This is a genomic window from Halalkalibacter suaedae (genome assembly GCF_017939705.1).
GTDB lineage: Bacteria > Bacillota > Bacilli > Bacillales > Bacillaceae_D > Halalkalibacter > Halalkalibacter suaedae.
Genome location: NZ_JAGKSQ010000001.1, coordinates 749729 through 807399, shown reverse-complemented (window position 1 = coordinate 807399; position 57671 = coordinate 749729). Strand labels below are relative to the sequence as shown.

Annotated in this window: 57 protein-coding genes and 1 riboswitch (1 of these 58 cut by a window edge); of the genes, 32 read left to right on the top strand and 25 right to left on the bottom strand. The window is 38.1% G+C overall.

Annotated elements, in window-relative coordinates:
- On the top strand, positions 1-797 hold the 3' portion of the coding sequence (locus tag J7W16_RS03860) for an acyltransferase family protein (protein WP_210595863.1). The gene continues 238 nt to the left of window position 1, outside the view; the window shows 797 of its 1035 coding nt (coding positions 239-1035); its start codon lies beyond the left edge, outside the window; it ends in the stop codon at positions 795-797.
- A gap of 194 nt (positions 798-991) precedes the next feature.
- Here J7W16_RS03860 and J7W16_RS03855 read toward each other — a convergent pair whose 3' ends face one another.
- The 8 genes from J7W16_RS03855 to J7W16_RS03820 all read right to left on the bottom strand — a co-directional run bounded on the left by J7W16_RS03855 (position 992) and on the right by J7W16_RS03820 (position 4553).
- Entirely contained in the window at positions 992-1246 is a 255-nt protein-coding gene (locus J7W16_RS03855; RefSeq protein WP_210595862.1) for a histidine kinase, read from the bottom strand.
- 110 nt (positions 1247-1356) lie between these two features.
- A complete protein-coding gene (locus tag J7W16_RS03850; RefSeq protein WP_210595861.1) occupies positions 1357-1767 on the bottom strand; it encodes a hypothetical protein in 411 nt (136 codons plus the stop codon).
- A 2-nt stretch (positions 1768-1769) separates the two neighbouring features.
- Positions 1770-1982, bottom strand: a complete 213-nt coding sequence (locus J7W16_RS03845; protein WP_210595860.1) for a helix-turn-helix transcriptional regulator — start codon at positions 1980-1982, stop codon at positions 1770-1772.
- 316 nt (positions 1983-2298) lie between these two features.
- Positions 2299-2514 carry a glycosyl transferase gene (locus J7W16_RS03840; RefSeq protein WP_210595859.1) on the bottom strand — a complete coding sequence of 72 codons (216 nt, stop codon included), beginning with the start codon at positions 2512-2514 and terminating at the stop codon, positions 2299-2301.
- A gap of 56 nt (positions 2515-2570) precedes the next feature.
- Positions 2571-2942 carry a peptidylprolyl isomerase gene (locus tag J7W16_RS03835; protein ID WP_210595858.1) on the bottom strand — a complete coding sequence of 124 codons (372 nt, stop codon included), beginning with the start codon at positions 2940-2942 and terminating at the stop codon, positions 2571-2573.
- Positions 2939-3568: a VanZ family protein gene (locus J7W16_RS03830; RefSeq protein WP_210595857.1), complete on the bottom strand. Its 630-nt coding sequence runs from the start codon at positions 3566-3568 to the stop codon at positions 2939-2941. Before J7W16_RS03830 ends, J7W16_RS03835 begins: the two co-directional genes overlap by 4 nt.
- 223 nt (positions 3569-3791) lie before the next feature.
- Positions 3792-3932, bottom strand: coding sequence for a hypothetical protein (locus J7W16_RS03825; protein ID WP_210595856.1), 141 nt, complete (start codon positions 3930-3932; stop codon positions 3792-3794).
- Positions 3933-4367: 435 nt separating this feature from the next.
- Positions 4368-4553 carry a hypothetical protein gene (locus J7W16_RS03820; RefSeq protein ID WP_210595855.1) on the bottom strand — a complete coding sequence of 62 codons (186 nt, stop codon included), beginning with the start codon at positions 4551-4553 and terminating at the stop codon, positions 4368-4370.
- 157 nt (positions 4554-4710) lie between these two features.
- On the opposite strand from J7W16_RS03820, the gene J7W16_RS03815 reads away from it, so the two are divergent.
- Positions 4711-5013, top strand: coding sequence for a hypothetical protein (locus J7W16_RS03815; protein ID WP_210595854.1), 303 nt, complete (start codon positions 4711-4713; stop codon positions 5011-5013).
- 105 nt (positions 5014-5118) lie between these two features.
- Here J7W16_RS03815 and J7W16_RS03810 read toward each other — a convergent pair whose 3' ends face one another.
- From J7W16_RS03810 to J7W16_RS03800, 3 genes are all read right to left on the bottom strand, one after another.
- A complete protein-coding gene (locus J7W16_RS03810; RefSeq protein ID WP_210595853.1) occupies positions 5119-5349 on the bottom strand; it encodes a hypothetical protein in 231 nt (76 codons plus the stop codon).
- An 85-nt stretch (positions 5350-5434) separates the two neighbouring features.
- Entirely contained in the window at positions 5435-5998 is a 564-nt protein-coding gene (locus J7W16_RS03805) for a nucleotidyltransferase family protein (RefSeq protein ID WP_210595852.1), read from the bottom strand.
- Between the two features lie 103 nt (positions 5999-6101).
- The gene (locus J7W16_RS03800; RefSeq protein WP_246879811.1) at positions 6102-6482 is read right to left on the bottom strand and encodes a hypothetical protein; all 381 of its coding nucleotides are present in this window, start codon (positions 6480-6482) and stop codon (positions 6102-6104) included.
- A 367-nt stretch (positions 6483-6849) separates the two neighbouring features.
- Here J7W16_RS03800 and J7W16_RS03795 point away from each other — a divergent pair, with 367 nt between their 5' ends.
- On the top strand, positions 6850-7581 hold the full coding sequence (locus tag J7W16_RS03795; protein WP_210595850.1) for a hypothetical protein: 732 nt from the start codon (positions 6850-6852) through the stop codon (positions 7579-7581).
- 131 nt (positions 7582-7712) lie between these two features.
- Here J7W16_RS03795 and J7W16_RS03790 read toward each other — a convergent pair whose 3' ends face one another.
- On the bottom strand, positions 7713-8747 hold the full coding sequence (locus tag J7W16_RS03790) for a hypothetical protein (RefSeq protein ID WP_210595849.1): 1035 nt from the start codon (positions 8745-8747) through the stop codon (positions 7713-7715).
- A gap of 1915 nt (positions 8748-10662) precedes the next feature.
- Between J7W16_RS03790 and J7W16_RS03785 the strand changes: the two genes are divergently transcribed.
- The 7 genes from J7W16_RS03785 to J7W16_RS03755 all read left to right on the top strand — a co-directional run bounded on the left by J7W16_RS03785 (position 10663) and on the right by J7W16_RS03755 (position 16971).
- Positions 10663-11163, top strand: a complete 501-nt coding sequence (locus J7W16_RS03785; RefSeq protein ID WP_210595848.1) for a zinc ribbon domain-containing protein — start codon at positions 10663-10665, stop codon at positions 11161-11163.
- A gap of 27 nt (positions 11164-11190) precedes the next feature.
- Positions 11191-12708, top strand: a complete 1518-nt coding sequence (locus J7W16_RS03780; RefSeq protein WP_210595847.1) for a zinc ribbon domain-containing protein — start codon at positions 11191-11193, stop codon at positions 12706-12708.
- A 202-nt stretch (positions 12709-12910) separates the two neighbouring features.
- Entirely contained in the window at positions 12911-14767 is a 1857-nt protein-coding gene (locus J7W16_RS03775; RefSeq protein WP_210595846.1) for a zinc ribbon domain-containing protein, read from the top strand.
- Positions 14768-14813: 46 nt separating this feature from the next.
- Entirely contained in the window at positions 14814-14975 is a 162-nt protein-coding gene (locus J7W16_RS03770) for a hypothetical protein (RefSeq protein ID WP_210595845.1), read from the top strand.
- A 450-nt stretch (positions 14976-15425) separates the two neighbouring features.
- On the top strand, positions 15426-15998 hold the full coding sequence (locus J7W16_RS03765) for a hypothetical protein (RefSeq protein ID WP_210595844.1): 573 nt from the start codon (positions 15426-15428) through the stop codon (positions 15996-15998).
- Between the two features lie 145 nt (positions 15999-16143).
- On the top strand, positions 16144-16410 hold the full coding sequence (locus J7W16_RS03760) for a hypothetical protein (RefSeq protein WP_210595843.1): 267 nt from the start codon (positions 16144-16146) through the stop codon (positions 16408-16410).
- A 138-nt stretch (positions 16411-16548) separates the two neighbouring features.
- Positions 16549-16971: a DUF3139 domain-containing protein gene (locus J7W16_RS03755; protein WP_246879810.1), complete on the top strand. Its 423-nt coding sequence runs from the start codon at positions 16549-16551 to the stop codon at positions 16969-16971.
- A gap of 1397 nt (positions 16972-18368) precedes the next feature.
- Here the strand turns inward: J7W16_RS03755 and J7W16_RS03750 are convergent.
- Both J7W16_RS03750 and J7W16_RS03745 read right to left on the bottom strand, forming a co-directional pair.
- Positions 18369-19583, bottom strand: coding sequence for a hypothetical protein (locus J7W16_RS03750; protein ID WP_210595842.1), 1215 nt, complete (start codon positions 19581-19583; stop codon positions 18369-18371).
- Entirely contained in the window at positions 19573-20091 is a 519-nt protein-coding gene (locus J7W16_RS03745; RefSeq protein WP_210595841.1) for an RNA polymerase sigma factor, read from the bottom strand. Before J7W16_RS03745 ends, J7W16_RS03750 begins: the two co-directional genes overlap by 11 nt.
- 552 nt (positions 20092-20643) lie before the next feature.
- On the opposite strand from J7W16_RS03745, the gene J7W16_RS03740 reads away from it, so the two are divergent.
- Complete coding sequence (locus tag J7W16_RS03740; protein WP_210595840.1) at positions 20644-21606, top strand: 2-hydroxyacid dehydrogenase; 963 nt, start codon at positions 20644-20646, stop codon at positions 21604-21606.
- Between the two features lie 34 nt (positions 21607-21640).
- Here J7W16_RS03740 and J7W16_RS03735 read toward each other — a convergent pair whose 3' ends face one another.
- Both J7W16_RS03735 and J7W16_RS03730 read right to left on the bottom strand, forming a co-directional pair.
- The gene (locus tag J7W16_RS03735) at positions 21641-22735 is read right to left on the bottom strand and encodes an SMI1/KNR4 family protein (RefSeq protein WP_210595839.1); all 1095 of its coding nucleotides are present in this window, start codon (positions 22733-22735) and stop codon (positions 21641-21643) included.
- Between the two features lie 97 nt (positions 22736-22832).
- A complete protein-coding gene (locus J7W16_RS03730; protein WP_210595838.1) occupies positions 22833-23069 on the bottom strand; it encodes a hypothetical protein in 237 nt (78 codons plus the stop codon).
- A gap of 226 nt (positions 23070-23295) precedes the next feature.
- Between J7W16_RS03730 and J7W16_RS03725 the strand changes: the two genes are divergently transcribed.
- Together J7W16_RS03725 and J7W16_RS03720 are read left to right on the top strand one after the other, a co-directional pair.
- Positions 23296-23508 carry a helix-turn-helix transcriptional regulator gene (locus J7W16_RS03725; protein ID WP_210595837.1) on the top strand — a complete coding sequence of 71 codons (213 nt, stop codon included), beginning with the start codon at positions 23296-23298 and terminating at the stop codon, positions 23506-23508.
- A complete protein-coding gene (locus J7W16_RS03720; protein WP_210595836.1) occupies positions 23501-24013 on the top strand; it encodes a hypothetical protein in 513 nt (170 codons plus the stop codon). The genes J7W16_RS03725 and J7W16_RS03720 overlap by 8 nt, the downstream gene beginning before the upstream one ends.
- Before the next feature lie 473 nt (positions 24014-24486).
- Here J7W16_RS03720 and J7W16_RS03715 read toward each other — a convergent pair whose 3' ends face one another.
- Positions 24487-24828 carry a hypothetical protein gene (locus J7W16_RS03715; protein WP_210595835.1) on the bottom strand — a complete coding sequence of 114 codons (342 nt, stop codon included), beginning with the start codon at positions 24826-24828 and terminating at the stop codon, positions 24487-24489.
- 379 nt (positions 24829-25207) lie between these two features.
- Here J7W16_RS03715 and J7W16_RS03710 point away from each other — a divergent pair, with 379 nt between their 5' ends.
- The 5 genes from J7W16_RS03710 to J7W16_RS03690 all read left to right on the top strand — a co-directional run bounded on the left by J7W16_RS03710 (position 25208) and on the right by J7W16_RS03690 (position 29783).
- On the top strand, positions 25208-26902 hold the full coding sequence (locus J7W16_RS03710) for a methyl-accepting chemotaxis protein (protein WP_210595834.1): 1695 nt from the start codon (positions 25208-25210) through the stop codon (positions 26900-26902).
- Between the two features lie 351 nt (positions 26903-27253).
- Positions 27254-27496, top strand: a complete 243-nt coding sequence (locus tag J7W16_RS03705) for a hypothetical protein (protein WP_210595833.1) — start codon at positions 27254-27256, stop codon at positions 27494-27496.
- Positions 27497-27631: 135 nt separating this feature from the next.
- Positions 27632-28174 (top strand): hypothetical protein, encoded by a 543-nt coding sequence (locus J7W16_RS03700; RefSeq protein ID WP_210595832.1) that lies wholly within the window; start codon positions 27632-27634, stop codon positions 28172-28174.
- Between the two features lie 587 nt (positions 28175-28761).
- Positions 28762-29232, top strand: a complete 471-nt coding sequence (locus J7W16_RS03695) for a hypothetical protein (RefSeq protein ID WP_210595831.1) — start codon at positions 28762-28764, stop codon at positions 29230-29232.
- Complete coding sequence (locus J7W16_RS03690; RefSeq protein ID WP_210595830.1) at positions 29229-29783, top strand: hypothetical protein; 555 nt, start codon at positions 29229-29231, stop codon at positions 29781-29783. Before J7W16_RS03695 ends, J7W16_RS03690 begins: the two co-directional genes overlap by 4 nt.
- A gap of 349 nt (positions 29784-30132) precedes the next feature.
- Here J7W16_RS03690 and J7W16_RS03685 read toward each other — a convergent pair whose 3' ends face one another.
- On the bottom strand, positions 30133-30639 hold the full coding sequence (locus J7W16_RS03685) for a GNAT family N-acetyltransferase (RefSeq protein ID WP_210595829.1): 507 nt from the start codon (positions 30637-30639) through the stop codon (positions 30133-30135).
- 350 nt (positions 30640-30989) lie between these two features.
- Here J7W16_RS03685 and J7W16_RS03680 point away from each other — a divergent pair, with 350 nt between their 5' ends.
- The 9 genes from J7W16_RS03680 to J7W16_RS03640 all read left to right on the top strand — a co-directional run bounded on the left by J7W16_RS03680 (position 30990) and on the right by J7W16_RS03640 (position 45148).
- Positions 30990-33056, top strand: coding sequence for a sensor domain-containing protein (locus J7W16_RS03680; protein WP_210595828.1), 2067 nt, complete (start codon positions 30990-30992; stop codon positions 33054-33056).
- Positions 33057-34194: 1138 nt separating this feature from the next.
- On the top strand, positions 34195-35406 hold the full coding sequence (locus tag J7W16_RS03675; RefSeq protein ID WP_210595827.1) for a YecA family protein: 1212 nt from the start codon (positions 34195-34197) through the stop codon (positions 35404-35406).
- Between the two features lie 242 nt (positions 35407-35648).
- Positions 35649-37004 carry a cell wall-binding repeat-containing protein gene (locus J7W16_RS03670; RefSeq protein WP_210595826.1) on the top strand — a complete coding sequence of 452 codons (1356 nt, stop codon included), beginning with the start codon at positions 35649-35651 and terminating at the stop codon, positions 37002-37004.
- A 284-nt stretch (positions 37005-37288) separates the two neighbouring features.
- Positions 37289-38230 carry a sensor domain-containing diguanylate cyclase gene (locus J7W16_RS03665; protein ID WP_210595825.1) on the top strand — a complete coding sequence of 314 codons (942 nt, stop codon included), beginning with the start codon at positions 37289-37291 and terminating at the stop codon, positions 38228-38230.
- A gap of 261 nt (positions 38231-38491) precedes the next feature.
- Positions 38492-38650, top strand: a complete 159-nt coding sequence (locus J7W16_RS03660; RefSeq protein WP_210595824.1) for a YwzD family small protein — start codon at positions 38492-38494, stop codon at positions 38648-38650.
- 316 nt (positions 38651-38966) lie between these two features.
- Entirely contained in the window at positions 38967-40055 is a 1089-nt protein-coding gene (locus J7W16_RS03655) for a bifunctional glycosyltransferase family 2/GtrA family protein (RefSeq protein ID WP_210595823.1), read from the top strand.
- Between the two features lies 1 nt (position 40056).
- Positions 40057-41844, top strand: a complete 1788-nt coding sequence (locus J7W16_RS03650; RefSeq protein WP_210595822.1) for a hypothetical protein — start codon at positions 40057-40059, stop codon at positions 41842-41844.
- Positions 41845-42328: 484 nt separating this feature from the next.
- Positions 42329-44431, top strand: coding sequence for a cell wall-binding repeat-containing protein (locus J7W16_RS03645; protein WP_210595821.1), 2103 nt, complete (start codon positions 42329-42331; stop codon positions 44429-44431).
- 18 nt (positions 44432-44449) lie between these two features.
- Positions 44450-45148, top strand: a complete 699-nt coding sequence (locus J7W16_RS03640) for a hypothetical protein (protein WP_210595820.1) — start codon at positions 44450-44452, stop codon at positions 45146-45148.
- Positions 45149-45269: 121 nt separating this feature from the next.
- Here the strand turns inward: J7W16_RS03640 and J7W16_RS03635 are convergent, their stop codons facing one another.
- Together J7W16_RS03635 and J7W16_RS03630 are read right to left on the bottom strand one after the other, a co-directional pair.
- A complete protein-coding gene (locus tag J7W16_RS03635) occupies positions 45270-45467 on the bottom strand; it encodes a hypothetical protein (protein ID WP_210595924.1) in 198 nt (65 codons plus the stop codon).
- A 235-nt stretch (positions 45468-45702) separates the two neighbouring features.
- Positions 45703-46863 (bottom strand): SEC-C metal-binding domain-containing protein, encoded by a 1161-nt coding sequence (locus J7W16_RS03630; protein ID WP_210595819.1) that lies wholly within the window; start codon positions 46861-46863, stop codon positions 45703-45705.
- A gap of 1217 nt (positions 46864-48080) precedes the next feature.
- Here J7W16_RS03630 and J7W16_RS03625 point away from each other — a divergent pair.
- Positions 48081-49475, top strand: coding sequence for an L-cystine transporter (locus tag J7W16_RS03625; protein WP_210595818.1), 1395 nt, complete (start codon positions 48081-48083; stop codon positions 49473-49475).
- Between the two features lie 122 nt (positions 49476-49597).
- Positions 49598-49698: riboswitch (purine riboswitch) on the top strand.
- Positions 49699-49783: 85 nt separating this feature from the next.
- Positions 49784-50968, top strand: a complete 1185-nt coding sequence (locus tag J7W16_RS03620; RefSeq protein WP_210595817.1) for an MFS transporter — start codon at positions 49784-49786, stop codon at positions 50966-50968.
- Between the two features lie 60 nt (positions 50969-51028).
- Here the strand turns inward: J7W16_RS03620 and J7W16_RS03615 are convergent, their stop codons facing one another.
- The 5 genes from J7W16_RS03615 to J7W16_RS03595 all read right to left on the bottom strand — a co-directional run bounded on the left by J7W16_RS03615 (position 51029) and on the right by J7W16_RS03595 (position 53691).
- Positions 51029-51469 (bottom strand): regulatory YrvL family protein, encoded by a 441-nt coding sequence (locus tag J7W16_RS03615; RefSeq protein WP_210595816.1) that lies wholly within the window; start codon positions 51467-51469, stop codon positions 51029-51031.
- Positions 51470-51516: 47 nt separating this feature from the next.
- A complete protein-coding gene (locus J7W16_RS03610; RefSeq protein WP_210595815.1) occupies positions 51517-51984 on the bottom strand; it encodes a GNAT family N-acetyltransferase in 468 nt (155 codons plus the stop codon).
- 53 nt (positions 51985-52037) lie between these two features.
- A complete protein-coding gene (locus J7W16_RS03605; protein WP_210595814.1) occupies positions 52038-52313 on the bottom strand; it encodes a hypothetical protein in 276 nt (91 codons plus the stop codon).
- A gap of 75 nt (positions 52314-52388) precedes the next feature.
- Positions 52389-52553 (bottom strand): glycine zipper domain-containing protein, encoded by a 165-nt coding sequence (locus tag J7W16_RS03600; protein ID WP_210595813.1) that lies wholly within the window; start codon positions 52551-52553, stop codon positions 52389-52391.
- 292 nt (positions 52554-52845) lie between these two features.
- On the bottom strand, positions 52846-53691 hold the full coding sequence (locus J7W16_RS03595; protein ID WP_210595812.1) for an STAS domain-containing protein: 846 nt from the start codon (positions 53689-53691) through the stop codon (positions 52846-52848).
- Positions 53692-54098: 407 nt separating this feature from the next.
- Here J7W16_RS03595 and J7W16_RS03590 point away from each other — a divergent pair, with 407 nt between their 5' ends.
- The 3 genes from J7W16_RS03590 to J7W16_RS03580 all read left to right on the top strand — a co-directional run bounded on the left by J7W16_RS03590 (position 54099) and on the right by J7W16_RS03580 (position 57014).
- A complete protein-coding gene (locus tag J7W16_RS03590; protein WP_210595811.1) occupies positions 54099-54794 on the top strand; it encodes a response regulator transcription factor in 696 nt (231 codons plus the stop codon).
- A complete protein-coding gene (locus J7W16_RS03585; protein ID WP_210595810.1) occupies positions 54791-56152 on the top strand; it encodes a sensor histidine kinase in 1362 nt (453 codons plus the stop codon). Before J7W16_RS03590 ends, J7W16_RS03585 begins: the two co-directional genes overlap by 4 nt.
- 103 nt (positions 56153-56255) lie before the next feature.
- The gene (locus tag J7W16_RS03580; protein ID WP_210595809.1) at positions 56256-57014 is read left to right on the top strand and encodes a PepSY domain-containing protein; all 759 of its coding nucleotides are present in this window, start codon (positions 56256-56258) and stop codon (positions 57012-57014) included.
- Positions 57015-57671: the final 657 nt, after the last annotated feature.

Here is a 57671-nt window from a genome sequence, read left to right as displayed (position 1 = left end):
TTCATACGTTTTACACTATATATTATATCGTGCTTGGAATTGAAGGCTGGGGTCTAACCCTGCTTAATCCTCGTTGGTCATTATGGTTTTTGCTTAGTTTGTTCTGCTGGAACCTATTATTGATTGTGTTTAAGAGGATTCCGAAAGGGCTTAGTATTACCCTTTCTGTTGTGTTAGGAGTAGCGATTGGGTATGTGGAGGGCATCGGTCAGACGCTTAGTTTGTCTAGAACGTTCGCTTTTTTCCCATTCTTCCTTTTAGGCTATTGGTTAACGGCTGAACACATCGTATTCCTAAAAGAAAAGGTGACGAAAACCGTCGCGGTCTCCTTTTTAGGAGTAGTCGCACTAGCCATTTATCTCCTGCCATCTTTTTCGAGTAACTGGTTGTTAGCCTCTTCCGCATATGAGGCACTAGGTTCCCCGCAAATCGGGGGGGTGATTAGGATCGGCATTTACTTGGTATCAACATTAATGGCGATCTCAATTCTGTCTTTGATACCAAGAGGGCAATTCCTTTTCACGAAAATAGGAGAGAAAACCTTATACATCTATCTCCTACATGGCATATTCATTCATTTCTTTAGAGAGACAGGTCTATTAAAGATTGATAACCCCCTTGATCTTGTTGGATTAGTAATCATTAGTCTAGTCATTGTGTTCATTCTGTCATCTAAACCTGTACTGATCCTTTCCCAACCTTTCATTGAAGGGAGAGCTACCCTATTCAGAGAGACCTTTGCTAGGAGATCTCCGAGGTATGGAAGGTCAAATGGTTTGAGGGAAACGAACCATTGAGCACAGTGTGATTTATTTGGTGTTGCAATAAGCAGAAGGAATCGTCCGCCAACTAAGAGTGGATGGTTCCTTCATTAGTTGCACACATCGACTTTAACCTGTTTTTGAAAACGCAGTACCACTTATCTGAACTTTTAAATATACTGTGCTACATCTCGATCTTTATCAAGCATAACAACTCATTTGAAATCAAACTAAACAAATCGTGCAACAAGGGCAATAAGTAATCCTGTAATTATTCCAATATCTGTTGAGAAACTTTTATTCTCTTTTCTTTTTTCTAGTAGTGAAAGGACCTTCCCAAATATGACTAATATAATACCCGTACTTATTACGATCTTGCTAAAAGTAGAACTAAATGTAATAGTGTCAGACATTAGCACTATTGAGATTGGAATGAAAATTAACAAGGCTGCACTTAAATACAAAAACCATTTCAGCTTATCCACTACATAACCCTCCCCAGTCCACCGTAAGCTCAATATTTTGTTTACTTCATATGTTTTTATTTTAACATAAATTTCCTTTTTTATTAAACTCTTGGCCCACATAGTTACATTTATAACTGCTTTGTTATAATAACCCCTACCCCAATTAACATGTATAATCCCATCATGTACACAATTAACCAACCTGTTTCAATAAAATGAACACCCATTGAAAATAGAATTAATAAAACCGCTCCACTCCCAAATAGAACGACGTAAAGAACAACCATTAAGTAATTTTTCATAAGTAATACACTGCGTTCATCAACGGATGGAACATTTCCATTTCTTTTTTTATTCCACTTAGCAATAAGCAGATAGACGAAAAATCCTAAGAGTGTACCCACAATAATAGCGATAGCAATGTCATAGTTGTATTCACCAGTCTCTTTTCCTACGATATACACACCTAAGAATCCACCTATAATCATACATCCAATCACAACAGACCAGATGATGATTTGGAACTTTCGGTTTCTCATAGCTATTCCTCCTCTGTTTTCTCTAAATAAAACAATTCCTCAATTGGTACATTAAAATACTGTACTAATTTTAGTGCCAACTCCAAACTAGGATTATACTTATTTTTTTCAATTGCATTTACGGTTTGACGTGTGATTTGTAAGTCTTCTGCCATCTTAACTTGTGTTATGCCTTTTTTTTGTCTGATTTCCCTAATATGATTTGTTACCTTCATGAACAACCCTCCCGATAGGAAGTAAAGATATCTTTACACTTATTGTAAAAAAAATACAACAAAGTGTAAAGATATATTTACATTTTATATTTATCCGTACTTAATCTAGTATATAATATTTAATAATAAGAATAGTCGAATATTAGGAGGTTGTCAGTATGTCTTCATACTCAAAGGTGTTCTCCATCGTGCTAATAAAGGTATTTGATTTATAATCAAATACAACTCAAGATCAGACATACAGTTTTGAATGTATCTGGTTGTTTTAGAAAAGAGCAATCCCTGTTTATTGAGGGATGCTCCGTTAATGCACTAACTATTTTTTATCTTTTACAAATGTAACGATTCCAATGCTAAATACTAAGATGCCGATTAACATCAATGAATGTATAAACCCATTAAGAATGGGTACATATTCACCAGTTAAATTCTTGTTTCGATAAACGATATTAACCAAATTGTACCCTAAAGGTGTACTAATAAGTATAATGATAATTCCTAAAGAAACATATGTTACTGCTTGTTTGTTCATAAATCATTCTCCTAATACAAATTTACTTCTTTGTAACCCCAGAAAAGCCCCGCTGATTATTGAACTGTTATGTTATCAAAAGGCGTTGAAACACCATTCACTAGAATATCTATGAAATCGTGTTCTTGATCTGTCGTTAAATAAAATGTATTTTGCTTTACATCATCCTGCAGATTGTTAACATTAAACTTTATTGTTACAGTGTCTCCTTTTGTTTCTAAATCAGTTTCTACATCTCCATTTGAATGAAAAATAATATAATATCCATTCCCACCATCAGTGATCGATTGAAGTTTTAAATTGGGATCAACTTTGTCTTGCACATGATTAGGTACATTTTCTATTTCACTAAAACTCAATTTTGATGAATTACAAGCTGATAACATTAAAACTACCAAAAATACGAATACAAACATTTTCTTCTTCAAGCCTTTCCCTCCTTCTGTCTACTAAGATAGTATTTAAATAAGCTAGCTTTCTTCTCATCTTTAAAAGGAAGCCTTCTAAATACTTTTTTTATTAGTTCAAATGCCAAATAACCAATAACGCCACCAGCAGTGTTCAGGATTAAGTCATCAACATTAAAACTACGCCCCATTATGATCCCAAGATACCCAAAGAAAAGTTGAGAAGTTTCTATTCCAAAGCTAACTAAAAAAATGATTACAGCAGCGACCTTACTGTTTTTAATATTAAAGATAGACAAATAAACACCTAACGGTAATAACATTAGCAAATTATAAGCAGATAGCTTTACTGAATTCCAAAAGAACCAATCGAAACCTCTGGAGTTTAAATGATTAATCCAGTCCAATACAAAATAAAAAGGAACTAATTGTACATTCCATTGCCAACTCCAAAAGTTATCATCTGGTTGTGGTGGGAACATAATTCCCCCCGTAGTTAGTTGAGCAACATTGACAAAATAAAAAATCATACTATAGAAAATTACTCTTCTAAAAAAATTTCTTGTCTTGTTTCTAATTACATCTACGATTATATAAATGACAAGGATAATAGAACCTAAATAGGCAATATTGAAAATAGTATACATAATTGACTCCTATCAATCCCATTCTAAAATATAAGTTTAATATAAAATTCCGCTGCACTTTTAATCTGAATTAATTTCCTGTTACTGGGACAAAAAATATTCTATGTTCATTATCCGGCTTCAATAGTGACAGAATGTACGCCATTGCGACTGCTACTGTTCAGCAATGGCACTCCTAGTTAAGAATAGTTACTTAGATACCAATTCTTAATAAACACAGTGTCTACTTTTTTAAATGCTCCTTGATTTCAGTTAGCAACACGATCATTTCGTCATTTTGATTTTTCATTGCCTTCAACGTTTTTTCAACTGTATAAGTGAAAATAAGGATTACAATAAATAGCGATATTAATATTAGCCACATTCGATTTTTTCCTTTCTCAGTTTTGAAGAATTTAGTAGGTCGAATTTATTCGTTTGTTCATTTTTTCAAACGATCTTCAATTGTGTAAAATCGTATCGTGTTCTTCCGAATTTGCTCCCTTTCATGAAAAACTCTACTTATATTGATTTGTTTTTTCTCTTTAACTGAAATACAGACATCATCGTTATTGCTAGAATAAAAAATAGTAAGGACAGAATGATTAAACTAGACCATCCATAGAATAGCGGAATATCTACATGAAGCATTCGCCGTAATATTAAATCTATTAAAAAAATAAATCCCGCTAAGAGGTATAGAATGTAACAAAAATTTGGGAATGACATCGCATTTTTCAAATGAAACCTCCTGATTAATGATAACTTTTTGGCATTTCTACAATTTGTTAAACGGAACATATATATATTTGCGATTTTTTCAAATTCCTTTATGCTGATGGATTGTTATTAATTTCGACATAACAAAATGAACTACTGCAATCGTAAGCAAAAAGTCTCTATATGCCTCATTTGTCCCATCTAATATCATACCTACAGAAACATAGAAGAAAGCAAAAGAAATGGTAAATAAAACCAGAACATATTGCCCCATTTTTAGTTCCATTTTATAACCTCCTATTTACACAAGTCTGCACCGTTTTATCACTAAAGAAAGAGCTCTCTTCACGAACACCTTAAAAAGAAATCGAAACAGTCCCAATTTATAGTAAGATAAAAATGTATAAAGAATTTGATATCTTATCCGCAGGGGGGATGACTAGATGGATGCCTTATCTGTTGTATATATATCCATTTTATTCATTAGTGCCATTCTTATTGTGATTACTGTAGTGTCGTTACCGAATGTAGGTGCAGAAAGAAAAAGAATGATAAAAACAAAAGCAAAGTCGTTTACATTTACAATTATCATCACATTATTAGTAATAGAAGCCAGCAAGGATTTGTACTCCGTTTTTTGGGGGAATGAACCCTATGTGGCGAAACCACCTTTTGCATTGTTATCTGGTGCGGCATTTATTTATTTGAGCTCCTTACTATTCTTTAAAAGAAAGTATGGAAATTAAATACTACGAAATTACTAAGTAAATCTCAAGAGTAGGTCACGTCACGAGAGTACGTTATGTATCAAAATAATCAATCAATATCATTGAAAAAATGCTTAAACACTATTAAAAAAATAGTAATATGGCTATTAGTAGGGTAATACCTGACATAATGAAATACCAATAAGGTAAAAATGCCTCAGAATCCTTTTTATATTCAGAAGAACCTTTAACTAAAAGCCATAGAAAAAGTGAAAGAAGAATATACATTTGAAAGAAGTTACTATCTGTAATCAGCAGAATGGTAAGCGAAATCACCCAAATAACCCCAAATGAAAATTGAAATCTCTCTAGCATTTCTGCCCCTCCAATATTTGCTACGACAATTCTTGTTGTATAGTAGCACTACTCGTCGTTGGTACGGTTCTTAGAGGATCGAAATTTATAGTTCATGAATCCTCAGCTTATTCCATCTAGCCTGCCAATTCTTTTTAAGGATCCGCTCATTATAGATTGGTGCAAGATTTTGATTGTTTCTAAAATAGGGTGTAGGTTTAACTTCCAAATGCACAGCATCACTAATCCCACAGGGAGCAGCTAAAATAACCTTATTTCTTTCATCTAACTTTACTCCCAATGCTGTTGCTGTTTCCGGGAATTTTGACATAGCATCGACAGAGGAAGAATACGGCTCGACATTATTTCTTAAGTGCATTCTTGCTTCGTTCTTAACCGACCAAGGAATATTCGGTAAAAGAGTTCTGAGCTGATCTTCCAATTTCTTTTCCGCCAATTCACCAAGGTCTGCTGCATCAAAATAGATTACATCAATATCTGGAATGGGTGTCCTTACGCTAAATTCATGTAAAACATCCCAAATTTTTGATCTCACGAAACCAGCACAAACCCACCAATCTGGTAAGTTCAATGACTTGGTGGCGTTTAATATCTCCATCATCCATTTATCTTCCTCAATGAGAGTAGTTATTTCATCCCTATTGAACATAACAATCATCTCCTTACTAGACTAAGTGATAATTAGTCGGGGAATTTCTTCAGGATTGCTCCTTATACTATGCCATACAATCCAATCCTAAGTATTGCAGTCGTTAGTTGAGAACCTCATTTGGAACATTCCATAAAAAATAGTTCTTTGAATACTTTCTTGTGCTTATGGTAATCGTTTCTTGACTCCTTTCAAATACAAGTCCAGAACCAATTTGTTCTTTATAGTCCCAATCCTTTTCCTTCATAAAATCGATTACCACACTGGGGTATTCTTTCTCTGCTGAGACATAACTTGTCTCATTCAATGTATCTGCAGCTTGTTCATATCCCTTATTTGATAATTCGAGCTTCATAATTGAAACTAAATATGGAATAGGGTTTCCTTCTTGAATTAATGCACTACCGAACCTCACTCCAATAAATCCAAACGATAATACAAACATGAGCAACACAACAAGTAAGGTCTTTTTCAAAAAGTCCATCCCCCTAACTGTTTATCCATTCACGGGACAAAGCGAGAAATTTTTTCAATTTAATAGGTTGCCGTATGTAATGTCCTTCCATACTTTGGACCTCTCAACGTAGCCGCCTCCTCGATTCCGAGTAAGCCCACTTCTTTATTTTACATTAATTTCCTTCTGTCTAACAGATGAAATTATATTTTGGTATTCCGCTTTTTTGGGCGGGCTCCTACTTCTAAATGCTCGTAGTAGAGAAAATAAAAGAGTAGGTGCTTCTTACATAGCTGTGGGACCTTCGTTTATATACGTTGTTTTTTGTGAAAAAATGCTTGTCATACTGAATAGATTAAAGGTTATATGGGAAAAAGCATATAGAGGAGGTGACGGTATGCACCTAACCGCGTTTGCATTTGCACTCATCTTAGCGGGGATGCATATTTTTGCTAAGAATATGCGTTTTATACAAGTAATTCCTAGAAGTCGATTCCTTTCATTAGGTGGCGGCGTATCTGTTGGATATGTATTCATTCATATCTTACCTGAACTAAATGAACATCAAGAGTCAATCGAGCATAACGGATTTTTGCTTTCTTATTTAGAGCATCATGCTTATTTACTTGCCATGCTTGGACTAGTCACCTTTTATGCGTTAGAGAGAATTGCTAAGAAATCACAGAAGGAAAATCAGCAAGACACAGGTAAAAGCCAACCAAAGAGAGAAATTTTCTGGCTACATATTAGTTCCTTTTCATTCTATAACGGTCTAATTGGATACTTACTTATTCATAGAGATACAGAGGGACTATTAAGTTTGATTTTATATGTGATCGCGATGTCATTACATTTCATTGTCGTCGATTATGGCTTACGTACTCATCACAAAGATATTTATAATCGTATTGGTCGGTGGTTATTGGCTCTAGCTGTCATGCTAGGATGGGGAATTGGTGTCTTAACTGAAATTCCCGAATCAACACTAGCCTTACTTTTTGCCTTTTTATCTGGTGCGATTATATTGAATGTCTTGAAAGAAGAGCTGCCCGAAGACCGTGAAAGCAGCACGTGGGCGTTTTCATTAGGGGCAATTGGGTATGTGGCACTGCTGTTGATTGTTGGCTAATGGACGGTTCTCGTGTTTCCTCTTAATACACGTCACTAACACAAATAAGTAACCGCCCGATTCTACTAGAGTTGGGTGGTTACTTATTTTTATAGCCTATCCCAAGGGGTGGTGGGTAGAGCCAGTAGTCGTTAATTCGTATCTTTTTCTTGTTTTTTTAATTCTCTTAAAAGCTGGTCAGTTGCTGTTTGACCAGGAATAGCGGCTTGGATGTTTTCTAAGATTTTGTTAGTACTAGACGTTTCTTTCGTATGACCGGCATCACTTGCACCAGCTATTTCTGCATCTGCTGTCGCAGGGTTATGACTCACACCCTGATAAGATAAGTTATTGGTAGGGTCGCCGTCTGGTGCGGTCCTAACATAATCGTCAACATATACCAATTCAGTATTAGGTGCTTTTTTGTCCGGGCCCTCGTACGATAAATTATTGGTAGGGTCGCCATCAGGGGCAGTCCTAACATGATCCTTCACTTGAACAAGTGGTTCACCTGATACGGAAGTCTTCGTTCCAACAGGTTCTCCGCTAACTAGCTTCGTTTCACCAAAAGCTACTCCTCCTTTACCCTGTTTCGTTTCAACTGCTGTTTCGCTAGCAAAGAATTCACCACCGACATGCAGCTTTAAAAAAGGAAGAACGAAAGCAATGATGATGACAGGTACACTTCCCATAATGCCTAGAGCAGCATAACTAGTATAGTTATATGAATAGAGCCATTTAAGTAAATAATGAAGAACGACAAAACTAAGTCCGCTAATGATAAGTCCTTCGATCATAACGCTGTTCGGTAAATAGTAATAACCATGCAAATACACAGAACGTCCAATCAAAACGGCAGAAACACCGTAAAGAAGAATACCTGAAACAAACGGTCGCCAGTTGTTGATAACATAACCAATACGCATAAAAAATAAGACCAGCATAACAATGAAGATGATCGGTGCTAGAAAAGGTAATATAACTGAAATTAACCCTAGAATAATCATCCAGAAAAGCATCGATTTCAGCATGCGAAATGAAGTAACTAGAAAGAAGACTAATAATCCAATTCCAAATAATAGTGGATGTATATATCCGAGAAAAATAACTAATGGAAATAAGTAGATTGCGACCTTATGATGTGTTGAACCTACTTGTGTTCGTATCCAATCTTGATTCTGATCCATTGTTCCTCCTAAATTTATCATTTTATATGTAAAAAGTCCTAGTTCAATAATTATAGCAAATTTGTGAGAGAGGAAGTATAAAAAAATTAGGTTAGGTAAAAAGGAAAGTGAATGGAGGAGCCAGCTTTGATGTTGGGTGCGGCTCATAATAGTGTGGATCTGGCTCATAAAGTATCGGATCCGGCTCATAATACAGCTATTTTCGCTCATAAGTCTCGCTAGTTGGCTCATAAGTGAAGACGGGCCTACGATAAACAGCTGAATATGGCTGTGAGTAGGTCTGCTGCTCCGGAAAAGCTGAGAATCTGGCTGGAAGTTAGATAAATTAGATCATTTTAAAGTTAAATGTGAATGGAAGAGCCAGCCGATGTTGGGTGCGGCTTATAATAGTGTGGATCTGGCTCATAAAGTATCGGATCCGGCTCATAATACAGCTACTTTCGCTCATAAGTATCGATAGTTGGCTCATAACTGCAGCTAGCCTTTGGATAAACAGCTGAATATGGCCGTGAGGAGGTTTGCTTCTGAGGAAAAGCTGAGAATCTGGCTGGAAGTTAGATAAATTAGATGATTTTAAAGTTAAATGTGAATGGAAGAGCCAGCCGATGTTGGGTGCGGCTCATAATAGTGTGGATCTGGCTCATAAAGTATCGGATCCGGCTCATAACAAAGCAAATTCCGCTCATAAGTCAGGATAATCCGCTCATAACCGCAGCTACCTCTACGATAAACAGCTGAATATGGCCGTGAGGAGGTCTGCTGCTCCGGAAAAGCTGAGAATCTGGCTGGAAGTTAGATAAAATAGATCATTTTAAAGTTAAATGTGAATGGAAGAGCCAGCCGATGTGGGGTGCCGCTCATAATAGTGCGAATCTGGCTCATAAAGTATCGGATCCGGCTCATAACAAAGCAACTTCCGCTCATAAGTCAGGCTAATCCGCTCATAACCGCAGCTACCTCTTCGAGAAACAGCTGAATATGACCGTGAGGAGGTTTGCTTCTGAGGAAAAGCTATGAAATTTGGCTGGAAGTTAGATAAAATAGATGATTTTAAAGTTAAATGTGAATGGAAGAGCCAGCCGATGTGGGGTGCCGCTCATAATAGTGCGAATCTGGCTCATAAAGTATCGGATCCGGCTCATAACAAAGCAACTTCCGCTCATAAGTCAGGCTAATCCGCTCATAACCGCAGCTACCTCTTCGAGAAAGAGCTGAATATGGCCGTGAGGAGGTCTGCTTCTCAGGAAAAGCTATGAAATTTGGCTGGAAGTTAGATAAATTAGATGATTTTAAAGTTAAATGTGAATGGAAGAGCCAGCCGATGTTGGTTGCGGCTCATAATAGTGCAAATCTGGCTCATAAAGTATCGGATCCGGCTCATAACAAAGCAACTTCCGCTCATAAGTCAGGCTAATCCGCTCATAACCGCAGCTGGCCCTTCGAGAAACAGCTGAATATGGCCGTGAGGAGGTTTGCTTCTCCGGAAAAGCTGAGAATCTGGCTGGAAGTTAGATAAAATAGATCATTTTAAAGTTAAATGTGAATGGAAAAGCCAGCCGAATAACATCAAAGCTAATCTTGATGTTGCTATTTATTGCATTTATCGGACTCGTCATTAATAAAGAAGTAACCACCCGTCATCTTAGAGTTAGGTAGTTACTTTTTTATTGGCATCTCATAGGGGGCGGTCCCTATTATTGGAAACGCAAGAACCGTCCCTACGTTTCCCCCTACGTTTCCCCTACGTTTCCCCTACGTTTCCCCCCTACGGTTTACATAAAAAGATTTACTCAGTATGGAGTTCTGTGTAGAATAATAAAGAATTATGTAAAAAAATGATGAATAGTTTAGCAGAATTTTCATTTGTAGCTACAAAAATTCACTAGTGTTAAACGAAAAAAAGGAGCTGTAGGATGTGAGTAATAACTTGCAATCAAAATTAGGTGAAGGTCTTTCGAAGTTTCAAGGTGGGATTGAGCAAGGAAAGCAAAGGCTACAAGTCGTTCAAGAAATTAATCGTCTGAAGAAAGAGATGAATGAGATTGCTACGAAGAAATCAAGGGCATTGCTTGAGGTTGGTCAAACAACCTACAAAAAAATTCGTACTGGGGAGATTGTCGATCCTGAGCTGATTGAATTAACTACTAAGCTAGTAGGACTTGATCATCAATTATACAAAGCATCTCAGAAGGTACATGAATTAAATAGTCTAGGTCAAGATGATCAATCAATTATTTGTCCGTCTTGTCAAACAGCAAATGATCAAGGTGCTAAGTTCTGTGGAGGTTGTGGTGAACAGGTAGAGGTTGCCGCTGCCTTAGAGTCTGCTGAAGGCGAACCTTGTGTTAACTGTGAGGAAGATGTTCCAGCAGAAGCCAATTTCTGCCCATGCTGCGGGACAAAGGTAGCGAGTTAAATAGAGAGAAAAGGAGGTTGAAGACATTTGTATTGTAATCAGTGCGGGTTTAAGAATAGTCAAGGTACTCAATACTGCATAAATGATGGAGCGCCCTTAACAGCGATAAGTGAGTCGGTCCAAGTCAATCGTGAACCAATGAAATATTGCCAAAGTTGTAGTCACGAAAATGGTTCAACTGCGATTTATTGTATGTCATGTGGTACCTCGTTAGAAAAAACAAAAGAAAAACAAGAACATAAGGTTAATATCTCATCTCAATCAAGACAAGGGGAAAATCATTCTCTTCCTGGAGGGAGTGGGCAGTCATTCCTATCCAATCTACTACACCCTCAACGACTTGTTCATTCTGCAATCTATTGTGGGATCTCGCTTGCGGCTTTGTTGGTCATTTCAATTATTATTAGTTCCAGAATTAATACTTATTTTCTAGATATGCTAAGTTCTGAATTTTACATGGACGCAGCTGAGCTCGGGAGTGCATTTAAATTAATCTCTTTTACAGATATCTTTATGCTCAGTCACATGACAAGTGTCAGTTATGTCGCAAATTCCGTGATGTTTAGCGGTTATTTAGAGTCAACAAGTGGTCTCTTTTTACTTATTATTATTCCGGCGATAGTTTTTATTATTGTAGGGTTTCTGTTAAACCGTAGTGAAGCAGATCGTTCTATGGGGCAACGCCTAACTCAAGTTCTATCTCTTTCAATTATGTATTCTGTCATTGTTGGTATTATTAGCTTATTTGCAGGGGTGTCCTTTGAATACTCGGATCCATCGGGCTTCTTAGGTGATATATCTCTATCGGCAGACTATTCTTTTATCGAGAGTGTCTTCAATGCATTCGTGATTAGCTTCTTGTTTTTAACGGTTGGTGCGATGATTGGATTGGCGAAAGGGCAGCGATTCAATAATGAAGCCTATAGTCTTTCTATAGCTAGGGCTATCCTTAGTGCAGTCGTTGGTCTATTCGCATTAATGGTGATTGGTCTCGGTATTAGCTTTACGAGTGAAGCACTGGAATATGAGGAAGATTCTCTGAAACTGATTGTCGGCTCTCAATTAGGTGGCTATCTATGGAACGTGGCTCAGTTCGAGTCCATTCAACTACAAGTAGCCGACTGGGAAGAATCGATTGAGGCTAGTTACTCTCTCTTAGGTGGAGCCAAAGCAACTGAGGATGAAGAAGGCTTTAAAGAGACAATTAACGAAGTGATTAGTGGGTCGATCTGGCTTATTATTCTTGTTCCAGTTGCTCTTCATTTTTGGGCAGGTAATCAATTACGCAAAGCAACGAAAGGGAACATGCTAGTAGAGTTAGCTGTCTATTCAGTTGTGTTTGGTTTGATTAATGCTGTGTTTGTAACGATTTCTAGACTTTCATTTAGCACTAGCTTTTCAGATTTTTATTCGTTCTCACTTGGATTTTCAACGTTTGGTACGTTTATTATTAGTGGGATTATGGCATTTGTGGTTTCCTATGTTGCTGTTATGCTAACAAACCGTCAGACAGAGCAATTGTATGAGCATAATCAATCAGCTTAACGTACGTGTTGGAGCTATTTCAATATTTGAAGGTTGGCAATAGCTCTGTTTTGCTACGTACCTTTTTACCCGTAAAGGGAGGTAAAAAAAGTAGCGACTTCGCTATACGTAGGGTAGGGGGTGTCTGTAAAGGTTGAAATTATCGCCTTTGAGACAGCCCCAGCTTATTCGGCGGTATTTGAAAGGTGGAAGGAGAAAAGAGATGAAATTCTGTACATCCTGTGGGACGAAAGTCGAAGAGTCAAAGGAATTTTGTAATGAGTGCGGGGCGAAGCTGACCCAAAAGAGTCAAAGATCTGGGAAACAAGGATCGAAAGCAGCAACCCTCCCTTCTTTAAGTACATTATCGAAAAAAACAAAACTAATTGTAGGTGGAGTTATTGCCATAGCCGTTATTGGCTTCGGTTTGTATAAATTTGGTGAGTCGTATACTGATAAGGGCAAGCAATTGAATCAGTTTACAGAGTACATAGAGGAAGAGGATGTCAAAGGAATTATTGGAATGATAGAGTCCTCCAATGAATCACTTGAAATTACGGAAGAGCATATTAAGGATTTACTCGTGTATTTGAATGAATTTCCACATGAGAAAGAAGAGCTTCTAGCTGCTCTTCACGAAGATTCTCGCTCCAACGGAATCTCAGTGCTTGCACAAGAAGCTAGTGGAGATTTTATAGAAGAAGGGACACAGTTGATCACATTTGAGAAGCGTGGAAAACAGTTTTTGTTCTATGATAACTATGACTTTATCATGCAAGCATTCCCTATCAACTTATATTCAAATTACGAAGAGCTCGATTTAACCTTCTCAGTTAACGGGGAGGAAGTCTCTCCGGAATTTCATGATGGTCATATAAGTCTAGGTCCTGTGTTACCTGGTAATTATCTAGTCACAGCACATTTATCCTCTGAATTTGTTGAGCTAGAGAAAGAGATTGAAGTTGCCCATTTCACTCCTAGTGACCACTGGGACCTATATGTAGATGTTGATTATTTTTCGATCGAGACTAATGCTTCAGATGCCACTATATGGATAGATGGCGTCGATACTGGTATAACTGCATCTAATGCCGAAGTGGGACCGGTACTCCTGGACGGTTCAATGATGGTTAAACTAGAAAAAGAGACTCCGTTTGGTAAGGTTGAGAGTCCTGAAGTGGCAATTGAGGACTACTACCAATGGGTCGGTCTAGAGATGAATAGCGATCAAAGAAATGACATACTCAGTGAAGTAGAAGCCTTTTATTTAAATTATTCTAAAGCACTTGCTTATCAAGATAAGAGCTTACTAGAAGCAAATTCGTTTGCTGTCACAGATTTCGTTTCAACAGCCTATGATGATAACATAAGCGAGTATTGGGACTTTGCCGGATATTTGACCGATGTTCAAGTGGATTTAGATTCATTTGAATTAGAAGAAGAGGATGGGCAGTGGTTTGTATCGGTCTCGGTTCAAGATACGTGGATGAGTGATGAGGTCTATCCTGGTGATGAGATATCATTAGAGGAGGAGACAAATGCATACCGTTTCCACTTTAAGCACGATCAAGCACAGGGATGGGTGATCGATTACGTAGATTACATCTGGGGATTAGAAGGGGAAACTCTTGAAACGTTAGCAATTGATGTGGGGGAACAGAGAAAGCAGCTTGAAGAATCACCTGTATTTGAATCAATAACGGCTGAGCTACTTGTCGGAGAGATTGGACCGTTTGTGAAGTCATTTGTGGAATCATCCATACAAGCGATTAATAGTCGAGATTTCAGCATTGTTGAGGATAAAATTGACCCAGCCTCCTCTGAATATGCAAAAGAAGTATCAGACTATATTAATTACCTAGAAGAAAAAGGAATCACAGAAGATCTCTATTATATAGATGTCGTTGATATTACGGATCAAGGTGATAATAAATACCACGTAGCCATGTATGAGGAATACTACATTTATTATGAGGATGGAACATCTTCATTTAAAAGGTTTGACTCTAGCTATGAGGTGTCAATCACTGATGAAGGACCGAAGCTGTATAAATTAATAGAAACAAAAGAAGTTGAATGATAGGATACATTATAAAAAAAGCACCTTGTTAAAAGGTGCTTTTTTTTTGTTTTTTTGTGTAAGTAGCTATACCGAATCGTTACTAGAAGAGAGCGTAGGAATGGAAGAGCCGGCCGGTGATGGTGCGGCTCATAATAGTGCGAATCTCGCTCATAAAGAGTCCGATTCGGCTCATAATACAGCCAATCTCGCTCATAAGTCAGGATAATCCGCTCATAACCACAGCTCCCTCTACGATAAACAGCTGAATATGGCCGTGAGGAGGTCTGCTGCTCCGGAAAAGCTGAGAATCTGGCTGGAAGTTAGATAAATTAGATGATTTTAAAGTTAAATATGAATGGAAGAGCCAGCCGATGTTGGGTACCGCTCATAAATGTCTGATCTTGAGTGTGCGTTCACATTAGATGAAGCGAAAAATAGGTGTCATGAGGATATTAGAGGATAATCTGCAACACGATATGCAAAAGAAGTTAATAGAAGTAATGAAAAATGATATCTTAAAGTACACTGTAAACAAAGATGATGATTGAATAACTGTTTTTTAACAGTCAGGTGTGCTTGCAGAACCGCAGTAGTCACTATCTTAGTAGTTTTGTTGAACATAAAGTAGTGATAACATAAATGTAGTAGTATATTTATGGAAGTAGGTGAGAGGGAAGTGAAGTTTAAATATTCTTTAAGTGGAACCGGATGGGCTACTTGTATTGTGGAAGTAAATGGACAGAAATTAGAATTTACAGCAAGTTATTTAACTGATTGTTTGTATGACTTTCTAAGGTCGCTAATGCTTTTAAACTCTTTTTGTGTACCGAAAGATGAGACAAGAAGAGAAACTGAGTGTGAATGGGAGGGTGAACCAGAGGGAATTATTTGGTCTTTTGAATTAAAAGAAAATAATATACTGAACATAAAAGCAGTGTATTATGAAAATGAAGGCAATAAGGATAAAACCAAAACACTAATAAAAACGGAATACCCATATGATGATTTTATTATGAATGTCTTAACAGAACTAGATGTACTAATAAAAAGACATGGAATCATTGGTTACAGAGAAGAGTGGGATGGTTTTGATTTTCCTTTAACCGCTTACTTAAAACTAAAACATTATATAATCCATAAACAAAAATACCCTATAAAAGAAGCACAAGGAGAATTTGATATCGAGACAAGAAGCAACTTGAAATATGATTTAGAATTATTGTTGCAAGAATTCAATAGTCCCTCCTAAATTAACGGGTGCGAGAGTTTAACAAGGAGTTGCAGCGGCAGCTCTTTTCATATTGAATAGACGGAGCAGGGTAGTAAAAAAAGCAATAAGATAGTAGGAACGCTTTTTTTTGTTTGTAGAAATATGGGTGTGGGGGTTGGTTCGGGTGAATGAAAATGATGATAAAAAGGTTTCGTATTTAATTATCTTTTTTGGTGGAGTTGGGACAATTTTAATTCTGCTGGGAGCAATTAATCTTTTTGAGAATGGATACTTGGAAGGGTATTACTTTGTCCTTTTTGGTTTTCTATTATTAATAAGTTACATCAATTATTTAGAATCAAAAGCAGGTGTAAGTAAAAAAATAACTTGGTTAAGAGTTTTGCTTTCTATAATAGTAACTTTTATTCTTTCTTATTTTTTATATTTTTAATTTTCTTTCATACTAAAGTAACGGGGGAGGGGGCAATCCTTCAAGAAGCAGGGATGGGTCTCTTCTTATTGAGGTACAGGAGTACGATATTTCAATGCTATTTATGATAATGGGAAGAATGAGAAAGAAGGGATTGGTTTGTTTACTAAAAAAAATGTTTTAATCACAAGTTTAATCATTATTATCTTAGCAATGGCTTCAATTCCTTTTGCTTTTATTTATGTCCTTAATAATGGGAATCCTTATGAAAGGTATCTTGCAAATAAGTATATTCCTTCCCACTTGGAAGATATGGGCTATGGGGAGGAGGATATATTGAAACAATTGTATATTGAAACGAAACATTCAATTAATAATAATGTGTATCATGGTCATTACAAAGTAATCTTCAAAGACGAACCTCAATTAGAATACCTATATGGAGTAACAAAAAACGGAAAAAATGTTGTGCAATTTTGTGAAAAAGAAACATTGATTACGAGTAATACATACGCAGAAATGACTACAGAAAAAACCATTCATAGTGAACAAGAATGTATAGGATATTTGGATAACAGATAAAAGAATAAAGATGATATTAAAGTAACGGTTGCGAGTGTTGATCAGCAGCGGTTACTTTTTTTTATATCAATATCCCCCTTCCAGACAAAAATCAGAACAAACTAAATCGGTAGGACCATTGCTTCTGAGATTTTACAGAAAAGTACGGACTTGACTATAAATTAGTACATTTTAAAGAGAATATGAATAGAAGAGCCAGCCAATATTGAGTGCCGCTCATAAATGTGTGAATCTCGCTCATAAAGAGACCGATCCGGCTCATAATACAGCTACATCCGCTCATAAATACCGATCCCCGGCTCATAAAGCGAAAACAGACCTGCCATAAACAGCTGAATATGGCTGTGAGGTGGTCTGCTTCAGAGGAAAAGTCATGAAATTTGGCTGGAAGTTAGATAGATTAGTTCATTTTAAAGTTAAAAGTGAATAGAAGATCCAGCCAATATGGAGTGCCGCTCATAAATGTGTGAATCTCGCTCATAAAGAGACCAATCCGGCTCATAATACAGCCACATCCGCTCATAAATACCGATCCCCGGCTCATAATCGAAAACAGACCTGCCATAAACAGCTGAATATGGCTGTGAGGAGGTCTGCTTCAGGGGAAAGCTATGAAATTTGGCTGGAAGTTAGATAGATTAGTTCATTTTAAAGTTAAAAGTGAATAGAAGAGCCAGCCAATATGGGGTGCGGCTCATAAATGTGTGAATCCCGCTCATAAAGAGACCAATCCGGCTCATAATACAGCTACATCCGCTCATAAATACCGATCCCCGGCTCATAAGTGAAAACAGACCTGCCATAAACAGCTGAATATGGCTGTGAGGAGGTCTGCTTCAGGGGAAAGCTATGAAATTTGGCTGGAAGTTAGATAGATTAGTTCATTTTAAAGTTAAAAGTGAATAGAAGATCCAGCCAATATGGGGTGCGCCTCATAAATGTGTGAATCCCGCTCATAAAGAGACCAATCCGGCTCATAATACAGCTACATCCGCTCATAAATACCGATCCCCGGCTCATAATCGAAAACAGACCTGCCGTAAACAGCTGAATATGGCTGTGAGGAGGTCTGCTTCAGAGGAAAAGCTATGAAATTTGGCTGGAAGTTAGATAGATTAGTTCATTTTAAAGTTAAAAGTGAATGGAAGATCCAGCCAATATGGGGTGCGGCTCATAAATGTGTGAATCCCGCTCATAAAGAGACCAATCCGGCTCATAATACAGCTACATCCGCTCATAAATACCGATCCCCGGCTCATAAAGCGAAAACAGACCTGCCGTAAACAGCTGAATATGGCTGTTAGGAGGTCTGCTTCTTTTAATTGAAGGTCATCGATTCAACTAAAGAGTTACTGTTACCCATATTAGTAGTGGAAACAAAAGAACCGTCCCCACGTTCATTCATTATTATTCACTCGTAAGGCAAGAGAGTTGAAGAGAGTGTCATCATCTGTTGGGCTATAGAAGGTAAGGAGATAGGAACCCACTTCATATCTAATGAAATATTTAGAATCCATTTCGCTAATCTCTGAAAGAGACGGCTTGCCTAGCGAAGCGAGGATTTCTTCCTTTGTTAAGTGGATATCTAAATGCATCGTAGTGACCTTAAGTCCATGTTGAGAAGATTGATTTGGCTTGTAACTATGAGCGGCTACTCCCAAATGACATTGGCAGCTTTCATAATACAATTTATATCCGCCTTCTGAATCAGTGGTTTCATCAGGTTGACCCCACTGATCAATAGGAGTTTCTGTTATGATCACGTCAATCCCTTTAATCTGACCTTGCTCCACATAAGCAAGGAACTCAGGGTCGGAAATCCGATTATTGTTAACGGTGATGGGATCTACTGGTTCATCAGATCTTTGTTCTTCTTGTTCTTCTGTAAGTGGTTCTTCCTCAACAACAGTGTCTTCATCTTTAGGCATTTCAGGTTCTTTTTCTGTTGCTTCAGGTTTGTCCTCGTCCTCTGCATAGAACCCGCGCTCTTTCATAATCTCAAATATGGCGTATACAGATTCTAATGTATGTTGATTAGTAAGAAGCTCATTTGGTACAAAATTTTGATGAATCGAGTGAAAAAATGTTTCAACTTCGTCAGGATAATTATTCTCTTGAACATAAGAAAGAAGTGTTTCTAATGTTTCATGCACGGAATTATCAAAGTCAAACTTACCATTTTTCTCAATTTCTGAAAGAGGTAATGAGAAGTCATCCTTTGTGTAACTAGCTGATAAATCAGCAATATCCTTAGCTAACTTGAGATCATTCCGTTCTACGATTGCATCTGCCACCTGACTAGCTTTTGTGATGTCTATTTGATTCTGATCGGGCTTAGTTTCATCAATAACTGTCTTAGGAGGAGCGGGAACAACTTCTTCTTGCAGGAAATAATGTTGAGCAACCTGGTATCCAATCAGACAGGCAAGAACAATAGCGGCGAGGCTAGAGGTGTACTTAACCGTTTTTAGTAGGATGTTTCTTTTCGGTCGTTTATCTAAACTATACATCAGTCGTTGACCTAGCTCTTTATGTTTCGTTTCATCTAAATACACAGAGTGATTCAAACGCTCTAATTTATCATCAAATGGATGTTCATCCTTATACTTCATAGCTAAATCCCTCCTCCTTTAACTGTTTACCAAGCTCCACTAAACCACGCCTCAATAGAGACTTAAGTGTATTTTCATTTAGGCTTAGAATTTCAGCTGTTTCTTTAATGGAGAACCCTTTCACCTTCCGAAGGATAATGACTTCCCGATATTTAGGCTTGATTCTGTGTAGTGCTTCGTAAAACGTCACTGCTTCTTCTCCTTCAATAACAATCTGTTCAGGTGTTCGCTCAGATACTTGATCAAGAATTCCTTTCACAAACATAAGAGGCTTTCTCTTCCTGAGGTAGTCAATGGTCGTATTATGGGCAATTCTAAATAACCATGTCTTAATATGAGAGCGTCCTTTAAAACCGTCCATGTAATCGTAGGCCTTTAGAAATGTTTCATGCGTTAAATCTTCTGCTTGAGAATAATCCTTTGTCATGAGTGCGATGTATTTTAGGATCTGTTTACTGTATTGGTTATACCAATCTTGAATCAACTTCTTTTTCTCTGCATGATCCATAGAAATCCCCCTTATTTTTTAAAAGTCAATAAATGGACGTGTGAGGTTAAATAAAGTTGCGTTGTAAATCGGAATAAATTGGGATTTATTTAGAGCTTCTTCATAGTGAACCTTATATGAAAAGTATCAATAGGAAATAGTGTGAAGAGAAAACTTCTGGATGATTGATGCACTAAGGTGGTGTTTACAAAATTAATATTAATTTCAAATTGTATGAATCATGAACCATATTAACATACTGTTATGCCCTTCGAACTTATCGAATGAGAAGACGAACATACTGACTTTCCTGATAAATTCGTTCATTTTAAAAAATACGTGAATGGAAGAGCCAGGCGTTCGGTTACTACACAAGATTTCTTTTCATCTGTATCAAAAGGGATTCGTCATGTTATGCCGAATGCAATAATAGAAGTTTTGCCCTTAGATGAAAAGGGAGAGAATACGATGATTCAACTGGCTGAAGCACCTAAATGGTTAGAATATCGAAAAGATCATTTATGAGGATGATTCGTCATTATACATAGTCTATTAGATAGGAGTGTGATTTCAGTGAAGCCAAAGATTTATATAACAAGAAAATTACCAGCTAGCGTTGTGTGCCAGCTAGAAGAAATATGTGAGGTTAGAATGTGGCATGAAGAAGAAAAGCCTGTCCCGCGTGAAATCCTAGAGCAAGAGATCATGAATGTCGAGGGAATCCTTTGTATGCTTACAGAAACGATCGATGCTGACCTTTTAGAGAAGGCAAAAAAATTAAAGGTGATCAGTAATATGGCAGTGGGCTATAACAATATTGATATTGCACTTGCAAAGGAAAAAGGAATAACAGTTACGAACACGCCTGATGTATTAACAGAAACAACTGCCGATCTAACGTTTTCCTTATTAATGGCTTCCGCAAGGAGGATTGTTGAAGCCTCTGACTACTTAAGAAAAGGAGAATGGCAAACATGGTCACCGATGCAATTAACAGGCCAAGATATATATGGTTCAACACTTGGGATCATTGGCATGGGGCGGATAGGTGAATCGGTTGCCAGAAGAGCAAAAGGGTTTGGGATGGATGTTCTATATCATAATCGCAATCGTAAGCCTGAGTCTGAGAAAAAGTTGAATTTGACCTATGTTGAGAGAGATACTTTATTAAAAGAATCTGATTTTGTTGTTTTGATGGTGCCCTTTACCGATGAAACCAAACACTTGATAGGTGAGCGTGAACTATCATTGATGAAGAAATCGTCTATTTTGATTAATACGGCTCGTGGTGGAATTGTAGATGAAAATGCACTCTATCATGCATTAGTTAAAGGGGACATTTGGGCAGCCGGTCTTGATGTGTTTGAAACTGAACCCGTCCCACTTGACCATCCTCTTCTTACACTTAGAAACGTGACAACACTCCCACATATAGGGAGTGCTAGTATTCAAACACGAGTTAATATGGGGAATCTAGCTGCAGATAATCTAATCCTTGCACTACAGGACAAGAAACCAAAGTATATCGTTGTTTAATTTTTCGGAGGATCCGCAAACCCTGCTCTGCTGATTACTTGATACTCACTAATGTTGCATACTTATGGGTATTCCATCGATAGCCAATCTGATAGTTTCGCTTTTCTTTAATTGAGTGCCAAAGTTCTTCAGACTCAACCTCCATTTTAACGATGTGGAGTCGAGCAATAGGTTCGTCAAATCCAGGATAAATGAAATAGTTACCATCCTCTTGATCTTTTCGTGTAATCACTCCCGGTCTCGGGAAAACTTCAATATCTAATGTGGCGATATCAATAATTCCAAGAAAGGCAAGTCCCATATCAACAAAGAAACGGACATTTTTTTTCTTATCGTCACGCATCTCGATGAGCGTTCTTTCAACAAATTCTCGTTCAAGGGTCAGCTTCAGACCCTCCGCACAATCTGCTAGATAGCTAGCAACGTTTTCCCGAACCTTCGCATTTTCATGGACCTTCACCAGATTAACTAGATATTCTTCAATGTTTGCATTCCGCAGATCTAATGTTTCATCAAATAAGCGGATCACTTTAGCTGGTTTTGCATCTTCTAATGTTAACGTAATATCACGTTTGATCTCATTATCCGTTCGACCTCTTCTTGCTATCTCTGCATAATGCTTGATCACTTCATCAAAATTGTATTTTTCCGACGCCTCGATGACAGCCTCTTCCTCAGGCTCCTCAGCATGTAATCCCCTAATAAATTCAGAAAAATTCGGAGCAAGCAAAAAGTCTTGCATTGTATCCACATTGATGTAGGAAATTGGTGGCTGATCCCCTTGGTGAGCTCTGTAATCGAGACAGACGAATTCCGGTGGGTTTAAGGAAATGATGATTAATTTCGGGTCAACTTCCCATTCCTGCTGTAAGTAGCCATTCTCAGAAATACTTCCTTCTTGTAAACCAATTCCTAGCAATGAGTCAAGTTGAATAGCTGCTTCTCCCCAATCCGTTGGCTCCGAACTTGGGTACCAATTTCGACTTAAGTAAAAGCCATTCTTCTCCTTCATTAATTCTATGTACGCATTCGGCAGCTTGACCTTCAGCTGCTGCTCCACCTTCGCCAAGTCCCTATCTGTAAAAGGGTCTAACTCACTATCGCAATCATCCAGCCATATCTCTTTCATTTTGCTTTCCTCCAAAAATTTAAGTTAGTTATGAAGTGACAATAGACTTGCTATTAGCGGTAGCGACTGCACCAAAGAACATCGCTTGGAGTAAGGTTTACTGTAATAAGATATAAAAAGTAGTACCGAAAACAATACATGAAATCAATATCCCCACTAATGCACCAACGATCATTCGGTTAAATCGCTTACTATCTCCATCCTTCCTTGCCTTTTCACTATCATAGAACATACCAAAGAAACCATTTGTAAAAATTGCATCAATAATACGCCATCTTTTCTCAGATTTCCCGATACTCTTTCTTGAACGATCCTTTTTAGATTCATTTTTCAAACCATTTAGACCCCCTAGTTTGAAATACCAATTGAATGCTCCTACCCTTATATTTTAGCATTAATTTCCTTTGTTAGGAGTGGTTTCGTAAGATGATTGGACCTTACCCTTTAGTGTCTGGTTCATTTGAAGATACAAAAAATGTTAATTATCATTGACGTAATGTTAACTATACATTACATTATGTATATGAAAGTTAACCTATGTTCCTGGAAAGGAGTATGAGATGCTTCGGAATCGAGTAAGGGAATTGAGAGCTAGGCACAGCTTTTCACAGACTGAATTAGCAAACCGTGTTGGTGTAACAAGACAAACGATTGGTTTTATTGAGAAAGGAGGATTTTCACCATCAATTACGTTGGCTTTGAGATTGGCCTTACATTTGAAGGTTCAGGTTGACGAACTATTTTGGTTAGAGGAGGAGGATGAAGATGAATAAAAACGATTTTCGTGTACAGTTTCCTTTATGGAACATAGCTCTATTTGTGATACTAATCATTTTTACATATGGTGCCGTCTATTGTGCTGACATGCTATTTAATGATTTTACGGGTGCTTTTCGCCTTGAAAACGGAAGAGTAGTCCCTAATCTTGAACTACTTCGAGTATTTTCTATTATTCTTGGGGCTGTTCTGTTAATACTATTTTTCATTAGTTATTTTATTAGAATTAGACGTCATAATAAACTTCATTTAAACCAAAAGCTAAATGCTTTTACTCTCCTAACCCCCAATGAGTTCTTAGAAGACGATGAAATGTTTAATCAGGTTACACGGAATGCCACAAAAAAAGTATATTCTTTTTATTCACAAATGCTACCGTTAATTGTGGTGATTATGCTGTTTCCGATTGATCGATATATATTTATAGTCATTATATTTCTTACCTTAATCATTCAAAATGCTTTATACTATCGTGAAATTCGTCACTATATAGAAGAATAAAAGAGTCTGGGACAAAAGTGATTTGGCTAATATAAAATCCGAATAACAACAGCTGGCGGACATAAACCGCTCCTGAAATATACTTCGCTTTCCGCGGGAAGCCGGTGAGCCTCCTCGTCTACGTCTGTGGGGTCTCACCCTTGGCTTTTAGATCCCGCAGGAGTCTACGTATATTTCATCCGCTAGATAATTGTATTGTTCGGTATTTCAATTAGACACTTTAGTAATGTCTCAGCCTCTTTTTGTTGTATCCTCTCATTCTGCCTTTTAGCTCATAAATGTGCGAATGCCGCTCATAACATAGCAGATTCGGCTCATAACTAGTCGAATCAGGCTCATAAATAACCGTCCCCGGCTCATAAGTGCAGCTAGTGCCTATGTATACAACAGCATATAGCTGTGGGATGATCTTCCTCGTATGAAAAAAGCTTTGGAATGGCTGGATTATCGTTAAATTAGGTTGAAAGAAGAGCCTATTGAATAAAAAAGCCAGCCAATATTGGGTGCCGCTCATAAATGTTGGAATGCCGCTCATAACATAGCAGATTCGGCTCATAACTAGTCGAATCCGGCTCATAAATAACCGTCCCCGGCTCATAAGCGCAGCTAGTGCCTAGGTGAACAACAGCATATAGCTGTGAGATGATCTTCTTTTTATGAAAAAAGCTTTGGAATGTCTGGATTTTCGTTAAATTAGGTTGAATGAAGAGCTTATTGAATGAAAAAGCCAGCCAATATTGAGTGCCGCTCATAAATGTGCGAATGCCGCTCATAACATAGCAGATTCGGCTCATAACTACTCGAATCAGGCTCATAAATAACCGTCCCCGGCTCATAAGTGCAGCTAGTCCCTAGGTGAACAACAGCATATAGCCGCACGATGATCTTCTTTTTATGAAAAAAGCTGTGGAATGGCTGGATTTTCGTTTAATTAGGTTGATTTACTAAACATTGGTATTTTTATAGTGCTTGTAGTCCGAAACCTACTCATTCTCCTTTCTAGAACCCCTCTCCAGGAGCTATATACGCTATCTGACTAGTGAAATATACTTAGATTATAGAAATATATTCCGATGATATCATCTAAATTACTCTTAAAGGAGATGAAGACGAGCGTAATTACATTAACCTATCTTGAAAAAGTGAATTTACTTGTGACTAAACCAACATCATGAATCTAGGAGAATGAATGAAATGAAAATGACAATTAGTAAAAAATTGTTTTTAGGTTTTTTTTCAGTTTTGTCTATTTTAGCAATAACGGTCACCGTAGGTTATTATCAAATTGCCTCTGTTGATTCTTCTTACAGCAACTTAATCAATGTCCAAGCTAAGAAGGTTATTCTCATTAAAGAGCTGAATATTGAAATTAAAGAGCAGCAGAGTAGATTACGTGGTTATCTTGTCGTGAATGATGAAACAGCTCTCAATGCTTTTTCGGAATCACATACAGACTTTTTAGAATTAAGTCAGGAATTACAGGGAATTGTTACAGATCCTAAGGCTGTTACCTTACTTGAAGAGGTTAATCAATTATCAGGAGAATATCAGCAATACGCTGCTACTATCATTGAATTAAAACGTAATAATCAGACAGAGGAATATACTAATTTAGTTGCTACACAGGGACGCGATATTTCTAACCGCTTTGACGAAAAAGCGTTAGAGTTCAGTGATTTTCAAGATGCTGAACTAAATCAAGTTAGTAAAGAGACATCTGATCGAGTTGCTTCGGTGAAACTATTCGTTCTAATATTAGGTGTCATCGGATTGATAGCTGGGGTTGTTATCGCTCTTTATATCGGTCGTATCATTTCTAAGCCGGTTATCAAGCTTGCAGAGGGTGCGAAAGAAATTGCAGCTGGAAATCTAATGATAGATGATATTAAAGTGAAAAATAGTGACGAGATTGGTGACTTAGCTCAATCTTTTAATGATATGAAAACGAATTTAAAGAGTGTCATTCAGCAGGTGAACAGTACATCAGAACTAGTTGCTGCATCGGCTGAAGAGCTTACTGCGAGTTCTGAACAAACAACGAAAGCAACGGAACAGGTTGCCAATACGATGCAGGAAGTTTCATCTGGAGTTGAGAAACAGGTTCAGAGCGTCGAAGAAACGTCTCAAACCGTTTCGGAGATGTCAATTGGTGTAAATGAAGTTGCAAATCAGACGATGGATGTCTCTAATGCAGCAATGGCAGCATCAGAAAAAGCGTTAGATGGAGGACGTGTCATCAAAACGGCTGTGAATCAGATGCATTCAATTAACCAGTCCGTTAGTGGCTTGGAGGCGATTGTCAAAGAATTAGGCGATCGATCAAGTCATATAGGGAACATCGTTGAAGTGATCGGTGGAATTGCAGCACAAACTAATTTACTAGCTTTAAATGCCTCGATTGAAGCTGCGAGGGCTGGCGATCATGGACGTGGGTTTGCAGTCGTTGCTGATGAGGTTCGTAAATTAGCTGAACAATCAGCAGACTCCGCCCAGCAAATTTCGCAGTTAATCTCAGCGATTCAAGAGGAAACGCATAAAGCCCTAACGTCTATGGAGGACACGTCAAAGGAAGTCGAAGAAGGAATTGGTGTTATCAACAGTGCAGGCCAATCGTTCGACGAAATTCAGTTATCTGTCGATGGGGTAACTCAACAGATTCAAGGAATTTCCTCAGCCGTTCAACAAATGGCAGCAGGCTCTGAACAAATCGCACAATCAATGGAAGTCATCACAGGTGTAGCGGAGTCTTCAGCATCAGGCACACAAGAAGTGGCCGCAGCAAATGAGGAGCAACTCGCTTCGATGGAGGAAATCGCATCATCGGCTAATGCCTTATCAGCAATGGCAGAAGAGCTTCAAGAGTTGATTAGTAAATTTAAAGTGAACTAAGAAAATAGAAGGAATTTAACTAAAAAAGCATGCCAATTCGAATTTTGATTGGCATGCTTTTTGTTGATCATAATAACTTTGCTCATCATTTATTTACCTCAAAATTCTAGAATACTTTTTTGGGGATTACCTTTTTGGATAATATACTATTCTTGGGTTTCCTTCAGTAAAAAAAGAAATGATAAAGGACAACAGAATATATAATTGTTATTTATTAAAATGGGTGCGTTCTTTGACAAGAAGGGGTATTCTTTTTTTTGTTCCAGAAAAAGGAAAGCGGTGTTAAACTAACAGTAAAAGAAACTGTTCTTGTACCTAGCTTTGAAGCTAGACTTATCAGCAGAGCTTGAAATGAGAGATGAACCGTTGCGGGAACAAGTTGGAGGCAATATGAGTCTAGCCAGGCAAATAATAGTAGTGTTATTTATTTATGCAGGATTTGCACTAATAATAGAAGTCTTACTTTGGCATTTTAATCCTCCTTTAAACGAATTTTTTAGAATTGCGATAAAAGCCTTTCCTGTTTTAATAACTTTGATCCTATCAAGAATACTTGTAAAAAAGGCAAAAACAAAAGGAGAGGGTTATTGTTGACTCTCTGTAGTAGGTGAAATAGTGACTACTACTCCAATTATATTTCTCATGATCCTCATATCAATCTCAGAATTTAAGGAATGAAGAACAAAAGCATGATATTGAAACGATTATAAAAAGGGTGTGAATTATTGAATGTTTAAAACCATTTTCAACCCGAAATTTATCGTAGCTATGATCGGATGTCTCATCCTTATTTCCGGAATAGCATATATAACCACTGATCAAGACAGAGTATCTAAGAGATTTGCACAACAACTCTTTGATTATCCTATTCCAACGCAAACAACATTGATCGAAGAAAAGCAGTATAACGGTCATCCATGGGGGAGTATTTCGAGCGGGGAATGGGTTGTCGTTGTCTATCAACGATTTTCAACTTCTTTAAGCAAAGAAGAGATTATTTCTTACTATAAAAAAGCTGGTCTGTTTGAGTTTCCAAAAGGTGATGTTAAAGGTGTAATACCACAACTATATTTTGAGGGTGATATGATAAGAGTTACTGAAGATAAAGGTATTTATTATGAAAGTAATGACGGTGGGAAAAAACCGTTATATTCTTACTTTAATGACGAAGATAACATAATTTTGAAAGAGCTCGGAAACAACAATGAGCAAGAGTATGAATATGTGATTCAACTAATAAGTGGGTTTGATTTCTTTTTGAATATACATTAACTGTTAATTGTATTATTCGCCTGATAGTAAGGTTAGATTACTATTTGAACTAACGGGTCAATCCTTAAAGAAGAAAGGATTGAGTGATCTGGTTATCAATTGCATGACTATTGGGGTGGAAAATGAAGAAAAAGCTTAGTAAAAAGAAAGCGTTAATTATAAAAATAATCTTATCAATCATAATGTTAATAGGTCCAACCTCACAGGCTTTGAATTATTTTCCTGATACATTAACTCTATTATTCTTAATAAGTTTCATAGGTTTTATAGGATTAATTAGTCTAGACTTCTTCACAAAAGAATAAGAGCACTGTTAAAGTATCGAGAGCAAGAGCTGAACAAGGTGTTGTCTTTCAAGGTGATCTTCAAAAGGTAGAAGCTCGTGAAAATTAGTATTATAGGGACAGTGACTGGAGTAGGCTTCCGATTAGAGTTTATTTTGATGGAAAAGGAAATGAGGAAGAAACCGACAGTGACTTTGACTACTTTTTAAATATTGATTGACGGTAAGAAGATGGAAGTAACGGGGGCACTCCTTCAAGAAGCCGGGATGACTCTTTTCGATTGAATTAAAAGGAGCATTGGTGATGAAGATAATTTTAGCTGTAGATGTATATGAAGATATGGTTGGTCAACCTTTTGAAATCGGGGATTATTTAGGTTGTTGTTTAACGATCTTTGTCCAACAAAAAGGGGATAAAATTGAAATTTGTCATTCAACTTTTCATGACGCTTTAATTTTAGATTTATATAGTAACCTAATTGAACTAAGGAAATATAAAGAGTCTACTTCTAATCCGATTGAAACGTTCGAAAATGCGCTGGAGTATACTCTAAGAAAAACCGATAGATTCCTTACAATAAAGGAATATAGCCATTACGATAAACAGACACGAACCGTATTTCAGGGGGAATTTGATGATTTTTTTCAGGCCTATTTTAGAGCGTACACACTCTACTTTAAAGACCTTCTTCAAAAGGATTCGAATGCAGCTTTGCATGAGTCCGTACAATTAATGGAGAACCAATTACAGGCCTATTGCAGGGGGGATTTTTGATTAATAAGACAACGGTTGTTTTGATTATTGTCTCTGTGATCATTCTGGGAGTCTATCTAATAAATTTCACTTTCAAAGAGGACGCTCAAGAAATTGAGGAGATTGTTCATTCGCTAAACCACCCGATGATTCAGGTAGCACATATTGAATATTTGGATAAAGATAAAGCAATTGTATTCTTTGAACGAGGACCAACAGACGATAGATTTTTTGTGACAGGAGTTTTTAGAAAAGGATTTTGGGGCTGGGAGCATCTAGGAGGACAGGCTTCTCCAATTAATATGGATCATAAATTAGATTTGTCTTTTTCAGGATTTTCAACTAATTTTTCCGGTTATCCAGAGGTGGTGAGTGGGAAAATCATAGATTCTGAAATTGACGAAGTGAGGGTTGTCACAAGAGCAGGAAATGAATCTGAAGCGACCATTATTGAGTATGACAAGAATGAAAAATGTTGGTTCTTAATAGGTAGTAACGAAGAGGAGCTGCTAGAGCTGACTGTTACTGGGCTTTCTTCAGACGGAGAAGTTATTGAGCGGGTAACTAGGTGAGTGAAGGAAGGCACTGTTTAGTTATAAACGAAGAGAGGTCTGGACGACGTGGAATTTAATGAGTATATGCAGGGGAATTTTCCCGATTTACTGTTGCTGGCATAGTGATTTTCAATAAGTGTAACTGCAAAATGATGTGAAACCACCTCTTGAATCGTTATTTGTACATACGATTCAAGAGGTGTTTTTTTAGGTCCACTTCACAGATAACGGTTGATAACTCGTACGTTATACACGGGGTTTTCCACATTTAGAAGATATCCACAGGGCAATTTACTGTTTTCCTTAAGAAACATAGAGATATCCACAGCATATTCGTTGTTAAATATTCGATGTGGAGCAGAGCTTTTTAAAGAAAAAGACTCATAATAATATCATCAACATAATGATCCGGTCCGAGTTTCGCATTCTTTTTCATTCTGCCCTCTTCCACAAAACCAAGTTTGGAATATAAGCCAATGGCTCTCTCGTTATTTGAGAACACCTCTAATGTGATTTTCTCGATTCGTTCCTCTTTCTTGGCCCAAACTATTAATGTTTTTAACAAGGCACTTCCAACTCCATGATTTGTATAGGCTTCCTGTACAGTAATTCCAAGAGAGCCTTTATGACAAAAGCGTTTGCTTTGAGATAAACGAAATTGGAGCATCCCGATTATGACGTGATTTGATTCAGCCACTAGCATGAGGCCTTGTTCGGAATGTTTTCGAATCCACTCCCTTTCCTCCTCGACTGTTGGTGTAAACTCATCTAATGTTGTACCTAGATAGTCGGGATTTTCCGTAAGTACTTTTTTCATATGTATAATGATATTTTCTGCATCCTGTTCGGTGGCGTTTCTGATCGTAAAATCCATCATGATTCTCCTATCTAGAGGGAATTATATAATGCTTTATTAGCTAATAGCATTAGTCCGTTACTTGTTTTTAAAGCTAGCTTCCTTTTCTGCAAGCTAGGTGTTTTGTTCTATTTTATCCTAAAAAAGGTCAAGCTGCTATTTGCCGTATGTCGTTTGCTATAACTGTTGTGTGATGCAGATGTTGGGCAATTCATGATTTTCTCTAATAATAAATATGAGTCGAGAAGCACACGAGAACCCTCGCTTGTTTCTGAGGACGGAAACGCGAGAACCGTCCCCTTGTTTCCTCTGAGTTATCTGCTAAAATATGTGTAAGAACGTAAACTATTTTTTTCTGTGAGGTACTTATGAGACAACCTAACAACGAGATTAAGCATTATGTAGAACAAAAGAACTATCCATATAAAGAGTTACTAGAGAACTTTACAGAAGCAATTTATGTCATTAGTTTACAAGGGAAATTTATCGATTATAACCGTGGTTTTACCTCATTAGTGGGGCCAGGGGAGAAATACTTAAATACGGATTTTCTTAATATTGTTCATCCTGACGATATCGAACTGGCGAAAAGTGGATTTGTTGAAACGCTAGACGGTAAAGTGTTGAAGGAGGAGCGATTACGTATTTTCGCCTATGATGGCCAAGTGAAAACGATTATTACAAGTAAAGTACCGCTTCTTGGAAAAGAAGGAGAACTAGTTGGGATACTAGGTATTGCGAAAGACATCACAGTTGAAGTTGGGCTTCAATCGCAAATCCAACAGCAGTATAATCGGTTCAGGTCCTTGGATAAAAACTCGAGCAGTGTCAATTGCATTCTCTCTGAAACAGGAGAGGTGATGTACCAAAGTCCATCTGTTGAAAAGGTGCTAGGGTATAAACCAGATGAAATACGGAGACCGTTTATTAGCTTTGTCCATCCAGAAGACGAAGATATGGTAAGAGCCCGTTTTGCTTATTTGCTTGCACATCCAACTGAACCACAAACACTTGATGTCAGGCTTCTTCATAAGGATGGGAATTGGAGAATCATTCATGTCCTTTCCAACAATCTCATGGAGGATCCAGATATTCAGGGAATTGTGATTAACTATCACGATGTTACCGAGATGAGGCAGGCCCAACAGAAAATCCGCTATATGGCGTATCATGATCACTTAACTGGTTTGCCAAATCGCCGTTTGTTTGAAGAACGAGTGCAGGAAGAACTTATGTCTGCAAAACTAGAAAGCCGCAAGCTGGCTGTTATCCTTCTTGATATTGATCGATTTAAATTCATCAATGATACATTAGGACATGCGATTGGTGATAAAGTGCTCAAGGAACTTGCACAGATGCTAGGTGCTCTTGTTTCTGAAACCGATGTCGTTGCGAGGATGGCAGGGGACGAATTTTTAATTCTGATTCCTGCTCTTACATCTACAGACTATGTAGAAACGCTGGCTAAGGCTATTTTAAAAAGGCTTGAAGCTCCGATTATTGTTGATCACTATGAACTTTTCGTCACAGGCAGCATCGGGATCACTATATATCCTGAATCAGGCGAAGACCTATCGCATCTGATTAAGAATGCAGATCTCGCGATGTATGCAGCTAAGAAAAGTAAATTAAATAGTTACAAGCTGTTCTCACCAGCTATGGAAAGAGCCTCCTTTAAGCATTTCGAATTACAGAATGACCTTCGTAAAGCGATTCATAGCGATGAATTTGAACTCTACTATCAGCCGAAGGTCCGCTCACATACAAGACAAATTGTTGGAGCGGAAGCACTGATCCGCTGGAATCATCCGACAAGGGGGATTGTATCTCCTGGTGAATTCATCCCTTTAGCGGAAGAGAGCGGATTAATTGTCCCTCTTGGTGAATGGGTTCTAGAAAATGTCTGTAAGCAAATTAGGAAATGGGAAGCGAAGGGCTATCCAGCAATTGTCGTCTCTCTTAATTTCTCAGCGTTACAAATGCTGCAAAAAGGCTTAGTCGATACCGTCGAAGCTATTCTAGACGAACATAATGTCGCAGGTGAGTCAATCGAAATCGAAATAACGGAAAGTCTCATTCTTAACGACGATAGCGATTTACTAAAGAAACTAGAACAGTTAAGAGAGCTTGGCATTCGCATCGCAATTGATGATTTTGGAACAGGCTACTCATCGCTAAGCTATCTAACGAAATATAAATTTAACACGATCAAACTAGATCGATCCTTTATTCACGATATTCACACATCCCCAGACAACCAAGCCATTATCAAATTCATCATTCAGCTTTCCAATCAACTGAAGATGAAGGTGGTCGCAGAAGGAGTAGAACTAGAAGAACAGCTCGCTCATTTAGTAGAGATGAACTGTGATGAAATACAAGGTTTCTTATTCAGCAAACCGTTGCCAGTGGGGCAGTTTGAAAGATTACTGTAGGTTGATAAGGATATAAGAGGAGAAGCATGAGGGACTCGTGCTTCTTTTTTTTGGACTGAGAGAGTTAGCTGAGGTGGGGTGCCGCTCATAATAGGGTGGATCTGGCTCATAACTGAAATGAGCATGTCGATAAACAGCTGAATATAGCTAGGATGAAGGTCTTCTTCATAGAAAAAAGCTGAAAAGTGGCTGGAAGTTGGGTAAATAAGTTCTTTTTCAAGTGAATATTGAATGGAAAAGCCAGCCAAAATGGGTGCCGCTCATAATAGTATCGATCTGGCTCATAATCTAGCAGATCCGGCTCATAATACAGCTAATTCGGCTCATAAGCATCGCTAACTGGCTCATAACTGAAATGAGCATGTCGATAAACAGCTGAATATAGCTTTGATGAAGGTCTTCTTCATAGAAAAAGCTGAGAAGTGGCTGGAAGTTGGGTAAATAAGTTCTTTTTAAATGCATATTGAATGGAAAAGCCAGCCGAGGTGGGGGCCGCTCATAATAGTATGGATCTGGCTCATAAAGTAGAGGATCCGGCTCATAATACAGCTAATTTGGCTCATAAGTATCGCTAGTTGGCTCATAACTGAAGTGAGCATGTCGATTAACAGCTGAATATAGCTAGGATGAAGGTCTTCTTCATAGAAAAAAGCTGAGAAGTGGCTGGAAGTTGGGTAAATAAGTTCTTTTTCAAGTGCATATTGAATGGAAAAGCCAGCCAAAATGGGTGCCGCTCATAATAGTATGGATCTGGCTCATAATCTAGTGAATCCGGCTCATAATACAGCTAATTTGGCTCATAAGTATCGCTAACTGGCTCATAACTGAAGTGAGCATGTCGATTAACAGCTGAATATAGCTAGGATGAAGGTCTTCTTCATAGAAAAAAGCTGAGAAGTGGCTGGAATTTGATGAAATCACTTCATTTGAACGAGCATATGAATGAAAAAGCGAGTCAATGTGGGGTGTTGCTCATAATAGGGTGAATCTCGCTTATACTGTTCTTAGCGAAATAGCGTCATATGTGTCAAAGTGGGACTGTATTGTGAAAGGTAGTGTTCTCACGGATAACAAGAGGTGACATCAACTTGCAATAGATGTAAACTAATAGGTAGCTTAAAAAGAAAGAGGAGTAACTATGCCGCAAATGATTGATAAAGACACCGAGAAAAGGCTAATCTCCGCGTCGCAAAAAATAGAACAAATGCATGGCCGGAGAGAGGATGAGCAAGAGGGACAGTGGAAAGAGCTTCAGTTTCCTTTTACATTAAGTGAGGGTCTCGCGAGGTTAACGAAGGATGAGTTAACTGTGATTCGTCGCCGGTTGGAAGTGAAAAAAGCGAGTAGCTTGAAGAAGGCAGAGCTTGTCGCACTATTTAGTGAGGTCATTCCAACGAAGGTTGAAGAGATTTTCTCCGTCTGGGATCAGGAACGATTAGGACTCATACGTAAGCTAATTAGACAGGGTGGTTTAGTGCCTGCAGCTGAGGTTGAGGTAAAAGCAGTTGATTCTCTCTGTCTCAGTGGGCTCGTGTTTTCTGGGATGAATGATGGGCAAGAAGTGTTGGCGATTCCGGCAGATCTTATCGAGATCATTCAATCACTTGAAGTAAGTGAAGTACTTCTAGAGAAGATGACACGTAATAGCGAATGGATTAGATTGACCCATGGCCTACTTTACTACTATGGAACCTTGAAGCCAGATAAGCTTATTCAAATGCTGGAAAAATATACGAAGTCACCGGTTGACCGGACAGTGTTCGCTCGCGTCATTGATGAGGCCATTCAGTACTACGGAGAATGTGAAATCAATCAATATGGATATACCCATTTCAAAGTAGCTGACCCTGAACGTGTTTTGCATGAACAGCAGTCGCGAATTGGATTGGAGTATTTTCCTTTTACGAAGGAACAGCTATGGATTGCTGGAGAGCGTGACTATGTCGACCGCAATCATTCGTACAGACAATTTGTGAAGTTCCTTACAAACGAGTACAAAATGAACCCGGCGGATGCAGATCAGCTAGCGGAGGAATGTGTTCTGGTCATTCAGAATGGTATAGGTCCAAATGAAATGATCGACATTCTCCAACATCACCTTGAATTTCCTACCATGGCAGCAGTAGATGATTTAATGAAAGTGGTTGTGGCGATGATTAACAATACGAAACAGCCCTTTCTTAAAGGCTACACTTCGATCGAATTATCGACAAAAATGAAGGTGAAATCACAACCATCTTCATCTGCTCAGAAGGATAATGTAATCAACCTTGCTACAAAGACGATGGGACGTAATGATGCTTGTCTTTGTGGGAGTGGGAAGAAGTATAAGAAATGCTGTGGTCGGTAGTAATAGTTTGCGGATACGCTAGAGGTGTTTAAAACCTTTGAAGGATGCTTAAGCCTATTTTGAAATACGAAAAGGAAGTGGCTAGTTACTAGTAGCCACTTCCTTTTTTGGTTCTTTCAGATGGTTAAAACAGTACATTTGACTTTACTTAATTGATCTTTTAGCACAATGGATAGGTAAAAAAATGCAGTTGTTGTTTTGTCGAAAGGGACGTAAACTAGTTTAATAGGAGGGGATATTAGATGATTACAAGGTTTAAAGTAGTGACATTATTACTACCATTACTAGCATTGTCTATTTTATTTATACAGAATGCTGATGCGGCTGCCCGTATTTCTGGGGAAAGTCGGTATGCAACGGCCGTAGAAATAGCACAAGAGGGCTGGCAGAGCTCAGAGACGGTTGTCTTAGCTAGGGGTAATGATTTTCCGGATGCCTTGGCAGGAGGTCCGCTTGCTTATCATTTTGATGCACCGATTTTATTAACGGCTAGAGATTCACTTACTTCGGTTACGAGAAGCGAGATTAATCGATTACAAGCTAAAAGGGTTATCATTCTCGGTGGGACGTCAGCTATTTCTAAGTCAGTAGAAGATACGCTGAAATCGATGGGAGTTGAGGTAGAGAGGATTGGTGGCAAGAACCGCTATGATACAGCTGCACGTATCGCTAAAAAGCTCCCTGCAACCAAAGCTGTGGTGGCTAGTGGGCAGAACTTTCCAGATGCATTGGCGGTTGCTCCATATGCAGCAAGGAATGGTTTACCAATCCTATTGACGAGTAAAGAATCATTACCGGCTGAGACAAAAACAGCTCTAACGGGAAAAACAAGTACGATCGTTGTTGGTGGTACTGGTGTTGTTTCAAATCAAGTTGTCAATCAATTGCCAAGTGCCAAGCGCTATAGTGGGACAGATCGTTATGGAACGGCTAAGGAAATTATCACAAAGCTTCCCCTCGCAGGAGGTAGAGCTTATGTAGCGACAGGCACCAATTTTGCTGATGCACTTGCGGGTTCAGTACTAGCAGCGAAGCGTAATGCACCGATCGTGCTTACGAATTCAACGAATGTGCCTAATGTGGTTCGCCAAACGATTAGTGAGTCAAACATTACGTCACTCACTGTTTTTGGAGGGACTGCTGCAGTTAATGAAGCAACGAGTAATCTTCTTTCTTCAATAGGTTTAATAGATGGCGATATTAACAAAGTAAGCAGTCAGGAATGGGACGTATTCCTAAAAGTAAATGAAGAGCGTGTAAAGGCGAACTTGAAACCACTGCGTCTCTCAGTAGATTTATCAGCTGTTGCTAGAGTGAAATCGAAGGATATGCATGATGTTAATTATTTCGATCATCAGTCGCCTACCTATGGCAGTCCTTTTGAAATGATGGACGATTTTGGCATAACCTACCGCCGGGCCGCTGAAAACATTGCAGCTGGTTACACGAGTGCAAGTGCTGTCATGGAAGGTTGGATGAACAGTCCAGGCCACCGAGCCAACATTATGAATAAGGATTTAACCCATATTGGTGTTGGCTATTATAAAGGCACCAATAACTATCGAGAGTATTGGACGCAGATGTTTATTACTCCATAGTATAGATGAAATTTTTTCAGGCTCTATATTGGTAATGACTGTGGAAGCTGCTATCTGTTATAGCGGCTTCCTTATTTATGCGGCTGCTCTAATACTTAAGGAGTATTTCAAACTGGAGATTGAACTAGGTTTAATTAATAGCTTTACTTAAACCATGAGGATACTGTCTTGTCAAAAAAGAAGATTGTCTTTTTTTGACGAACTCCTTTTATTGTAAGTATATTTCTCTCGAAGTATGATTAGTAGAGAAATACTACATCAAGGGAGCTGACACAAGTAAGCTGATGATTAACTTACAATTCGTTACTGGTTTTCTACTAGCACTTTTAATAGGAATGATATTTAGTGTAATGGTATATCTCAAATTTAAGAAACAACAGCAAGTTTTGAAGGATAAGCATAATCAATTTATGCATCTGGTAGAGACTCCGAATGACTTTATCTATTATGCTGAAGTGCAGCCAGAGGTTAAGTTTCTCTATTTAAGCCCCTCTGCTGAAAACTTCTTCGGGGAAGGGTCAAATGCAAAGGCATACATAAGTTCCGAAGTCGTATTCATAAATATCCACCCGGATGACTATCACATTCTAATGGCGAAGTTAAAGGGGGATGCAGATTATAGCAAACCAATTATTCAACGATGGAAAGACAAAGACGGGACGTATAGATGGTTTGAAGAATATGCGACACCGGTATACAAAAAAGGAAAGTTACTCGCCCTTCAAGGGGTTTTAAGGAATATTGATGAGCGAGTCGTCCTACAAGAAAAGCTAACCTACCAGCTATATCATGATGTATTAACGAATATTTACAACAGAGCTTATTTTGAATTGGTCTTTGAGAAGTATAATGAAAAACGTAATACTTCTGTCGCGATTATTTTGTGTGATTTAGATGAATTAAAGTCGGTAAATGATAATTACGGGCATAAGCAGGGCGACATTCTTATAAGAGAAACGGCCCAATTACTGGATGGATTTTCCTCGGATTCTGTAACAGTTGCACGAATAGGTGGGGACGAATTTATTCTATTTATGGAAGTAGCTAGTGAGATAGAGGTTGATCTATTAGTTAAGTCAATTAAGGAGCAGATCGATGAATTGAACATACGCTTGTCGATCGGTTATGCATTTACCCCGAACTCGCAAGGTGAAATGTCGCAGTTATTTTCCCTAGCTGATCACAATATGTATATGAATAAGGATAGACGAAAGGTGAATGTGTGAGTCCAAGTGTTCTTGGACTCACTTTTTTTATTGAAGGAGTAGTCTTGTTGGTTTGGTAAGGTTTAAATGAGTGAAACTGGTGCATTATGTATTAGAGTAGACCTAATAGGTGCGACCGTTCTTTAAACGGGATGGTTTTTGGTGAAAATTGGGTGAAATTGTCGATATATTAAATCTAATAACGTTCTCCTTTGTGTTAATATAGTAAAGTGATGTTATGTAATACCATATTTTCTCATTTATAGGAATGTGGAGGATGCTATGTTACCGCTAAGACAAAGAGAGGCATTATCTCAGCAACAACTGTTAGAAATTCTAGAGGATGTTTATCGAAAAGGCTCCGACTCATCAAATATCAATGCAAAGCAGTTAATTGATGATATTGTGATACAACTGAGTCCGTTTGTTCAAACTACCTAAAACTTCTGTGTAAAGGAGAAATTGAGCAAATTAATGTATTTGCAGACAAGCTGAAGTACTTGTTTGATTATGTTCTCGACCCTCTTTATATCGATTATCTCCCAGCAGAAACGATTAAAAAAGGCTAAGTCATCAAGAATTTCTTGCCGAAAAATAATAATGATTTCTGGAATTAGCTGTTGGTTAATCTGGTATGAGAACTACTCTTTGACTGTAATATTGCATGCTATAAGTAATGGTAGAAACAATCTATACTAGATATCATTTACTAATTCAGTATATAATGGTGTTTATTCATTTTTTTAGGAGGAAGTACATGGATGTTAGAGAGAAAACAGTAATATTAATTCCATCTTATAATCCTGATGGAAAACTAGAGAAATTAATACATGAAATTATCAGTGCTAAATTCTCTAAGATAGTAGTAATAAATGATGGAAGTGCTGTTGAAACGGAAATTATTTTTGATACTATATCTAAGTTGGACGAGGTCAAAGTTATTTCTCACTCGGTTAATCAAGGAAAAGGAAGAGCGTTAAAGACCGGTTTTGACTACATTAAAACCAATTTTCCACATCACGGGACAGTTACAGTGGACGCGGATGGCCAGCACGCGGTCAAAGATATTATTAAAACGGCCACAAAACTACAGGATTCTCCAGAAAGCTTGATCTTGGGGGTCCGTGATTTTTCAGGTGATGATATTCCGGCTCGGAGCCGATTTGGAAATAACTTGACAAAGGTTGTTGTTAAATTAACACTGGGCATTTCAATCACAGACACTCAGACGGGACTTCGTGGAATTCCATATGCCATGCTCGGCAGCTTATTAAGTGTAAAAGGTGAACGCTACGAGTATGAAATGAATATGATTCTTGAATGTAAAAATCAAAATATATTGATTGAAGAAGTGCCGATTGAAACGATCTACATTGAGGAGAATGAATCATCCCATTTTAACCCTATTGTTGATTCAATCAAAATCTACTCAGTGTTCTTAAAGTTTATCTCATCTTCGCTATTATCTTTCGGGGTAGACATTCTGTTATTTACGGTGTTTTCTATGCTATTTAAGGATCTCTATCCTGTCGAATTTATATTGATAGCGACCGTAGCAGCAAGGGTTCTGTCATCACTTTTCAACTATTTAATGAATCGAAAAGTAGTTTTTAAATCGAATTCTCAGAATACGTTAATCAAATACTATTCGCTGAGTGTAGTGCAGATGCTAACATCCGCATTGTTGGTTTATGCTGGTTATCAATTGATAGGTAGCGGTGAAGTCGCAATCAAAATTGTGGTTGACTCGATCCTTTTTTTAATTAGTTATGTGATCCAAAGAGATTGGGTTTTTAAGAGCAAGAGCAAAAGCAAGAACTATAGCTATAATAGGCAGGTAGACTAAAATGAGTTCATTATTCCACTTTTTCCTCCTGTTTTTGTCACTTGGCGGATGGGGAGTGGCAATATCTTATAAGTTGAAAATCAACAATGCCTTCATACCTATATTTCTTTACTCTGCCATTACGTTTGTTTTATTTATAGCGGGTGTTTTGAATATTTTGCCCCTGATAGTCACTATCATTTTTTATGTGGGATTGCTAGTATGGCCTGTCTTCATTTACTTCTTGTTAAAGGAAAGAAGGAAGCCGAACTTATCCGTACTGCTTTCCCCTGCCCTAATCTTCTTTGTCATAGCAACAACTATGTTGATGTTTTTGGTAAAGGGTGTTTCCTTTACTCATTATGATAACTTTAGTCACTGGGCATTGATTGTCAAGGAAATGTATTTAATGGACGGGCTGCCGGATGACAGCACAGTGATTTCATTTCGAAACTATCCACCTGGTACAGCTCTATTTATTTATTTTGTTTTAAAGATTACAGGGTATGCCGAAAGCTATGCGTTAATGGCTCAGAATTTCCTTTTGGCTGCTTCGTTAACAGTATTATTTGCCTATACATCTTGGAAAAAACCCTTATATATTCTATTAACTCTCTTGTTAGTTATCGGGTTACTTTCTCTCGAATTGTATAGTATCTATAACTTGATTGTTGACAAAACGCTTGGAATGGTAGCTTTCACATCAGTGATCATTTCTTACTATTATCGTGATGATTGGAAGAAAATTCTTTTGACTAATGTTCCCATCCTAGTCTTATTAATTCTGATTAAGGATAGTGGGAAATTGTTTTTTATCTTGAACGCCCTGCTTATTATTGGTTTATTATTTAGCAATATCATGGCTGGAAGTAGGTTCAATTTCAAAAACGTGACGTTACTTGGTAAAATAACACTAATACTAATCGGAGTTCCGACTAGTATCAACTATTTATGGGGGCAGTACACGGCCAAGGCCTATACGGCTGACTATGCTTCGAATAAATTTGCACTTACTGAATCAAAACTGAGCTCTTCTGATAAAAGTGAGGAGTTTGTGCAGACGTTATTACCGAAAATGTTCAATAGTTTAGTCAATTTTGATGACCATAACTTTTTAATTTTAGTGGTAACTAACGCCACTCTGATTATTAGTTTTATTGCACTATGGATAGTCAACAAAAAGGCATCAAAGCTACTTGTTTATGCGTTTTTATTTTGCAATATCACGTTTATTATTTATTTGGGTTCCTTATATTTGATGTATTTGTTCCTCATGCCAGAGCATGAAGCGACAAGACTGGCTTCCTATTCTCGCTATTTAACGACGATTGTTATTTATATAGGTGCAGTAGGTATTGGAGCGACATTATTGGTGTGGAGCAAGCTACCTACCAGAAGCCTGAAAATGATGTTAGCCGTTTTGTTAGTTGCTCTAATCTGCTATCCGACCTATGAAAAAGTGGAAGCGGGGAAAGGGAAACCTGATATTAATGAATCTATTAGATCTAAGGTGAAACCTGCAGTTGCTAAAATTAAGAATCAGGACAAGGGTGATCCGCGGATTCTATATTATAGTCCTGAAAGCCAAAAGGACGGAGGGTATCTGTCCTATATTGCACTTTTTGAACAGCTCTCACGTAACTATAAAATTATTAGGGGCTGTGAGGAGATGGAACAGGCAGAGCTGGAAAAAGCTCAATACTTGGTGGTGCTAAACAGGGACAATGGTGAATGCCTCCCTTCAGATTTGGAAGAAGGAATTTATAAAGTGAGCAAGAAAGATCAGGATATTATGCTTGAACCTTTTTAGTCGCTAGCCCTGAAGTAAATAATCTCTAAAAGCTGCAGCTAATAAATTAGCTGCGGCTTTTTATTTTAAATTACCCCCATGTAATTCAATTTAAAGTATTTGAACAGCTGGAATTTGAGTAAAATTGATCATTTAATAAGTGAAAAGTGACTGAAAAGCCAGCCGAAGAGGGTGCGGCTCATAAACGTGAGGATTTGGCTCATAAAGTGTCCGATTTGGCTCATAAATTTGTGGATGCGGCTCATAACATAGCTGAATCCGCTCATAAGAGAGCTGCCAGTTAGATGAATCACCTAAATTCTGCTCTATGAGGGTCTACATCGTCGGAAAAAGCTGAGAGAACAGCTGGATTCGAGTATTATTTACTAGTAATCACCCAGTATTAGCAATCAATTCATTTTAATTTATGTCACTTTTAGAGCGAGATTTACGTTACAATGATACGGTAGCCAAAATTTGATTCGACATTTTTCGGAGGGAATCTATGAGACAACTGATAAGAGTTCTTTTACTTTGTAGTTCGATCCTTTTATTGTTTCCAGCTAGTAGTTTTGCTGAGAAAGTGCTAGTTATTGACCCAGGTCATGGTGGGAAATTTAGTGGTACCTGTGGTGCAACCGGGAACAGGACAGGCTTCTGTGAGAAGGAGGCCAATCTCAAAGTCTCACTTAAGGTTCGAGATATTCTAAAATCTAGTGATATAACTGTGCATTTAACTCGCTCTACCGATAAGGAGTTTGCTTCCTATTTAAGAAAATCAAATGGAAGTACAACTGGTGGGGACTTCGATAAGCGTATGCAGATTGCCAACAACTACGCAAAAGGAAATAACGACAATAGCTTATTTATTTCCGTGCATCATAATGCTAGTCCAACTAGTCCTTATCTTAAAGGAACGGAAACATACTATTATGATGGTGTGAACCATTATAAGCCAGAATGGCCTCATGATCCGATGCAAATTAAATATTTATCAGAGAACAAACGGTTTGCGGAAATCGTTCAACCAAGATTAGTTAAACGTTTAGGAACAGTAGATCGAAAAGTACGAAACAATCAAAGTTTCTTTGTCATTCGTAACGCACAAATGCCAGCTGTTTTACTTGAACTAGGATTCATGACAAACCGTGAAGAAGAATCACGCATTAAGACAAATGACTTCCAACAAAAGGCGGCACAAGCTATTGCTGATTCTGTTATTAACTATTTCAAAGTATTTGAAGTGTTTGACGCGAAAGGCAAAAAACTAGCAATCTATAAAAATCAAACGGAAGCCGTTAATTATGCAAAGACATTCAAAACTAAAGTAACGGTATTTGATAAAAATAAACAAAAAACGATCTTTACGAATCAACCGAATTTCATCGTTGAACATAAGGAAAATGGAATCTTAAAGGAATACTATACCGAAAATGAAGCAATCAATTACGCATCAGGGAAAACGAATACCCGTGTTCGTAATAAGGTTTCAAATTGGACTGTTTGGTCTAACTTCTTAAAAAAGAAGTATGATGTCTATGAAGGTACTAGAAAAATTGGTAGTTATTATGACTATAATCAAGCAGTTGATGTCGCAAAATCAAAATCAAATGTCAAAATTGTCAATACTTCTACAAACGCTGTCGTTTGGTCAAATAATCAAAGTATTAAAGTGACACGCCAGCTTATAGATCAGCGAGTTTCCGGTAAGGAACGTTATCTAACGGCTGTTGAAGTGTCGAAGAGCCTTTACCCTAATGGTTTTGAAACTGAGAAAGAACAAAAGATCGTTATCCTAGCGACTGGAGGCAATGCAGCAGATGCACTTGCGGCTGGTCCCTTGTCTAAGTTATACGGGAAAGCACCGATTTTATTAACCGAAGAAGATACATTTACGTCAGCTACACTAGAAGAAATTATTCGCCTTCAGGCTGATAAAGTCGTTATCATTGGTGGAACGAAAGCAGTTCCTGCGATGGTAGAAGACGAGCTACAGCAACTAGAAATTGAGACGGTTCGTATTAGCGGATCTGATCGCTATGAAACGAGCTTACGTATTCTAGAAGCATTAGGAGAGGTCAACGGGATCTTCGTAGCATCTGGAACAAGCTTCCCAGATGCACTGTCTGTTGCTCCTATTGCTGCAGCAAATAACTGGGGAATTGTCTTAACTGAGAAATATAAGTTACCAGAGGAATCATTCGATTGGATGAATGCCAAACCTGTCATGATTGTAGGTGGTACGGCTGTCGTCTCTAATTCAGTTGAACAATCCATTTCTGCATATAATGCTAAAAACAGCTTGAAACGATTGTCAGGAAAAGACCGTTATCAAACATTAGTCGCAGTTGTTAATTCATTCAAGAACAATCTGAACATGGATGAAATTCTAGTTACGACTGGAACGAATTTCCCAGATGCTCTTGCATCAGCTCCACTTGCAATCGGAACCCAATCTCCATTAATTATTGTGAATACTAGCATGACCCCTTCTGTTCAAATGCTTTTGATGGAAAATGGAGATAAAATCGGTAAGATTACAACAATTGGTGGGACTAACGCAGTTAATGACAAAATGATTGAGTCAATTAAAAACAGCATTAGATAATAAGAAGAGGGGTACTTTATGATGAAAGCTTTGTTGGTCGCGACAATTTCTCTTATGTTCTTAGTCGGCTGCACGGATAAGGCCGCACCTCCATCAGCTGTAGAGGAAGATGCTGTAGAAGGAAGAAACGAACAGATTACAGAGGAACCCAAGAAAGAACCTCAGGAAGAGTTGAACGAAGAAGAGGATACTCCTGTAGAGGAGGAAATCGTCTCTCAAGATGGTTTGTTCCTCTATCGTCCATCAGTCGGCTCGATCATGACCTTTACGAATGCTGGTGTTGAAATGTTTGTCCATGAAGTTGTAGCAACCAACGACGAATATGTGCAAATAACTGTTACCCTTGGTGGTGCACCTGCTACTCAAATTTATAAGTGGACCTCTGATGAAATCACACTTGTTTTCGAAGATGCTGCACCAGTAGATCCTTCAGAAGACCGCTTAGATGATTTTGAGCAAATGGAAGAGCCTGAGACACTAATTCATTTAAAAGGTGAGGCCAAATGGGAGTTAGTTGATACAGCCGAATCGATTACAGTGCCAGCTGGGACGTTTGAAGATGTCTATGTCATCAAGCTAATTACTGATGATGTCGAAGGAGAAGAGAGTATCTTTACTCGTTACTATGCTCCTGGAATCGGACTCATCAAAGAGGAATTTGAATTAACAGGAGAAAATGGTTATACAGACGGAGCAACCTTAACAACGGTTGAATAGCAAACGAACGAATTTAACCCTTGATACACAGGTTGGCAATATTTTTTAGAATAAATTTTAAACTATCCACCTAAAAAACCCTTTAATCCATCCAAAGATTAAAGGGTTTTTGATACATTGTTTATTCTGTTTCGTCATCCATTTCTAATTCCGTCTCTCGATCAGTAGGCTCACCGAGATCAGTCTCATCGCTTGTCACTGGCTCCTCAATTTCTGTTTCCTCTGCAGGTGTTGGCTCGTCCGTATCCATGTCGCCACACCCAGCCATAATACCAACTGATAGAATAGCTGTTGATGATAATGCTAGTAATTTTTTCATAATAAATCCCTCCAATTTGTTATCTTAGAGGGTGTGTTCCCGCTTAATAAGTTTTAAAACATTAGAAACCTAGTAGAAACCTAGAGAAACCTAGGGACGGTTCTCGCGTTTCCGCGAGGACCGTCTTCTCTGTGTTGGCAGAGGAAGTGAGGGGAAATTTGTGTGGGTGCGGCTCATAAATAATTTAATCAGCAAAATTCATCTCTGAGGAGAATCTACATCATCAAATCAACCCTCATGCACCGCAGCACTTCTTATACTTTTTCCCACTTTCACATGGGCATGGATCATTTCGACCTACTTTTTCTGCCATCTGAATGAGGGATCCGATATGCTGTTTGGCTTCCTCATAGGTTTCTGATGCTGCCTCTAATGTTGCTCTCCATTCGGCCAGTTTCGGATGATCGATGCCATTTAGAATGCAATTAGCATAGATTGATTCCTCGAGCTCAAGCATTGTTGAATCATAGCCTGTCTCAATTAATTGCTCCACGATTGGAATGGCTTCAACAGATAAATGTTGGCAAAGGGCATCGGCGACTAAAGTTTTTTGTGTAAGGTTGGTAGTGCGATCATACAGACGGAATAGGGCCTCTTCAGCAGACTTTGTCTTAATTTTCGCTAACACCTCGATGGTATAGAGATAGGATTCTCCTTTTAAAGCAATTGGCTCAACGGCTTCGACAACCTCTTCCGTACCAATCTGTATCAAGGCTTTCATCGATTCCTCTAAAGCGGCATCGTTCTCATCTCGACTCAACACATTCACCAGATCTGGAATAACAGATTCAACACGAAGCAGTCCTGCCATCACAATCGAATAAATGGCGTCATATGTCAAGTAGTCATCTTCCTCATAGCCACCCCGAATCCCGGCTTCGACCTCCCACTGTTGAATCTCATCACGGTCAATGAACTCCTGAACCATCCTCTGACCAAATTGGAACAGGTCTAGGCTATCAGTCGTTTCTAACTGATTCATAATTGTTCCGAACTCCTCAAACAGCTCATCTACCGAAAGATCCTTAATCAACTGTAGATTTTCAAAGAAAGTTCTAGGTGTGAAAGGAGTAAGTTTTTGCTGGTATTGCAGCAATAAATCGGTTGGGGCTCTCTCTAAAAGATGGAGATACCTCGCTAAATTCTGGTCTTTCTTTTGGATACGACTAATTAATTCTTGAATGCCAGCTTCATCGACGGGAATAAAATCAATAAAAGGTAGAATGGAGGGCGTCGGTGAAGAACCATTTTCACTCCGATCAACAGCCTCCAACGCGGTAAATAAGGTTTCCGGCTTTGCAAGAAAACTCTGCTCTAGCATTTGTACCGCATAGCTCTGAACGAATCTATCCTCGCTTAGAAGTGCTGCTTCTATCCGTTGCAAAAAGGTTGTCATTACATCATCGCCTTTCTAGACTAAATATCTATAGGGGTAATTATAGCATGTACGACACTGGGTAAAAATTTGCGGAGAATGATATGAATCAAAAGCCAACCATTTAGACGTGAGGATCATAAAAGTGCGGCTCCGGCTCATAAAGTATCAGATCCCGCTCATAACTTTGCCAGTCTCGCTCATAAACTAGCGAAATCCGCTCATAATCCCTCGCACCCTCAGCAAAAAAGCTGAACCTCGTCCTCGGACGAACGGCTTCCTTGATGAAACTAGGTAAACAGCCTGGATTTTTATTAACGTCGATCATTTTAAAGGATTACAATGAATCAAAAGCCAGCCAGTTGTGGTGCCGCTCATAACGTTGCGAATCTGGCTCATAAAGTAGCGGATCCGGCTCATAAAAAACCGCATCCGGCTCATAAAAAACCGCATCCGGCTCATAACACAGCACAATCCGCTCATAACTCGCCCTCCCGCTGAAAAAAAGCTGAACATCGCAGGTAGTTGAACGAACTTCTATGAAAAAGGGAGCAGAACCTGCTGGCAATTAGGTTCATTTTAATAGATTACAATGAATCAAAAGCCAGCCAGTTGTGGTGCCGCTCATAACGTTGCGAATCTGGCTCATAAAGTAGCGGATCCGGCTCATACCAGTCCGCATCCGGCTCATAACACAGCATAATCCGCTCATAACTCGCCCTTCCGCTGAAAAAAAGCTGAACATCGCAGGTAGTTGAACGAACTTCTATGAAAAAGGGAGCAGAACTTGCTGGAAATTGGTTTAAATTCATCATTTTAATAGACTACAATGAATCAAAAGCCAGCCAGTTGTGGTGCCGCTCATAAAAGTGCGAATCAGGCTCATAAAATAGCAGATCCGGCTCATAACAGTCCGCATCCGGCTCATAACTCAGCATAATCCGCTCATAACTCGCCCTTCCCGGTATAAAAAACCATTCAGCCAAACAACTCCTCCGAGGAATCTAGCAAAAACTGTCTGGAATTTAGTTAACCTCACTCATTTAAAACAAAATAACGATTTAAAAGCCCCCTCAAATGCCATGGCCTCCGCACAGGAACTAAATATTGACATCCAACAATAAACATTGTAATGTATTCCAAGTGAATTAATCGGATTAGGATGAATATAAATTAGAGAGAAGTAAGCATTTTTTCCGAGTAATTAAACAGCAACTCAATAGGGGGAGAGAAACAAAATGGAAACAGTATTTATTTTAATTAATATCATTATCATGCTTGCACTTATTGGTCTTCTGTTTTATATGCAAAAGAAGCATGTTTCGTTTAGTAAACGAGTCCTTACTGGTTTGGGGCTTGGTATTGTACTTGGGGCATTTTTGCAACTTGCATACAGCTCTGATTCGGTGATTGTTAGTACATCGACAGATTGGTTCAATATTGTTGGTCGTGGGTATGTGAGTTTGTTAATGATGATTGTCATTCCGCTCGTCATGGTTTCGATTATCCAATCAATCATTAATTTAGAGAAATCATCTGAACTTGGAAAAATGTCAGCCTGGATCATTGGGATTTTAGTAGCAACGGCAATGGTTGCAGCTGTCGTTGGTGTTGGGGCAGCATCCGTCTTTAATTTGGACGCTAGTCAAATTGAGGCAGGTCAAGCCGAAAATGATCGAGGTCTTGCTTTGGAAGAACGTTTAGGGACTGTTCAGGACCTTACGATTCCACAGCAGATCGTTAGCTTCATCCCGTCTAATCCATTTTTAGACATGACAGGTGCTCGTGCGACTTCGACGATTGCTGTCGTTATCTTTTCGATTTTCATCGGTGTCGCGGTGCTAGGTGTTCGCAAAAAGCAACCAGAGCAAGCGAAGATTTTTGTTGATTGGGTCAATGCTGTATATGCTGTTGTTATGCGAATCGTAACGCTTATTCTGCGTTTAACGCCGTATGGTATTTTGGGATTGATGGCTAATACTGTTGCCAATACGGATGTAGCTGGGATTCTAGAGCTAGGTAAATTCGTTGGTGCTTCTTATGTTGCGTTACTAGTGATGTTCATCATCCATCTCATTGTCGTTGGACTGTTTGGGCTTAACCCATTTACATTCCTTCGTAAAGTACTGCCGGTATTGGGCTTTGCTTTTACATCAAGATCTAGTGCAGGTACGATTCCGCTTAATATTCAAGCACAGAAAAATAGTCTAGGAGTCCATCAAGGGATTGCGAATATGTCTGCATCATTTGGTGCGACGATTGGACAGAATGGTTGTGCCGGAATTTATCCTGCGATGCTTGCGGTCATGATTGCACCATCACAGGGGATTGATCCACTGTCACCTGGGTTTCTTGTTCAATTAGTTCTTATTGTTGGAATTGCGTCATTTGGAATTGCTGGTGTTGGAGGCGGTGCAACATTTGCCGCACTAATTGTCCTATCATCTATGAACCTTCCAGTTGCACTCGCAGGTCTATTGATCTCAGTCGAGCCACTCATTGATATGGGACGTACCGCATTAAATGTAAATGGTGCGATGGTATCTGGTACACTCACATCTAGAATTATGAATAAGTTAAATCTAAAGACATTTAATGATCCTAATGCTATCGAGAAGGAAACAGGTCTTTAATAGCCTAAGACTAGTTCAGAAAAAGCTGAAGCAGAGGGAACGCTCTCGCTTCAGCTTTTTTCTTTTATCACTATACTTGAAAAATAAATTGATGCGTAGTAAGATGTACATTGGCAACAAGAAGACATCTAAATAGACTTACCTGTATAACCTCTAGAATATGGCTTGAGGGTCTCTACCAGGAACCATAAAAATCCTGATTACAGAAAATGAATTTGTTCATTTCTGTAATCAGGATTTTTTGTCGTTCTTTTTAACGATCACTTGATTGCTATAAAACTATTTATCAGAAAGGGCGAGAACGAGTTATGAATTTAAAAGTTTTTATACTGGCTATATCGACTGTTTCCGTTGGACTAGTTGAGTTAATTGTAGGAGGGATTCTGCCGACGATTGCTAGCGATTTGTCTATTTCATTAAGTTCAGCCGGACAGCTAATTACGGTGTTTGCACTGATCTATGCGATTGCTGGTCCTGTGTTGCTTGTCGCAACGAGCAAAATTGAACGAAAGAAATTATACCTAATCTCTTTGTTTATCTTTTTTCTCGGTAACATCCTAACCTATTTTAGTGCCGATTTCACCATGATGATGATTGCAAGGGTGTTAACGGCAGCGAGTACAGCACTTATCGTCGTTTTGTCATTAACGATCGCTGCAAAAATAGTGGCACCTACTCATCGAGCGAAGGCTTTGGGGATGATCTATATGGGAATTAGCTCATCACTGGTCCTAGGTGTCCCACTTGGAATACTCGTTTCAAATGCATTTGGCTGGCGTGTCATTTTCCTTGGAATCGCTGTGCTGTCAATCGGCTCCATGATCCTAATTTCATTATTTCTCGAACGTATTCCCGGGGAAAAGACGGTTTCACTTAAGCAGCAATTAAAAGCAGTAGGGAGTGCAAAAATAGGCAGTGCCCACCTAGCGACAATGTTTATGCTAGCAGGACATTATACGTTGTATGCTTATTTCACACCATTTTTAGAAATGGAACTTAACTTAAGCTCAGAGTGGATTAGCATCTGCTACTTTGCCTTTGGTCTAGCAGCTGTAGCTGGAGGTGCATTAGGTGGTACCCTTTCAGATTGGATTGGAGCTCAAAAAAGCATTATCATCGTGATTAGTGCATTTGCGGTTGTTCTTTTCTTACTGCCACTTACGACTTTTTCACTTATCCTATTCATCCCGATGATGATGTTGTGGGGAGCATTAAGCTGGGGGCTAGCACCACCACAGCAGAGCTATTTAATTCAAATCGATCCCGCGACATCCGATATCCAGCAGAGCTTTAATAATTCAGCACTGCAGATTGGAATATCACTCGGCTCAGCGATCGGCGGCATCGCCTTAAACCAAACAGGGACCGTGTCAAATATGCCGTGGGTTGGCGGCTTGATTGTCATCATCTCCTTATTATGTGCAGTCTTTTCTTTGACAAGACCGGATGTAAAGAGAGCGAGTACGATGTCAGTGCCGTCTTATAATAGATAAAATTCTCAACACAAGAAAAGCCAGTTGTCTATGCATCGTTCATGCAGACATCTGGCTCTTTTAATCTTTATCCTTATCAAAAACAATCTCCAACACAGCAAGTAGCGATGCAATAATCATTTCTGTATTAATAGAAAGTGTAATACTACTCATACATTCATCTACTGTAAACAGAGCGATCCAGTTAAATATGCTTTCAATACTGAATTTATAAAACACCTTCACTTTCCTGGTTAAATGTTGAGAAGTCAGCTTGAAAATGGCAATAGAAAACAAGTCGACAACTAGGCCCAGAATAAAGAAACTGACAACAAAAATAAGTAAGGACCAGAAAGATTGATATTGAACGCCGAGTAGTTCGAAAATCCCTGCAAAACCAAAGAACAAAAGTCCTATGACAAAGCCTAACACCAATAAAAAGAGAATGGCTATCCCGATAACTGTTACAATCTTTCCTTTTATATTCTTATCACGAAATGAATCATTTTTATTCTCTGACATATTTCTGTTTCTCCTCTGACTAGCTCTCCTTTTATCATTTGCACCTTTTAGGAAGGACAATACTCCATAGGCTCTGTACAATGAATATAACCATTTTTCTTATAGTAATTAATGCTATCATCACTCGGCCAAACAATGATAAATTCATATTTATTTACCCTAGTCCACTCCTTTATTCGAGAAAGTAACGTACTCCCGATGCCCTTGTTTCTGAATTCTCTAGTAGTAAATACGTTAGTCATATAAGCAAAAGGATAGGTTACTCTCCCAGGGCGGGGCACTTTCTGAATCAATTTTATGTAAATATTTGAGACAATTTTTCCATTTTCCTCTGCGACCCAAATAAACCATTGGTCACTAGTAAGAGCATTTTCTAAGAAAGCTTGGCATTCTTTCTCAAAATCGTCATATAGAGCCTCCTCAATTTCATTTTTTTCATCAAATTCAATTGTGGAGTCCCATCTCAGCTTGATTAATTGTTTGCAATCCTTTCCCTCTGCAAGTCTAATATTCATATGTGTTCCGTCCTTTTTTAAGTGTAGTTATACTATTTAATCAGTAAATAAAATTAAGGTTCTTGAAAACCGAAAAGACCTACAAACGTGAAGATTAAACTAACTGCAAGAATAATGATGCTACATATAATTAATATCTCTCTATACCTATTTTTCTCGGCAGGTAAAGCAAAGAGAAGACCAAGCAAAGGATAGAGGTTGAAAATGAATATGGCGTTTGCTCCAAATGTCAAGGTGTCTAAAAGGTTCCCTCCCTGCGACATTGAAATAATAATACTTAATCCCAATAGTGTAGAGAGTAGTGATAAGAACGAAAAGATTTTCCTCATTTTTCTCCTCCTATACTTGCTATTCTAAAAAAATAAATGTCTTCTATTTAAGCCATTTAATCAAGTAAGCCACAATCATTGTTTAATTTTGTTATGCCTATAAATGACTATATCAATGATTGCCCCAATTAAAGAGCCTAAGATAATTCCAAGAGCTAGATTATCAAAGAAAGTCGATCCAAAGGCAATCCCTACTGCAGTACCAATTGCTAAGAAAGTACCTCTTCCCACCTTTTGCATCAAGAACAATCCCTTTCTCTTACTTTTAGTAGAAGGTAGATCTAAATGTTTAGCCCCAGGCTACCATTATGTTCCTATTCGTTGGCATAAAAAACTCCCTTAAGTTGTAGGAAGCCTCTATGGTCATAGTCATTTCTCCTTATTTGCTTTGTTCAATCTCACTTGTATTTTAACATTATTTTCCTTTTATTAGTATAAAAAAAGCGTCCCTATAGAGAAACGCTTCTGGTAACTGACTTACATATATTCACATGGAAAGCTCTCTTGCTCATTTTGAAATTTTCTCAAATCCTCATGCAAAAGCAGCTGATTTTTTTTGTAATAGGTATTGATCAAGGGCTTGTTGCAAGGTTCCTAGCTTCTTAGTATCAGGATCAAATGTAATTCCGGATTCAACCATCTCTTTGACAACTTCCTTACGTAAGCCTGTAATGACTGTGAAGCACCCCATCATGGAGATTCCATCAATAAGCTTTAGAAGTTCAGCAGTAATGTCTTGTTTCATACTAGCTACACCTGATAGATCGATAATTAACGTGTGAATACGTAAATTTGAAACCTCTGTTAATACTTTTTCCTTAATAATACAAATGCGACTTGGATCAATCGCTCCAATTAACGGTAGGATGCTAATTGTATTATTGATTGGGATAATGGGAACGGAGAGGTTTTCAACTAATTTTTTCTGTGCATGAATCAACGAATCCTTATATGTAGAATAATCAAGAAAAAATGTATTTAAAAACATATCTACTCTATTATTAATCTCTTGTTCCAACTGAAAAAAATCATTCATTTTATAGTGGTCAAGTAGTTCATAATACTTATGTATGAAAATCCATAATGTTCTACGAATAGCTTGAATCCATTCGAGTTTAAAGGTTAATTCAATTGAATGAGTCGCCCAAGCGATTCCTTCCTTTTTGGCAAATTGTTTGAGTTCGTGATCTTCATGATTAATAATATAAACCGTTAAGTGGTGTGCATTATTAACTAAATCAATATTACCGATTTTCAGAATTTCATTAATTTTATCTCTGACATTTACCGCTTCACATAACAAAGTAGATTCAAAATGATCTTTATTTTCTTTAAAGAAGTCTTTCAGTTTAAATGAAGGCTCGAAAACAATATCCATTTTAGTTCTCCTTTTTTAATTTATTAAGTACTAATGAAAGAAGCTGAAAGATTTGTCGCTCGAGGTTGTGTGAGTTTCTCCTACCTCGCTGGTAAAAAATGCTACTAAGACTAAAAGATAATACCCATACTAGTAGGATCTCAAACCTATTAATTTATTATTTTTCAAAGAAAATTGTATAAGCTTGAATCGTCTATCTACTTTTAGATGGAATAAAAGATGGCGAATGAACTCTTTTTCCTCGTTACTGTAGGTTCTACTACTAATTAATTGGGAACATTTTTAGATATAAATGATATGCTAGCTTAAGCCTATACCTTTTTCATTATGTTCAGGTCAATAATGGAGGAATTTCTAAAGGGATAAGGCGAATAAATAATATAAATTTTGAAGATTGTAGGTGGATCATGAGTGAGCCTCAGATTTTAATTATAGAAGATGAACCGAAGATTAGCAGGGTGCTGCAGCTGGAATTGGAATATGAAAATTATGTAACGGAAATTGCTAACAATGGTAAGGATGCACTTCGACTTATGAAGGAGAAAGATTGGGACCTCGTACTATTAGATATTATGATCCCTGAATTAAGTGGACTTGAAGTATTGCGAAGGATTAGAAAAACGGATGAACAGACACCGATTATTTTATTAACGGCTAGGGATGAAATACATGATAAAGTAAGCGGACTGGATCTGGGTGCGAATGATTACATCACAAAGCCATTTCAGATTGAAGAGCTTTTAGCAAGAATTCGTGTCCATCTAAGAGCACCTAAAATGGCGAAGAAGGAAATCAATAATCGAATTTCGATCGGCGAGCTGCATGTTGATTTAGATGGCCGAGAGGTAGTAAGAGGAAAAGACGTGATTGACTTAACAAAAAGGGAATTTGACCTCCTTGTCTGCTTATTACGAAATAAGAATATTGTGATGTCAAGGGAGCATCTTGTTGAACAAGTATGGGGATATGATTACGTGGGTGAGACAAATGTCGTTGATGTGTATATCCGTTATTTAAGAAAGAAAATAGATAATGACTATGAACCAGCATATATACAAACAGTACGTGGTATAGGTTATTCGATAAGGGACATGAGTTCATGAAACTAAGAACAAAAATCGTTCTGTCTTCTAGTTTATTTATGCTTGTGCTGATTTTGCTTGTGAACATCTCGATCTACTATTTCTTTTATCATATGAGCACAAACACGGAGCTAAATGAGTTAAAGCTGGTGATAAATGATGTAACGCAGGCATTAAATGAAAATCCTGAGGTTGATACGAGTGAATTGTTAGAAGCCTACCTCCCTGCAAATGGCATGATCCGAATTATTCTAGAAAGTGAAGTAAGAATGATTGAACAAACTAGATCAAGAGATTATTCGACACTGCCATGGACCTTCACATCGATGGAATCACAGGAAATGATTTCAATGAAAAACGCACCTGATATAGCAGTTGTTGAAAAACCGATCATTTGGAGGAACGGTGAGCATGCTGGCGAGATTGTAACCATTCAAGTATCCAATCATTTGATCTCATTGCATGAAACATTACGCACGTTAATTTATGTATTATCTATCCTATCTTTCCTTGTGCTGATCCCGATCATTATTGGCAGTTCGATCCTAAGTAGGTTTTTGCTCCTGCCAATTAAAAATCTAATCAAGACGATGAATGAGAATACGATCCAAGGTAAGTGGAAAAAGCTTGATATGTCTAATCGTTCGCATGATGAATTGCATGAAATGGAGCTGACCTTTAATCAGATGATCGAATATCTAAAGGAAAGCTATGAAAAGCAGGAGATGTTTGTTTCCGACGCATCACATGAGTTGAAAACTCCGATTCAAATCATTAAAGGCTATGCTCAGATGTTAGAGCGTAGAGGCATAGCAACGCCGGAACTATTTCAAGAATCTGTTCTTGCCATTGATTCAGAAGCAAATCGTATGAACAAATTAGTTGAACAAATGCTCTCCCTAGCAAAAAATAAACAGCTTCAGCCAAGTGCATCTGTTGATCTTGTCGGTTTAATCGATGAAACAGTCAAAGTATTTAATGGAGTATCTGAAAGAGATATTTTTATTGAAAAAAGGCGTGAAACGATGACGGTGAAAGCAGATCGAGATCAGCTGAAGCAACTGTTTTATATTTTAATAGATAATGCAATAAAATATAGTCAGAACACGATTCATATCAGATTATTACAGGAAAATAGACAAGCGATTGTCGAAGTTCAGGATTATGGAAAAGGAATTTCATCAAAAGACCAGAAACAAATCTTTGACCGTTTTTACCGAGTGGATAAAGCCCGGAATAGAGATACGGGTGGGACTGGATTAGGCTTAGCGATTGCAAAGTCGATTGCAGAGGCCCATGAAGGAGAATTATCTGTGAACAGTGAATTAGGGCAGGGATCAACATTTATCCTGCGAATGCCTATTATTAATGAAAACTAAAAGAGAAATAATCATTTTCTCATCAAATTTTAATCTACATCAAATCCTCCTTTCATAATGGATGTATAAACTAAGGGTATCAAATCAACAGGAGGAATAAAAAATGAAGAAAAAAATAATGATCGCAGTTGGTGCAATATCTGTAGCAAGCGTATTGGGAGTGGCAACTTTTCAATCTTTAGTAGCAAATGCTGAGCCAAACCTATCGAAAGAGGATATCCGAAATCAAGTGACGTCCCAATATCCTGGTGTCATTAACGAATTGGAATTAGAAAGAGAAGGAAATATCAACGTATATGAGGTTGAAGTAGAGTTAGATGGAAAGGAATATGAACTAAAGATCGATGCTGATTCAGGAGATGTATTGAAACTTGAAGAGAAGGCTATTGCTAAAGAAATCGTAAACGAAAATGAACAGGTCGCAGTTGACACAAATGCAGATGAAGCGGTTAGCAATGATGATGATCGTGAGGTAGAGAAGACAGAAGATGTTGCTGTCGATCAGCAAGCCACTCCAAAGCCGGAAGCCGCTAATCAAACTAAAGAAACTAACAACGATGACAACGGCCAAGGTGAACAGGTAACAGAAGAGGCTGGCACAACAACCATTGTTGCTAAAAAGAAGACTGTCATTAGCAATGACGAAGCAAAGAAAATCGCTTTGAATAATTTTGCTGGAACCATTGTGGAATTAGAACTGGATGCTGATGACGACAGTAGCCATAGCTATGAAGTGGAAATTGTAAATGGAAATCAAAAAGCAGAGATCGAAATAGATGCTTATACTGGTAAGGTGATTATGTTGGAAATTGAAACAGATGATGATGATGATAATGATGATGATGACGGTGATGATGATTAATTTGGTTTATGCTGCTGGAGTTGGATCTGGCAGCGTTTTTTTTGTTATCCAGCTATAAAACAGCCTCATATCTATGAAAGACCGCTCCACTGAATGCAGCATCTGAGAAGAAGCTAGAGAAATAGCTGGATTTTAGTTAAATTGATTGGTTTTAAGAAGGAATAATTGATTGAAAAGCCAGCCGATGGGGGTCCCCGCTCATAAAAGGGTGAATCTGGCTCATAAAGTAGCTGATTCGGCTCATAAAAGCATCAATCCGGCTCATAAAACCCCCAATTCGGCTCATAACAAGCATCTCTTCTATGAAAGCAAGCTCCACTGAATGCTGCATCTGAGAAGAAGCTAGAGAAATAGCTGGATTTTAGTTAAGTTAATTGGTTTTAAGAAGGAATAATTGATTGAAAAGCCAGCCAATGGGGTGGCCCGCTCATAAAAGGGTGAATCTTGCTCATAAAGTAGCTGATCCGGCTCATAAAAGCATCAATTCCGCTCATAAAATCCCCAATTCGGCTCATAACAAGCATCTCATCTATGAAAGCAAGCTCCATTGAATGCAGCATCTGAGAAGAAGCCAGAGAAATAGCTGGATTTTAGTTAAATTGCTTGGTTTTAAGAAGGAATAATTGATGGAAAAGCCAGCCAATGGGGTCCCGCTCA

Coding starts and splice junctions, on each gene's coding strand:
- J7W16_RS03850 (WP_210595861.1), bottom strand. CDS start 1,767: ATGAGAAACCGAAAGTTCCAAATCATCATCTGGTCTGTTGTGATTGGA.
- J7W16_RS03845 (WP_210595860.1), bottom strand. CDS start 1,982: ATGAAGGTAACAAATCATATTAGGGAAATCAGACAAAAAAAAGGCATA.
- J7W16_RS03840 (WP_210595859.1), bottom strand. CDS start 2,514: ATGAACAAACAAGCAGTAACATATGTTTCTTTAGGAATTATCATTATA.
- J7W16_RS03830 (WP_210595857.1), bottom strand. CDS start 3,568: ATGTATACTATTTTCAATATTGCCTATTTAGGTTCTATTATCCTTGTC.
- J7W16_RS03825 (WP_210595856.1), bottom strand. CDS start 3,932: ATGTGGCTAATATTAATATCGCTATTTATTGTAATCCTTATTTTCACT.
- J7W16_RS03820 (WP_210595855.1), bottom strand. CDS start 4,553: ATGGAACTAAAAATGGGGCAATATGTTCTGGTTTTATTTACCATTTCT.
- J7W16_RS03815 (WP_210595854.1), top strand. CDS start 4,711: ATGGATGCCTTATCTGTTGTATATATATCCATTTTATTCATTAGTGCC.
- J7W16_RS03810 (WP_210595853.1), bottom strand. CDS start 5,349: ATGCTAGAGAGATTTCAATTTTCATTTGGGGTTATTTGGGTGATTTCG.
- J7W16_RS03805 (WP_210595852.1), bottom strand. CDS start 5,998: ATGTTCAATAGGGATGAAATAACTACTCTCATTGAGGAAGATAAATGG.
- J7W16_RS03800 (WP_246879811.1), bottom strand. CDS start 6,482: ATGGACTTTTTGAAAAAGACCTTACTTGTTGTGTTGCTCATGTTTGTA.
- J7W16_RS03795 (WP_210595850.1), top strand. CDS start 6,850: ATGCACCTAACCGCGTTTGCATTTGCACTCATCTTAGCGGGGATGCAT.
- J7W16_RS03790 (WP_210595849.1), bottom strand. CDS start 8,747: ATGGATCAGAATCAAGATTGGATACGAACACAAGTAGGTTCAACACAT.
- J7W16_RS03775 (WP_210595846.1), top strand. CDS start 12,911: ATGAAATTCTGTACATCCTGTGGGACGAAAGTCGAAGAGTCAAAGGAA.
- J7W16_RS03750 (WP_210595842.1), bottom strand. CDS start 19,583: ATGAAGTATAAGGATGAACATCCATTTGATGATAAATTAGAGCGTTTG.
- J7W16_RS03745 (WP_210595841.1), bottom strand. CDS start 20,091: ATGGATCATGCAGAGAAAAAGAAGTTGATTCAAGATTGGTATAACCAA.
- J7W16_RS03735 (WP_210595839.1), bottom strand. CDS start 22,735: ATGAAAGAGATATGGCTGGATGATTGCGATAGTGAGTTAGACCCTTTT.
- J7W16_RS03725 (WP_210595837.1), top strand. CDS start 23,296: ATGCTTCGGAATCGAGTAAGGGAATTGAGAGCTAGGCACAGCTTTTCA.
- J7W16_RS03720 (WP_210595836.1), top strand. CDS start 23,501: ATGAATAAAAACGATTTTCGTGTACAGTTTCCTTTATGGAACATAGCT.
- J7W16_RS03715 (WP_210595835.1), bottom strand. CDS start 24,828: ATGAGCCTGATTCGAGTAGTTATGAGCCGAATCTGCTATGTTATGAGC.
- J7W16_RS03710 (WP_210595834.1), top strand. CDS start 25,208: ATGAAAATGACAATTAGTAAAAAATTGTTTTTAGGTTTTTTTTCAGTT.
- J7W16_RS03705 (WP_210595833.1), top strand. CDS start 27,254: ATGAGAGATGAACCGTTGCGGGAACAAGTTGGAGGCAATATGAGTCTA.
- J7W16_RS03700 (WP_210595832.1), top strand. CDS start 27,632: ATGTTTAAAACCATTTTCAACCCGAAATTTATCGTAGCTATGATCGGA.
- J7W16_RS03695 (WP_210595831.1), top strand. CDS start 28,762: ATGAAGATAATTTTAGCTGTAGATGTATATGAAGATATGGTTGGTCAA.
- J7W16_RS03685 (WP_210595829.1), bottom strand. CDS start 30,639: ATGGATTTTACGATCAGAAACGCCACCGAACAGGATGCAGAAAATATC.
- J7W16_RS03680 (WP_210595828.1), top strand. CDS start 30,990: ATGAGACAACCTAACAACGAGATTAAGCATTATGTAGAACAAAAGAAC.
- J7W16_RS03675 (WP_210595827.1), top strand. CDS start 34,195: ATGCCGCAAATGATTGATAAAGACACCGAGAAAAGGCTAATCTCCGCG.
- J7W16_RS03670 (WP_210595826.1), top strand. CDS start 35,649: ATGATTACAAGGTTTAAAGTAGTGACATTATTACTACCATTACTAGCA.
- J7W16_RS03665 (WP_210595825.1), top strand. CDS start 37,289: ATGATTAACTTACAATTCGTTACTGGTTTTCTACTAGCACTTTTAATA.
- J7W16_RS03660 (WP_210595824.1), top strand. CDS start 38,492: ATGTTACCGCTAAGACAAAGAGAGGCATTATCTCAGCAACAACTGTTA.
- J7W16_RS03655 (WP_210595823.1), top strand. CDS start 38,967: ATGGATGTTAGAGAGAAAACAGTAATATTAATTCCATCTTATAATCCT.
- J7W16_RS03650 (WP_210595822.1), top strand. CDS start 40,057: ATGAGTTCATTATTCCACTTTTTCCTCCTGTTTTTGTCACTTGGCGGA.
- J7W16_RS03645 (WP_210595821.1), top strand. CDS start 42,329: ATGAGACAACTGATAAGAGTTCTTTTACTTTGTAGTTCGATCCTTTTA.
- J7W16_RS03640 (WP_210595820.1), top strand. CDS start 44,450: ATGATGAAAGCTTTGTTGGTCGCGACAATTTCTCTTATGTTCTTAGTC.
- J7W16_RS03635 (WP_210595924.1), bottom strand. CDS start 45,467: ATGAAAAAATTACTAGCATTATCATCAACAGCTATTCTATCAGTTGGT.
- J7W16_RS03630 (WP_210595819.1), bottom strand. CDS start 46,863: ATGACAACCTTTTTGCAACGGATAGAAGCAGCACTTCTAAGCGAGGAT.
- J7W16_RS03625 (WP_210595818.1), top strand. CDS start 48,081: ATGGAAACAGTATTTATTTTAATTAATATCATTATCATGCTTGCACTT.
- J7W16_RS03620 (WP_210595817.1), top strand. CDS start 49,784: ATGAATTTAAAAGTTTTTATACTGGCTATATCGACTGTTTCCGTTGGA.
- J7W16_RS03615 (WP_210595816.1), bottom strand. CDS start 51,469: ATGTCAGAGAATAAAAATGATTCATTTCGTGATAAGAATATAAAAGGA.
- J7W16_RS03610 (WP_210595815.1), bottom strand. CDS start 51,984: ATGAATATTAGACTTGCAGAGGGAAAGGATTGCAAACAATTAATCAAG.
- J7W16_RS03605 (WP_210595814.1), bottom strand. CDS start 52,313: ATGAGGAAAATCTTTTCGTTCTTATCACTACTCTCTACACTATTGGGA.
- J7W16_RS03600 (WP_210595813.1), bottom strand. CDS start 52,553: ATGCAAAAGGTGGGAAGAGGTACTTTCTTAGCAATTGGTACTGCAGTA.
- J7W16_RS03595 (WP_210595812.1), bottom strand. CDS start 53,691: ATGGATATTGTTTTCGAGCCTTCATTTAAACTGAAAGACTTCTTTAAA.
- J7W16_RS03590 (WP_210595811.1), top strand. CDS start 54,099: ATGAGTGAGCCTCAGATTTTAATTATAGAAGATGAACCGAAGATTAGC.
- J7W16_RS03585 (WP_210595810.1), top strand. CDS start 54,791: ATGAAACTAAGAACAAAAATCGTTCTGTCTTCTAGTTTATTTATGCTT.
- J7W16_RS03580 (WP_210595809.1), top strand. CDS start 56,256: ATGAAGAAAAAAATAATGATCGCAGTTGGTGCAATATCTGTAGCAAGC.